General features: G+C 61.9%; 49 protein-coding genes, 4 tRNA genes and 3 pseudogenes (3 of these 56 only partly in view). 25 read left to right on the top strand and 31 right to left on the bottom strand.

Features of this window, described 5'->3' with window-relative positions; all coding sequences use genetic code 11:
- On the bottom strand, positions 1-70 hold the 5' portion of the coding sequence (locus tag ACRHIG_RS04120; protein WP_489629444.1) for a hypothetical protein. It extends 470 nt beyond the left edge of the window; the window shows 70 of its 540 coding nt (coding positions 1-70); it begins with the start codon at positions 68-70; the stop codon falls past the left edge of the window.
- Positions 1-635 carry the 5' portion of a hypothetical protein gene (locus tag ACRHIG_RS04125; RefSeq protein ID WP_489629445.1) on the bottom strand. Its footprint begins 4 nt before the window's first position, so the window shows 635 of its 639 coding nt (coding positions 1-635); its start codon is at positions 633-635; the stop codon falls past the left edge of the window. The genes ACRHIG_RS04120 and ACRHIG_RS04125 overlap by 74 nt, the downstream gene beginning before the upstream one ends.
- Before the next feature lie 99 nt (positions 636-734).
- Positions 735-811, bottom strand: a tRNA-Asp gene (locus ACRHIG_RS04130).
- Between the two features lie 57 nt (positions 812-868).
- Positions 869-944, bottom strand: a tRNA-Val gene (locus tag ACRHIG_RS04135).
- Between the two features lie 217 nt (positions 945-1161).
- Positions 1162-1238 (bottom strand) — tRNA-Asp (locus ACRHIG_RS04140).
- A gap of 54 nt (positions 1239-1292) precedes the next feature.
- Positions 1293-1368: transfer RNA gene (locus tag ACRHIG_RS04145), tRNA-Val, on the bottom strand.
- A gap of 98 nt (positions 1369-1466) precedes the next feature.
- Entirely contained in the window at positions 1467-3413 is a 1947-nt protein-coding gene (locus tag ACRHIG_RS04150) for a S9 family peptidase (protein WP_489629446.1), read from the bottom strand.
- Entirely contained in the window at positions 3410-3637 is a 228-nt protein-coding gene (locus ACRHIG_RS04155) for a hypothetical protein (protein ID WP_489629447.1), read from the bottom strand. Before ACRHIG_RS04155 ends, ACRHIG_RS04150 begins: the two co-directional genes overlap by 4 nt.
- A gap of 162 nt (positions 3638-3799) precedes the next feature.
- Between ACRHIG_RS04155 and dinB the strand changes: the two genes are divergently transcribed.
- Together dinB and ACRHIG_RS04165 are read left to right on the top strand one after the other, a co-directional pair.
- Positions 3800-4984: a DNA polymerase IV gene (dinB, locus tag ACRHIG_RS04160; protein WP_489629448.1), complete on the top strand. Its 1185-nt coding sequence runs from the start codon at positions 3800-3802 to the stop codon at positions 4982-4984.
- A 116-nt stretch (positions 4985-5100) separates the two neighbouring features.
- Positions 5101-5997, top strand: a complete 897-nt coding sequence (locus tag ACRHIG_RS04165; RefSeq protein ID WP_034754435.1) for a recombination-associated protein RdgC — start codon at positions 5101-5103, stop codon at positions 5995-5997.
- 133 nt (positions 5998-6130) lie between these two features.
- Here ACRHIG_RS04165 and ACRHIG_RS04170 read toward each other — a convergent pair whose 3' ends face one another.
- Positions 6131-8899, bottom strand: a complete 2769-nt coding sequence (locus tag ACRHIG_RS04170) for a TonB-dependent receptor (protein ID WP_489629449.1) — start codon at positions 8897-8899, stop codon at positions 6131-6133.
- Between the two features lie 519 nt (positions 8900-9418).
- Positions 9419-9904 (bottom strand): asparaginase domain-containing protein, encoded by a 486-nt coding sequence (locus tag ACRHIG_RS04175; protein WP_034781194.1) that lies wholly within the window; start codon positions 9902-9904, stop codon positions 9419-9421.
- Positions 9905-10055: 151 nt separating this feature from the next.
- On the opposite strand from ACRHIG_RS04175, the gene ACRHIG_RS04180 reads away from it, so the two are divergent.
- Complete coding sequence (locus ACRHIG_RS04180; protein ID WP_230542133.1) at positions 10056-10829, top strand: L-asparaginase; 774 nt, start codon at positions 10056-10058, stop codon at positions 10827-10829.
- On the opposite strand, the gene ACRHIG_RS04185 is transcribed toward ACRHIG_RS04180, so the two are convergent.
- Complete coding sequence (locus tag ACRHIG_RS04185; RefSeq protein WP_489629450.1) at positions 10817-11830, bottom strand: D-2-hydroxyacid dehydrogenase family protein; 1014 nt, start codon at positions 11828-11830, stop codon at positions 10817-10819. The genes ACRHIG_RS04180 and ACRHIG_RS04185 overlap by 13 nt on opposite strands.
- A gap of 328 nt (positions 11831-12158) precedes the next feature.
- On the opposite strand from ACRHIG_RS04185, the gene ACRHIG_RS04190 reads away from it, so the two are divergent.
- Positions 12159-14030: a phosphoenolpyruvate carboxykinase (GTP) gene (locus ACRHIG_RS04190; RefSeq protein ID WP_489629451.1), complete on the top strand. Its 1872-nt coding sequence runs from the start codon at positions 12159-12161 to the stop codon at positions 14028-14030.
- Between the two features lie 141 nt (positions 14031-14171).
- Here the strand turns inward: ACRHIG_RS04190 and uvrA are convergent.
- A pseudogene (gene uvrA, locus ACRHIG_RS04195) lies at positions 14172-17020 on the bottom strand (excinuclease ABC subunit UvrA).
- A gap of 381 nt (positions 17021-17401) precedes the next feature.
- Between uvrA and ssb the strand changes: the two are divergent.
- The 7 genes from ssb to ACRHIG_RS04230 all read left to right on the top strand — a co-directional run bounded on the left by ssb (position 17402) and on the right by ACRHIG_RS04230 (position 21199).
- Positions 17402-17911: a single-stranded DNA-binding protein gene (ssb, locus tag ACRHIG_RS04200; protein WP_034781209.1), complete on the top strand. Its 510-nt coding sequence runs from the start codon at positions 17402-17404 to the stop codon at positions 17909-17911.
- 239 nt (positions 17912-18150) lie between these two features.
- A complete protein-coding gene (locus ACRHIG_RS04205; protein WP_489629452.1) occupies positions 18151-18708 on the top strand; it encodes a haloacid dehalogenase-like hydrolase in 558 nt (185 codons plus the stop codon).
- An 8-nt stretch (positions 18709-18716) separates the two neighbouring features.
- Entirely contained in the window at positions 18717-19436 is a 720-nt protein-coding gene (locus tag ACRHIG_RS04210; protein WP_489629453.1) for a UbiA family prenyltransferase, read from the top strand.
- The gene (locus ACRHIG_RS04215; protein ID WP_489629454.1) at positions 19409-19597 is read left to right on the top strand and encodes a hypothetical protein; all 189 of its coding nucleotides are present in this window, start codon (positions 19409-19411) and stop codon (positions 19595-19597) included. Before ACRHIG_RS04210 ends, ACRHIG_RS04215 begins: the two co-directional genes overlap by 28 nt.
- Positions 19594-19959 carry a DMT family transporter gene (locus ACRHIG_RS04220; protein WP_475417706.1) on the top strand — a complete coding sequence of 122 codons (366 nt, stop codon included), beginning with the start codon at positions 19594-19596 and terminating at the stop codon, positions 19957-19959. The genes ACRHIG_RS04215 and ACRHIG_RS04220 overlap by 4 nt, the downstream gene beginning before the upstream one ends.
- A complete protein-coding gene (locus ACRHIG_RS04225; RefSeq protein ID WP_489629455.1) occupies positions 19959-20240 on the top strand; it encodes a hypothetical protein in 282 nt (93 codons plus the stop codon). The genes ACRHIG_RS04220 and ACRHIG_RS04225 overlap by 1 nt, the downstream gene beginning before the upstream one ends.
- A complete protein-coding gene (locus ACRHIG_RS04230; protein ID WP_489629456.1) occupies positions 20234-21199 on the top strand; it encodes a hypothetical protein in 966 nt (321 codons plus the stop codon). The genes ACRHIG_RS04225 and ACRHIG_RS04230 overlap by 7 nt, the downstream gene beginning before the upstream one ends.
- A 56-nt stretch (positions 21200-21255) precedes the next feature.
- On the opposite strand, the gene ACRHIG_RS04235 is transcribed toward ACRHIG_RS04230, so the two are convergent.
- Positions 21256-21672, bottom strand: coding sequence for a hypothetical protein (locus tag ACRHIG_RS04235; RefSeq protein WP_489629457.1), 417 nt, complete (start codon positions 21670-21672; stop codon positions 21256-21258).
- A 222-nt stretch (positions 21673-21894) separates the two neighbouring features.
- On the opposite strand from ACRHIG_RS04235, the gene ACRHIG_RS04240 reads away from it, so the two are divergent.
- A complete protein-coding gene (locus tag ACRHIG_RS04240) occupies positions 21895-22053 on the top strand; it encodes a hypothetical protein (RefSeq protein ID WP_489629458.1) in 159 nt (52 codons plus the stop codon).
- Between the two features lie 53 nt (positions 22054-22106).
- On the opposite strand, the gene ACRHIG_RS04245 is transcribed toward ACRHIG_RS04240, so the two are convergent.
- Both ACRHIG_RS04245 and ACRHIG_RS04250 read right to left on the bottom strand, forming a co-directional pair.
- Positions 22107-25688: an ABC transporter permease/M1 family aminopeptidase gene (locus tag ACRHIG_RS04245; RefSeq protein ID WP_489629459.1), complete on the bottom strand. Its 3582-nt coding sequence runs from the start codon at positions 25686-25688 to the stop codon at positions 22107-22109.
- 9 nt (positions 25689-25697) lie between these two features.
- Positions 25698-26584: pseudogene (locus tag ACRHIG_RS04250) on the bottom strand (ABC transporter ATP-binding protein).
- A gap of 255 nt (positions 26585-26839) precedes the next feature.
- Between ACRHIG_RS04250 and ACRHIG_RS04255 the strand changes: the two are divergent.
- Positions 26840-27352: a GNAT family N-acetyltransferase gene (locus ACRHIG_RS04255; RefSeq protein WP_475417700.1), complete on the top strand. Its 513-nt coding sequence runs from the start codon at positions 26840-26842 to the stop codon at positions 27350-27352.
- On the opposite strand, the gene ACRHIG_RS04260 is transcribed toward ACRHIG_RS04255, so the two are convergent.
- A complete protein-coding gene (locus ACRHIG_RS04260) occupies positions 27349-28197 on the bottom strand; it encodes a porin family protein (RefSeq protein ID WP_475417699.1) in 849 nt (282 codons plus the stop codon). The two genes, ACRHIG_RS04255 and ACRHIG_RS04260, sit on opposite strands and share 4 nt — an antisense overlap.
- A gap of 165 nt (positions 28198-28362) precedes the next feature.
- Here ACRHIG_RS04260 and ACRHIG_RS04265 point away from each other — a divergent pair, with 165 nt between their 5' ends.
- Both ACRHIG_RS04265 and ACRHIG_RS04270 read left to right on the top strand, forming a co-directional pair.
- Positions 28363-28929, top strand: coding sequence for a GNAT family N-acetyltransferase (locus ACRHIG_RS04265; protein ID WP_489629460.1), 567 nt, complete (start codon positions 28363-28365; stop codon positions 28927-28929).
- Positions 28926-29669: a metallophosphoesterase family protein gene (locus ACRHIG_RS04270; RefSeq protein WP_475417697.1), complete on the top strand. Its 744-nt coding sequence runs from the start codon at positions 28926-28928 to the stop codon at positions 29667-29669. The genes ACRHIG_RS04265 and ACRHIG_RS04270 overlap by 4 nt, the downstream gene beginning before the upstream one ends.
- 6 nt (positions 29670-29675) lie before the next feature.
- On the opposite strand, the gene ACRHIG_RS04275 is transcribed toward ACRHIG_RS04270, so the two are convergent.
- The 5 genes from ACRHIG_RS04275 to ACRHIG_RS04295 all read right to left on the bottom strand — a co-directional run bounded on the left by ACRHIG_RS04275 (position 29676) and on the right by ACRHIG_RS04295 (position 36170).
- On the bottom strand, positions 29676-30311 hold the full coding sequence (locus ACRHIG_RS04275; RefSeq protein ID WP_475417696.1) for a hypothetical protein: 636 nt from the start codon (positions 30309-30311) through the stop codon (positions 29676-29678).
- A gap of 89 nt (positions 30312-30400) precedes the next feature.
- Positions 30401-31744, bottom strand: coding sequence for a sigma-54-dependent transcriptional regulator (locus ACRHIG_RS04280; RefSeq protein ID WP_489629461.1), 1344 nt, complete (start codon positions 31742-31744; stop codon positions 30401-30403).
- Positions 31737-33647, bottom strand: coding sequence for a sensor histidine kinase (locus tag ACRHIG_RS04285; RefSeq protein ID WP_489629462.1), 1911 nt, complete (start codon positions 33645-33647; stop codon positions 31737-31739). The genes ACRHIG_RS04280 and ACRHIG_RS04285 overlap by 8 nt, the downstream gene beginning before the upstream one ends.
- A gap of 109 nt (positions 33648-33756) precedes the next feature.
- On the bottom strand, positions 33757-34695 hold the full coding sequence (locus ACRHIG_RS04290; protein WP_489629463.1) for a porin: 939 nt from the start codon (positions 34693-34695) through the stop codon (positions 33757-33759).
- Between the two features lie 161 nt (positions 34696-34856).
- Entirely contained in the window at positions 34857-36170 is a 1314-nt protein-coding gene (locus ACRHIG_RS04295) for a dicarboxylate/amino acid:cation symporter (protein ID WP_099375495.1), read from the bottom strand.
- A gap of 13 nt (positions 36171-36183) precedes the next feature.
- Here ACRHIG_RS04295 and ACRHIG_RS04300 point away from each other — a divergent pair, with 13 nt between their 5' ends.
- On the top strand, positions 36184-36315 hold the full coding sequence (locus ACRHIG_RS04300) for a hypothetical protein (RefSeq protein WP_489629464.1): 132 nt from the start codon (positions 36184-36186) through the stop codon (positions 36313-36315).
- A gap of 238 nt (positions 36316-36553) precedes the next feature.
- Here ACRHIG_RS04300 and ACRHIG_RS04305 read toward each other — a convergent pair whose 3' ends face one another.
- The gene (locus ACRHIG_RS04305) at positions 36554-38887 is read right to left on the bottom strand and encodes a catecholate siderophore receptor Fiu (RefSeq protein WP_489629465.1); all 2334 of its coding nucleotides are present in this window, start codon (positions 38885-38887) and stop codon (positions 36554-36556) included.
- A gap of 294 nt (positions 38888-39181) precedes the next feature.
- Here ACRHIG_RS04305 and nudC point away from each other — a divergent pair, with 294 nt between their 5' ends.
- Complete coding sequence (nudC, locus tag ACRHIG_RS04310) at positions 39182-40021, top strand: NAD(+) diphosphatase (RefSeq protein ID WP_489629466.1); 840 nt, start codon at positions 39182-39184, stop codon at positions 40019-40021.
- Between the two features lie 74 nt (positions 40022-40095).
- Positions 40096-40662 carry a GTP cyclohydrolase I FolE gene (gene folE / locus ACRHIG_RS04315; protein ID WP_034781250.1) on the top strand — a complete coding sequence of 189 codons (567 nt, stop codon included), beginning with the start codon at positions 40096-40098 and terminating at the stop codon, positions 40660-40662.
- 46 nt (positions 40663-40708) lie between these two features.
- Here folE and ACRHIG_RS04320 read toward each other — a convergent pair whose 3' ends face one another.
- Positions 40709-41245 (bottom strand): AraC family transcriptional regulator, encoded by a 537-nt coding sequence (locus ACRHIG_RS04320; protein ID WP_489630739.1) that lies wholly within the window; start codon positions 41243-41245, stop codon positions 40709-40711.
- Positions 41131-41550 (bottom strand): AraC family ligand binding domain-containing protein, encoded by a 420-nt coding sequence (locus ACRHIG_RS04325; protein WP_489629467.1) that lies wholly within the window; start codon positions 41548-41550, stop codon positions 41131-41133. The genes ACRHIG_RS04320 and ACRHIG_RS04325 overlap by 115 nt, the downstream gene beginning before the upstream one ends.
- 169 nt (positions 41551-41719) lie before the next feature.
- Between ACRHIG_RS04325 and ACRHIG_RS04330 the strand changes: the two genes are divergently transcribed.
- Positions 41720-42127 (top strand): hypothetical protein, encoded by a 408-nt coding sequence (locus tag ACRHIG_RS04330; RefSeq protein WP_475417691.1) that lies wholly within the window; start codon positions 41720-41722, stop codon positions 42125-42127.
- A gap of 131 nt (positions 42128-42258) precedes the next feature.
- Here ACRHIG_RS04330 and ACRHIG_RS04335 read toward each other — a convergent pair whose 3' ends face one another.
- Positions 42259-42624, bottom strand: coding sequence for a hypothetical protein (locus ACRHIG_RS04335; RefSeq protein ID WP_489629468.1), 366 nt, complete (start codon positions 42622-42624; stop codon positions 42259-42261).
- A 325-nt stretch (positions 42625-42949) separates the two neighbouring features.
- Between ACRHIG_RS04335 and ACRHIG_RS04340 the strand changes: the two genes are divergently transcribed.
- Complete coding sequence (locus ACRHIG_RS04340; protein ID WP_475417690.1) at positions 42950-44596, top strand: methyl-accepting chemotaxis protein; 1647 nt, start codon at positions 42950-42952, stop codon at positions 44594-44596.
- A gap of 4 nt (positions 44597-44600) precedes the next feature.
- On the opposite strand, the gene ACRHIG_RS04345 is transcribed toward ACRHIG_RS04340, so the two are convergent.
- Complete coding sequence (locus ACRHIG_RS04345; protein ID WP_475417689.1) at positions 44601-45026, bottom strand: hypothetical protein; 426 nt, start codon at positions 45024-45026, stop codon at positions 44601-44603.
- A 189-nt stretch (positions 45027-45215) separates the two neighbouring features.
- On the opposite strand from ACRHIG_RS04345, the pseudogene ACRHIG_RS04350 reads away from it, so the two are divergent.
- Positions 45216-45919: pseudogene (locus ACRHIG_RS04350) on the top strand (glutathione binding-like protein).
- Here ACRHIG_RS04350 and uraH read toward each other — a convergent pair.
- Together uraH and ACRHIG_RS04360 are read right to left on the bottom strand one after the other, a co-directional pair.
- Entirely contained in the window at positions 45916-46269 is a 354-nt protein-coding gene (gene uraH / locus ACRHIG_RS04355; protein ID WP_489629469.1) for a hydroxyisourate hydrolase, read from the bottom strand. The pseudogene ACRHIG_RS04350 and the gene uraH sit on opposite strands and share 4 nt — an antisense overlap.
- Positions 46270-46333: 64 nt before the next feature.
- Positions 46334-46828, bottom strand: a complete 495-nt coding sequence (locus ACRHIG_RS04360; RefSeq protein ID WP_489629470.1) for a GlcG/HbpS family heme-binding protein — start codon at positions 46826-46828, stop codon at positions 46334-46336.
- Positions 46829-46966: 138 nt separating this feature from the next.
- Here ACRHIG_RS04360 and ACRHIG_RS04365 point away from each other — a divergent pair, with 138 nt between their 5' ends.
- Both ACRHIG_RS04365 and ACRHIG_RS04370 read left to right on the top strand, forming a co-directional pair.
- Positions 46967-47677 carry a heavy metal response regulator transcription factor gene (locus tag ACRHIG_RS04365; RefSeq protein WP_475417686.1) on the top strand — a complete coding sequence of 237 codons (711 nt, stop codon included), beginning with the start codon at positions 46967-46969 and terminating at the stop codon, positions 47675-47677.
- The gene (locus tag ACRHIG_RS04370) at positions 47674-49092 is read left to right on the top strand and encodes a heavy metal sensor histidine kinase (RefSeq protein WP_489629471.1); all 1419 of its coding nucleotides are present in this window, start codon (positions 47674-47676) and stop codon (positions 49090-49092) included. The genes ACRHIG_RS04365 and ACRHIG_RS04370 overlap by 4 nt, the downstream gene beginning before the upstream one ends.
- Before the next feature lie 255 nt (positions 49093-49347).
- Here ACRHIG_RS04370 and ACRHIG_RS04375 read toward each other — a convergent pair whose 3' ends face one another.
- Entirely contained in the window at positions 49348-52572 is a 3225-nt protein-coding gene (locus ACRHIG_RS04375) for a DEAD/DEAH box helicase (protein ID WP_489629472.1), read from the bottom strand.
- Here ACRHIG_RS04375 and ACRHIG_RS04380 point away from each other — a divergent pair.
- Complete coding sequence (locus ACRHIG_RS04380) at positions 52540-52863, top strand: hypothetical protein (protein WP_489629473.1); 324 nt, start codon at positions 52540-52542, stop codon at positions 52861-52863. The genes ACRHIG_RS04375 and ACRHIG_RS04380 overlap by 33 nt on opposite strands.
- Here ACRHIG_RS04380 and ACRHIG_RS04385 read toward each other — a convergent pair.
- Both ACRHIG_RS04385 and ACRHIG_RS04390 read right to left on the bottom strand, forming a co-directional pair.
- Positions 52860-54566: a methyl-accepting chemotaxis protein gene (locus ACRHIG_RS04385; protein ID WP_489629474.1), complete on the bottom strand. Its 1707-nt coding sequence runs from the start codon at positions 54564-54566 to the stop codon at positions 52860-52862. The genes ACRHIG_RS04380 and ACRHIG_RS04385 overlap by 4 nt on opposite strands.
- A gap of 206 nt (positions 54567-54772) precedes the next feature.
- A complete protein-coding gene (locus ACRHIG_RS04390) occupies positions 54773-55663 on the bottom strand; it encodes a LysR family transcriptional regulator (RefSeq protein WP_489629475.1) in 891 nt (296 codons plus the stop codon).
- Between the two features lie 114 nt (positions 55664-55777).
- Between ACRHIG_RS04390 and ACRHIG_RS04395 the strand changes: the two genes are divergently transcribed.
- A protein-coding gene (locus ACRHIG_RS04395) for a serine hydrolase domain-containing protein (RefSeq protein WP_489629476.1) crosses the window boundary here: on the top strand, positions 55778-56741 show its 5' portion. It continues 239 nt past the right edge of the window; 964 of the gene's 1203 nt are visible here — the first part of the coding sequence; it begins with the start codon at positions 55778-55780; the stop codon falls past the right edge of the window.

The raw sequence follows: 56741 nt of genomic DNA on the forward strand, positions 1-56741 counted from the left end.
TGCGCCAGAACGGCAGCCAGAACAGCTGGCGCCACAGGAAGACGCTGCGCCAACGGGGGCTGCGGCACATAGGTGCTCATCGTGGGCGCCCGCGCCCTTTGGGCGGGGTGCGGCGCGCGCAGGCGCTGTGCCATGATGAGCGTCGTCAGCAGCCAGGCCAGCAGCCAGGCGGCGAGGGTGGCGGCTATGCCGGGCGCGACGACCGGGCGCAGCCAGGGCGGCGACTGCAGCAGCCAGATGCTGGCCGAGACGGCGTACGCGAGGCCCAGCGGCAGCATCAGCAGGCCGGCCACGGCCACATCGGCTTGCCAGCGCAGGCGCGGCGGCAAGGGCAGCTGGCGCAGCCAGGCGGCGGTATGCGCCGGCAGCAATCGCTTGCGCAGCAGCCAGGCGGGCAGGCAAGTGAGCAACGCCTGCGCACCCAGGATGGCCAGCGCCGTGGGCCAGGCGTGCGTCACGGCGAGAAAGCCGGGCAGGGCGATGACGCTGAGCAAGCCCAGCAGGACGGGACCGGCCAGGAACACGAGAATCTCCATGGAACTGGCCAGGCTGGCGGCAAATTGCAGCAAAGCATGATGGGCCAGGCGCAAGCGCAGGGCGAGGTAGGGGGAAAAGCTGCGGGGCAGGCGCATCAAGGCGTGGACTGAGTCAGGGTAGCGCTGATTCTAGTGCATTTGCTGTTCCAGAATGGGAAAAGCCCTTCGGTTCCAGGAACCAAAGGGCTTTTCTTTTATTGGCGGAGCGGACGGGACTCGAACCCGCGACCCCCGACGTGACAGGCCGGTATTCTAACCAACTGAACTACCACTCCAAGCTCGTATGATCTGTGTTGCTGATCCATGAAGCACTGGATAATTTTCTGTATTGGTGGTGGGTGCTGAGAGGCTCGAACTCCCGACCTACGCCTTGTAAGGGCGCCGCTCTACCAACTGAGCTAAGCACCCGCATACCCAGAAAACTATCCCGACGTTTGTCACCACGTCTGGAAGAGGCACTATTATAGGGGGCGCTTTCGTGCTTGTGCAACTATTCTTGAGGGGGAATGGCAGTTTTTTTGCTGAAAAGCGCAAAAATGTTCAAGGAAGGGAGTACTGGCGTGATTTCTGCTGCTGAAATGGGAAAAGCCCTTCGGTTCCAGGAACCAAAGGGCTTTTCTTTTATTGGCGGAGCGGACGGGACTCGAACCCGCGACCCCCGACGTGACAGGCCGGTATTCTAACCAACTGAACTACCACTCCAAGCTCGTATGATCTGTGTTGCTGATCCATGAAGCACTGGACAGTTTTCTGATTTGGTGGGTGCTGAGAGGCTCGAACTCCCGACCTACGCCTTGTAAGGGCGCCGCTCTACCAACTGAGCTAAGCACCCGTTGCTTGTCTCAGAAAACCATCCCGACGTTTGTCACCACGTCTGGAAGAGGCGCTATTATAGGATGGCTAAAATCCTTCTGCAAGCGCTTTTTCACATTATTCTGTGATATTCCACTGCGACAGCATCCACGCCATATTGAAGGCGTTTTCGGCAATGGCGTTATAGCGGCCCGACGCGCCGCCGTGGCCGGCGCCCATATTCGTTTTCAGCAGCAGGGGATTGCCGTCCGTTTTATAGGCGCGCAGCTTGGCCACATACTTGGCCGGTTCCCAGTACATGACCTGGCTGTCGTTCAGGCCCGTCGTCACCAGCATGGCCGGGTAATTCTTGCGGGCAATGTTGTCGTAGGGCGAGTAGCTGAGCATGTAGTCGTAGGCCGCCTTCTGGTTCGGGTCGCCCCATTCCAGGTACTCTCCCGTGGTCAGCGGCAGGCTGGCGTCCATCATGGTGTTCATCACGTCGACGAAGGGCACGGCCGCGTGCACGGCGTGGAACAGTTCGGGGCGCATGTTGACGACGGCGCCCATCAGCAAGCCGCCGGCGCTGCCGCCCTGGATGATCAGGTGGTTCGGGCTCGTCCATTTTTCGCGCACCAGGTAGTCGGCGCTGTCGATGAAGTCATGGAAGGTGTTTTTCTTCTTCATCAGCATGCCGTCTTCATGCCACGCTTCGCCCATGTCGGTGCCGCCGCGGATATGCGCTTGCGCATAGATGACGCCCCGCTCCAGCAGGCTGATGCGGCTGATGGAAAAAGTGGCTTCCGTCGAGATGCCATACGAACCGTACGAGTACAGCAGCAGCGGCGCGGAACCGTCGAGCTTGACGCCCTTCTTGTAGACGACCCACAGCGGCACTTGCACGCCATCGCGCGCTTTCACCCACAGGCGCTGCGTGGTGTAGCGGCTGCCGTCAAAGCCGCCGACGATTTCCTGCTGCTTCAGTACCGTGCGCTGGCCATCCTTCATGCTGACATCGATGATGGTGGGCGGCGTGACAGGCGACTGGTACGACATGCGAAATTGCGTGGCCGAAAACTCCGGCGTGCCGACGGCCGTGGCCAGGTAGACGGGGTCGTCGAACTGCACCGTCTTCCAGTTCTTTTGCGCAAAATCAAAGATGCGCGCGCGGTTCAAGGCACGCGCCTTTTCCATCACCACCAGATAGCCCTGGAAGACGTCGATGGACTGGATCACGGCATCCTTGTTGTGCGGCACGACGGGCTTCCAGTTCTTCGGCTGCGGCGCAGACAGGGGCGCGCTGACGACGCGGAAATTCTTCGCATCCTTGTTGGTGAGAATGTACAGCTGGCCGTCGCGGTGCTCGACGCCGTAGCGGTGGCCCTTCTCGCGTTTCAGCACGCTCTGGAAACTGCCTTGCGGCTTGCTCGTTGGCAGCAGCAGCACTTCGCTCGTATCCGTGCTGCCCGAAGTGAGCACGAAGAACTGCCTGTCGTGCGTGCGGTCCACATGGATGGCGAACTGTTCCACCGGCTCGTGGTAGACCTGTTGCGGCGCGCCGCCCAGGGCCAGGCGGAACACGCGGTCCGAGCGCTTGGTGGTGGCGTCTTCCTGCGCCAGCATCAGGGTGGCATTGTCCGCCGCCCAGGCCACGGACGTCACGCGCGGCATGCTGTCCGTGAGCAATTTGCCCGTCTTCAAATCCTTGACATGCAGCTCGTACTGGCGGAAACCCGTCGTGTCGGTGGTATAGGCCAGCAATTGTTCATTCGGGCTGATGGCAAACGCGCGCACGGCAAAGAATTTGTGGCCTTCGGCCAATTGATTCTGGTCCAGCAGGATTTCTTCAAACGCCTGCGCATCGTAGGCGCCGCCGGCGCCGACGGGGCGGCGGCAGTGAATCGGATATTGCTTGCCCGCTTCCACGCGCGTGTAATAGTAAAAGTTGCCCTGGCGCGCAGGCACGGACAGGTCCACTTCCTGCATGCGTCCCTTGACTTCGGCATACACCTTGTCAGCCAGCGGCTGGATCGGGGCCGTGACGGCGGCCGTATAGGCGTTTTCCGCATTCAGGTAGTCGATCACGGCAGGATCGGTCTTTTTTGCAGCCAGCGGTAGTCGTCCGTGACGACGGTGCCGTGGCGTGTTTCCTGCCAGGCCGTCTTGGCGGCGATGGGCGCGGACAGAGTGGCAGCGGTGGTGGTGGCGTCGGCGGCCAGCGCGGATGGCGCCAGCGTGGACAGCAGCAGGGCCGGCAGGATGGATGAGCAGGCGGCAATGCGGCGCAAGGCGTGATGTGCGGTGGACAAGGCAACTCCTTCGGTTCGTTGTTGTGCAGCAATTCTATTCTTGCTAAATAGAAAAGCCAATCATGATTTCAGTCAACACGGCGCGGCGCTTGCATCCACGGGCATTTCCAGCGATACTGTATATAACAACAGTATTTAACTGCATTCCGCCGCGAGGTGCCCTTGACCACATCTGCCTCCCCACTTCCCGAGCCGCCTGCCGCCCGCCGCTGGATAGCCCACCTGGACATGGACGCCTTCTTCGCGTCCGTGGAATTGCTGAAATATCCCGAATTGCGCGGCGAGCCGGTGGTGATCGGCGGCGGCCGGCTGCAGCAGCCCGTGCTGCAGGAAGACGGCACGCGGCAATTCGCGCGCATGCGCGACTATGTGGGGCGCGGCGTCGTCACCACCTCGACCTATGCGGCGCGCGCGTTCGGCGTGTTTTCCGCCATGGGCATCATGAAGGCGGCGAAACTGGCGCCCGACAGCATCCTGCTGCCCGCCGATTTCGAGGCTTACCGCGACTATTCGGCCCGCTTCAAACAAGCCGTGGCGCAGTTGTGTCCCATCATCCAGAACGTGGGCATCGATGAAATCTATGTCGACCTGACGGAACATGGCGAGCAGGCACCGGCCATGGCGGCGCGCCTGAAGGCGGCCGTGTTCGAGGCGACGGGCCTGTCGTGCTCGATCGGCCTGGCGCCGAACAAATTGCTGGCGAAAATCTGTTCCGACCTGGAAAAACCCGACGGTCTGACCATTTTGTCGCCCGAGGATATTGAAACGCGCGTGTGGCCCTTGCCGGCGAAAAAGATCAATGGCATCGGCCCGAAGGCGACGGCCAAGCTGGAAGCCTTGGGCATTGTCACCATCGGCGAGCTGGCGCGGGCCGACATGGCCATGCTGCGCACGCAGTTCGGCGACCTGTACACGGGCTGGCTGCGCCAGGCGGCGCTGGGCATCGACGAGCGGCCCGTGCAGACGAGCCGGGAAACCAAGTCCGTCAGCCGCGAAACGACGTTCGAGCGCGACTTGCAGGTGGTGCGCGACCGCGCCACCCTGTCGGAAAAGCTGGAAAGCCTGTGCACGCGCGTGGCGGGCGACCTCGACAAGCAGTCGCTGGCGGGGCGCACGGTGGGCATCAAGCTGCGCTTCGAGGATTTCAGCACGGTGACGCGCGACATCACCCTGCCCAGCGCCACGGCGGACGCCGCCGCCATCCTGCGCGCCAGCCGCGACTGTTTGCGGCGCGTGCCATTTGACAAGAAAATCCGCCTGCTGGGCGTGCGCATCTCGACCTTGTCCGATCCGGCCGTCGTGACGCGGCAGGCACCAGCCCAGGCGGAGCTGTTTCCCGCCCTGTAGCGGCGTTTCCTACAAGATACATACCGCGCCAGACGGCGCTTTTGACGGCATTTTCACGTCGAAAGTGTAGAATGGCGTTCCCCTGGCACTACTGAAACAAACGGAAGACAAAAACTATGTGGTTCAAGAATCTTCAGATTTACCGCCTGCCCGCACCGTGGGCTTACACGCCAGAACAACTGGAAGAGGCCTTGTCCTCGAACAAATTTACGCCGGCGACCAGCATGGATCTGATGCGCCAGGGCTGGGATACGCCGCGCCCGAACGGCGGCCTGGTCCACGTGGTCAACAAGCAAATGCTGATCCTGCTGGGCACGGAAAAGAAATTGCTGCCAGCGACCGTCATCAACCAGGTGGCCAAGGCCCGTGCCGCCGAGATGGAAGAAGCGCAAGGCTTTGCGCCTGGTAAAAAGGCCATGAAGGAATTGAAGGAACGCGTGGCCGACGAGCTGCTGCCGCGCGCCTTCAGCATCCGCAGCAACGTCTGGACGTGGATCGACCCCGTCAACGGCTGGCTGGTGGTCGATGCCGCCAGCCCGGCGAAGGCCGATGAAGTCATCAAGCTGCTGCTGAAAGCCGTCGATAAACTGCCGCTGGAAAGCCTGCGCGTGCAGCGCTCACCCGTAGCGGTGATGACGGAATGGCTGCAGGCCGACGACGCGCCGGCCGGCTTCACGGTCGACATGGACACGGAATTGCGCGCCACGGGCGAGAGCAAGGCCACCGTGCGCTATGTGCGCCACACGCTGGAAGCGGACGACGTGCGCCGCCACATCGCGGCCGGCAAGCAGTGCACGCGCCTGGCCATGACGTGGAACGACAAGATCTCGTTCGTGCTGACGGAGTCGCTGGCGATCAAGAGCGTCAAGCCGCTGGACGTGATCAAGGAAACGGAATCGAGCACGAAGAACGACGAAGAGCGTTTCGACGGCGACGTGATGCTGATGACGGGCGAGCTCTCCAAGCTGATGGCCGACGTGGTCGAAGCGCTGGGCGGCGAAGCGACTGCATAAAAGCAGTTATATCGGTATGGAAAAGGAGCTTCGGCTCCTTTTTTCGTCTGTGCAATATGCGGGCGCATAAAAAAAGCGCCTTGCACGGTGAAGTGCAAGGCGCTTTCCAGACAAGCTAATTCACAACGTCAAATTAGAACTTGTAGTTGCCGGTGATGTAGAACGAACGCATCATTGGATCGGCGTAGCGTGGGTCGAAGCCGACCTGGTGGCCCGACGACGCGCGCAGCGACAGCGGCGGTGCACGGTCGAACAGGTTTTTGATACCTGCGCGTATCGTGGTTTGCTTGTCAAAGGCGAAACGTGCTTGCCAGTCGAACGTGGTGTACGACGGTACTTGCAGGCGGAAGTTTTTCTCTTCTTTCTGAGTAGCGAGGTTGTACACGGTAGCGGCTGCGTCGGTGTAGCCGTTACGGTAGTTGACCGTGACCGTGTTGCTCAGGCGGCCCGTATCCAGGGTCGTCGTCAGCTTCATCAGGTTGCGGAACGTGACTTCGTTGGTGTCGCCGAAGAAGTTCATGTTGCTGGTGAACACGTTATCGCTGCCTGCCTTGGTGTAGTTGGCGTGCAACATGTGCGTGCCGCTCAGTTGGGCGGTCAGCTTGCCGAAGTCAAACTTGTGGTTGGCCGACAGATCCCAGTCGATACCACGGTATTCCTTCTTGCCGACGTTGACCGACAGTTTCTTGAACGCGTAGTAGGTATCGCCGGTCGATGGCTCCTGGTAGGTCGTGAAGCTTGTTGCATACTTGACCGGATCGGCAAATGCCTGCTCTTCGGTGATTTCCGATACGGCATTGCGCAGTTTCACATCCCACAGGTCGGCGCCGAACGAGAAGGCCGAGCTAGGCTCGACACGGAAGCCCAGGGTGAACTGCTTCGATTTTTCCGATTGCAGATCTGGATTGCCTTGCGATACGGCGTTGTATTGCGTGGCTTCCGCGCGGCACAGTGCGTTACCTGGGTATGGGCAGTCAAATTTCTTGGCGGTAAAGCTGGCGTTGACCAGTGGCTGAGCGATCTCCAGCATGCTTGGCGCCTTGAAGCCCGTACCGTAGGAACCGCGGATCAGTACGGTCTGTACCGGCTGCCAGCGTGCCGATACCTTGTAGGTATTGGCGCTGTCTTTTTTGCCGATGGTTTTGTTCGACAGCTTGTCATCGATTGCCTTGACGGTATCGTGACGGCCGCCGACGGTCATTTCGAACGACTTGGTCAGCGGTGCCAGCAACTCGACGAACGCGCCGTAGGTGTCGCGGCTCATGTCGTAGGCGGCCTTGGTGTTGAAACTGTAGATGTCATCGCCGGTGGCGCCTGGCGATTGCTCATAGATATAGGTGCGATAGTCGCCGCCGATACCCAGGCTGGCTTTGCCGCCTGGCAGGCTGAACAATTCACGCGAGCCGTGCGTATCGATGCCGCGCATCGTGGTCGATGCGGTACGCACGGAGCCGACGAACTGCGCGCCAGCGACCTGTGCTTGCACGGATGGCTTTTGCGTCGTTGCGAACGGATTGAAGTCCGGATTGGCCAGGATGTCCTTGAATGCCTGGTTTTTCTGGTAGCCGCCTGTGTAGCGCTCATCGATCGAGTTTTGCGACCAGGTCAGGCCGCTTTCGAAGTTCCACGCACCCAGTTCGCCTTCCACACCGATGACCATGTGTTTGGTCTCGGTGATGGTGTTGCTGGCGCGCAGGCCGAAGTCGGTGCTGCGGTAGTTGGCCGTGATCGATTTGATGTCTGCCTGTTGCGCTGGCGACAGGTAGGGCTGTACGTAGTTAGCGTAGGCAGATGGATTGCTGAACACCAGCTTTTCAACGCCTGTGACAGGATCTTTCACCGTTTGCGCGATGGAGATGGGGATCGGATTGGCGGCGATACGCGCCGTCAGGTCATAGCGCGAGTAGGCCAGTTCGGCGAACGCGTTCAGGTTGTCGTTCAGCTTGTACGTTGCTTTGGAGAACAGGCTGTCGCGTTTCGATTGCGGCACGACTTCCACAGTGGAACCCGTGTCGAAGCCGCAAGCGCGCGTATTGCTGGTCGTCTTGTAGGAGTCTTCAGGGCACTTGCCGTTCATCGCCAGGTAAGGCGTGAAGGCGGTCGATTTAGCACCGCTATTGTATGCAACAGTGGCGCCTGCTGGCGAGGCCGAGGTGCTGGTGCGGTCCCAGACATAGTTGTTGCCGTTGCGGCTGAATGGCACATACGAGGTAGCGGCGAACTTGCGGTCGGTGGCGCGCAGTTTCGACTGCTCGTCGTGGCGGTACGACAGCAGCACGTTGAAGCGGTCTTCGTCCAGGTCGCCGAAACCGTAGGTGACGCTGGTGTTCCAGGCGTTGCCGCCCTTGTCTTCCGGACCGCCATAGGTGGCTTCCAGGGTGGCGCCTTGCTGGTTTTTCTTCAGGATGAAGTTCAGTACGCCGGCGATGGCGTCCGAACCGTACAGGGCCGAAGCGCCGTCGGTCAGGATTTCGACGCGCTCAACGGCGCTCATTGGGATGGCATTCAGGTTGACCGTGGTGCCGGAGCCTTGTGGCGCGATGCGGCGGCCGTTCAACAGCACCAGGGTATAGGACTCGCCGATACCGTGCAGCGATGCACTGGTATTGCCGCCCGAATCGGAACCGGCAGCGACTGCGCCGATGGTGAAGCCTTGCATGGCTGGCAGGGCCTGGATCAGGTCGGCTACCGAAGTGGCGCCCGATTTGGCGATCGCTTCTTGCGACAGGCGCTGCACAGGCAGGGCGCCTTCGACAGCGATACGCTTGATGCTCGAACCGGTAATTTCCACTTTTTGAATTGCTTCGTCCGCCATGGATTGGCCGGAGAACAAGACGCTACCTGCCAGTACGGTCAGGGCCAGGCGTACGCTGCGTACGCCGATTTTTTCTTTAAATGCCATTGTAACAATTACTCCGTAGTAGTTTTAATAACGACAAGCAGTACACGAGCACCGCTCAGGCCATCGGATAGAGGGCCAGCGGAGGCGTGTACGGTAGGCGGAACCACGTCGGGGGAGGTGGAAGACTACTTAGTGCAATATTGTTATAAATGCACTTTTGACTTGTCGAGGCAAACATTATGTCTTCTCAGCAAGGAAAAATGCATGTCAACCGTGTCCGATTTGGCAATAAATTGTAGATACTGAAGAATGTTTGATTTATTTGTTAAATTACAGTTTTATATTTCAATATATCGATGTTTTAAAAAATGATGAATGGCGTTTTTTTACAACATAAAATTATTGTATTGGCAATTCGATGTTTTGCCTACAATAATTCGAGGAAAAGTGTTGCTATGCAGAATTTCTGAAAGGTTAAAAAACGTAAAAAAAGCCCGCTGAAAGCGGGCGGGTCGAATTGTGACAGAGTGTCGGTCAGGCCGTTGCCGGCCGGTTTGTGCCCCTGTGCTTTGTCATCGTTTACAAGGGCTGGAACACGCCGGCGGCGCGGTTCTTTTGCACATTGTCCCAAGCGAAGATCTGGCCGTTCATGGCCACGTACACGCCGGCCGGCAAGGTTTGCGCCACGCCGCAGGCAAAGCCCAGGTTGAACAGGGCATCGGAATTGTCGATTTCGTAGGGAATCATGGCGCCCGTGAGAATCACCGTTTGCTGCAGGTTCGCCGCGCCCAGCACTTGCGCCGTTTCGCGCATGGTGTCGGTGCCGTGGATGATGACGATGGCTTTTTCCTGCGCCGCGCGGCACGAGGCCAGCACGCGCTGGCGGTCCGCATCCTGCATGTCGAGCGAGTCGAGCAGTGGCAGTTGCTCCAGCGCCACGGGTGCCGTCATGCGCGCACGGGCAATCGCTGCCGGCAAATGACTGTCGGAAAAGCCCAGGGTACCGTTCAATTCGTTGTAGTGTTTGTCGAAAGTGCCGCCGGTGGCGAGTATGCGCAAAGTCATGATGTGGTCACGATGTCAGTGGAGAATGACGCGCATGATAGCGTGGATTGTGTCCCTTGCGTGAATGGCGGGCCGGTGCGCATCGCACCTGGAAAATTCAGCCATCTGTGAGTACACTGGTTTCTTTGTTTGCCTGCCACCCCGACTCCGTATGAAAGCGCTCGCTCCCGGTACCGTTATTTTTCACCGCCACCGCGGCTACGGGGTGATCACGTCCGTCAATCTGCTGACGGGCTGGATCGCCGCCCGTTTCGGCAGCGAAGCGCGGACCCTGGACCTGAACCTGTCGACGGACGACGTGCAGTTCGCCGATGGCGAAGCGATCCTGTTTCGCCGCGCGCCGCCGGACCGCATGCCGCACGCGCGCCTGATGGCCATGGTGCGCGAGCTGCACCAGGCCGGTTATCAGAAACTGTATCTGTATTCCTGGCCCAAGCCGTCCGGCCTGCACTGGCGCTGGCATCTGTTCACGGGGCCGCGCGACTGGATGCAGCGGCCGTGGCGCGAAGGCTGGTATGGCTCGGGCGCCGATTACAACGTCAACCCCGTGATGGGCTGGGGCGATACGCCCGGCGCCACCACTGGCGAGCTGATCGATGCCCTGGCCCGTTTCGATCCGCAAGGCCTGGCGCAGGCGCTGGGGCGCGACGACGACCACACCGACTGGTTTGGCCGCGTTTGCGACGCCTTGTTGCCCAATTACATGTACAGCCTGGACATGCCGCGCACCCCGGGCGAGCCCTTGCCCGACATGCCGCCCGTGCCGGTCGTGGCCGTGCGCGCCGGCGTGGCGCCGTATGCCGGCCAGGACATCGCCTGGCCGCCCGGCTGGGCCGGCCTGTGGCGCGGCCGGCACGTGCTGCCCGCGCCCGCCATCCGCCTCACGGGCGAGCCCGACCTGATCAAGGGCTTTCAGCGCTCCTGAGGGGCTTGGCGCGCGTGCGCCAGTACTTCCGGATTGAGCAGGCGCGTGCATTGACCCTGCATGAAATCGACAATGTTTTGCAAGGCGTAGCGGAAATACAGTTCATAGCTGTCCCGCTCGACGTAGCCCAGGTGTGGCGTGGCCAGCACGTTCGGCAGCAGCAGCAATGGCGAGCCGGGCGGCAAGGGTTCATCCGTAAACACGTCCAGCGCGGCGGCGCCCGGACGTCCCATCTGAAGCGCCGCTTCCAGCGCGCCTTCCATCACCAGTTCGGCGCGGCTGGTGTTGACGAAAAGCGAGTTTGGTTTCATGCGCGCCAGGTCCTCGGCTGTGACCAGGCCGCGTGTCTTGTCGGACAGGCGCAGGTGCAGGCTCAGCACGTCGGCCTGTTCAAAGAAGGCCTCGCGCGATGGTGCTGCCGTGTCGCCGGCCGCCACGGCCGCCGTGCGGCTCGCTTCGCTGCCCCACACGAGGATGGTCATGCCGAAGGCGCGGCCATAGCCGGCGATCAATTGCCCGATCTTGCCGTAGCCCCAGATCGCCAGGGTGCGCCCTTTCAATACCGTACCGAGCGTGTTGCGCGCCGGCTCGATTGACGACGTTTGCCACAGCCCTTCCTGTAAATGTTGCGCGTACGGCACGATCTTGCGTTGCGCCGCCATGATCAGCGCCCACGTCAGTTCGGCCGGCGCCGTGGGCGAGCCGATGCCTTCCGCGATGGCGATGCCCAGTTCCGTGGCGGCCGCCACGTCGATGTGTCCGCTGACCTTGCCCGTTTGCGATATCAGTTTCAGGTTCGGCAGTTTCGACAGCAAGGCCCGGTTGAAACTGCTGCGTTCGCGTATCAGCACCAGCGCGTCGAACGGCGCCAGGCGGATGGCCAACTGGCCCAGGCCCCGCGCCGTATTGCTGAACACTTTGACCTCGTGGCCATCGAGCAATTGGAAACAATCGAGGCCGCGCACGGCATCCTGGTAGTCATCGAGTATGGCAATTTTCATGGTGGATGGCCGATTTTAGTGAAGATTTGGTAGGGAAATAACAGGATACGGGAAATGCTGAATAGCCTACTACATTAGTCAAGCTATTCTCCTACATTTTTGCGAGAATAGCCGTTACGCGGGTGTACAATCGCCGGCACTTTTAAAGCTTCCTGATTATAGTTATAGCGCAAACTGTTCCTGCAGCCTGGGTGCATGATCCAGGTAAACGACTCCAGAGCCCTGCCCGCGTGAGCACCCCGCCCGCAGTGAGCCGCAGCCAACTCTCAACGATGCTGCCTGTCTTGCCGGAATGACCAGAATTTCTTTTATTGGTATTGGAGGTAATATGAATCAGCCCGTCATGGGTGGCGTCGCCGCACTCAACGTCCCAGCTTATATTAAACAACAGAAACTGATCAACTGGGTGGCCGACATTGCCGCGCTGACCAAGCCGGACCGCATCTACTGGTGCGATGGCTCGCAGGAAGAGTACGAGCGCCTGTGCGCCGAGATGGTTGCCAGCGGCACCATGAAAAAACTGAATGCCGACAAGCGCCCGAATTCCTACCTGGCCTGCTCCGACCCGAGCGACGTGGCGCGCGTCGAAGACCGCACGTATATCTGCTCGGCAACGAAAGAAGCGGCCGGCCCGACGAACAACTGGACCGATCCGGGCGAGATGCGCCACACCCTGAACGGCCTGTTCGACGGCTGCATGCGCGGCCGTACCATGTACGTGGTGCCCTTCTCGATGGGGCCGCTCGGCTCGCCGATCGCCCACATCGGCGTGGAACTGTCCGATTCGCCGTATGTCGCCGTCAACATGAAGATCATGACCCGCATGGGCCGTGCCGTGTACGACGTGCTGGGCACCGATGGCGAATTCGTGCCGTGCGTGCACAGCGTGGGCGCGCCGCTGGCCGCCGGCCAGCAAGACGTGAAATGGCCGTGCAACAGCACCAAGTACATCGTGCATTTCCCGGAAACGCGCGAAATCTGGTCCTTCGGTTCCGGCTACGGCGGCAACGCCTTGCTGGGCAAGAAATGCTTCGCCCTGCGCATCGCCTCGAACATGGGCTACCAGGAAGCGCAAGCGTCCGACAACAACCCGGGCTGGCTGGCCGAACACATGCTGATCCTCGGCGTGGAATCGCCGGAAGGCAAGAAGCATTACGTCGCGGCAGCGTTCCCGTCCGCTTGCGGCAAGACCAACTTCGCCATGCTGATCCCGCCGGCAAGTTTTAACGGTTGGAAAGTAACTACCATCGGCGACGATATCGCCTGGATCAAGCCGGGCGCCGATGGCCGTTTGTACGCCATCAACCCGGAAGCGGGCTATTTTGGCGTGGCACCGGGCACTAACGAAAAAACCAATTACAACTGCATGGCGTCCATGCGCGACAACACGATTTTCACCAACGTGGCGCTGACGGACGACGGCGACGTCTGGTGGGAAGGCTTGACCAAGGAAGCGCCAAGCCACCTGATCGACTGGCAGGGCAAGGACTGGACGCCGGCGTCCGGCACCAAGGCGGCGCATCCGAATGCGCGCTTCACTGTTGCTGCAACACAAAACCCCGTCATCGATGCGGCCTGGGACGATCCGGCCGGCGTGCCGATCTCGGCCTTCATCTTCGGCGGCCGCCGCTCGACCACCGTGCCGCTCGTCACCGAAGCGCGCAACTGGGTCGAAGGCGTGTACATGGCCGCCACCATGGGCTCGGAAACGACGGCTGCCGCCGTGGGCCAGATGGGCGTCGTGCGCCGCGATCCATTTGCCATGTTGCCGTTTATCGGCTATAACATGAGCGATTACTTCCAGCACTGGCTGGACATGGGCGTCAAGGTGGGCAAGGTCAACCCGGCTGCCCTGCCGAAGATCTACTGCGTCAACTGGTTCCGCACGGACGAGGCTGGCAAGTTCGTCTGGCCTGGCTTTGGCGACAACATGCGCGTGCTGAAATGGATGCTGGAGCGCATCGAGGGCAAGGCGGGCGGCGTGGAAAACCTGTTCGGCACGACGCCGCAGTATGGCGACCTGAACTGGGATGGCCTGCCATTCACGCAGGAGCAGTTCGACACCATCACCTCGATCGACAAGGCCGCGTGGGTGGAAGAATTGAAATTGCATACGCAGTTGTTTGAAAAACTCGCGTATCATCTCCCGCAAGAATTGGCAGATCACAAGGCTGCGCTGGAAAAGCGTTTGGCTGAGTAAGCGTTTAGTAGTGGGGGAGAAACACGCCGGCAAAGACTGGCGTGCGATAAACGACACGCCGGCAATGACTGGGGTGCTAGCAAAAGAAAAACGGCGCGGATTGCATGAGCAATCCGCGCCGTTTTTTATTGGGCTGCCATCTTACTGCTTGAGCAGCGGCCCCAGGTACTTGCCCGTCACGCTGGCCGGGTTCAATGCCACGTCTTCCGGCGTGCCCGTGGCGATGATCTGGCCGCCGCCGGCGCCCCTTCGGGGCCCAGGTCGACGATCCAGTCGGCCGTCTTGATGACGTCCAGGTTGTGCTCGATGATGACGAGGGTGTTGCCCTGGTCGCGCAGGCGGTGGATGACTTTCAGCAGCAAGTCGATGTCGTGGAAATGCAAGCCCGTCGTCGGTTCATCGAGGATGTACAGGGTGCGGCCCGTGTCGCGCTTGGACAGTTCCAGCGACAGTTTCACGCGCTGCGCCTCGCCGCCGGACAGGGTGGTGGCGCTCTGGCCCAGCTTGATGTAGCCGAGGCCCACATCGAGCAGGGTTTGCAGCTTGCGCGCGATCAAGGGTACCGGTTTGAAGAATTCATGCGCCTCTTCCACCGTCATGCCCAGCACTTCCGTGATGTTCTTGCCCTTGTATTGCACTTCCAGCGTTTCGCGGTTGTAGCGCTTGCCATGGCACACGTCGCACGGCACGTAGACGTCGGGCAGGAAGTGCATCTCGACCTTGATCACGCCATCGCCCTGGCACGCCTCGCAGCGTCCGCCCTTCACGTTGAACGAGAAGCGGCCCGCGCTGTAGCCCCGTTCCTTGGCCGTCGGCACGGTGGAGAACAAATCGCGGATCGGCGTAAACAAACCTGTATATGTGGCGGGATTCGAGCGCGGAGTGCGGCCGATCGGCGCCTGGTCGACGGAAATGACCTTGTCGAAGTGCTCCAGGCCGCTGATCGACTCGTGCGGCGCCGGCTCCGTCTGTGAACCGTACAGATGGCGCGACAGGGCCGGATACAAGGTATCGTTGACCAGCGAGGACTTGCCCGAGCCGGACACGCCCGTCACGCACGTCATCAGGCCCACCGGCAAGCTCAGCGAGACTTTCTTCAGATTGTTGCCCGTCGCGCCAGTAATGACCAGCTGCTTTTCCGGATTGCTGGCGTGGCGCTTGGCCGGTACGGCGATCTTCAGCTTGCCGTTCAGGTACTGCGCCGTCAGCGACTTCTTGTTCTTGAGAATGTCGGACAAGGTACCTTCGGCGATGATCTCGCCGCCGTGCACGCCCGCGCCGATGCCCATGTCGACGATGTAGTCGGCCGTGCGTATCGCGTCTTCGTCATGCTCGACCACCAGCACGCTGTTGCCGATGTCGCGCAAGTGTTTCAAGGTTTCGATCAGGCGGTCATTATCGCGCTGGTGCAAGCCGATCGACGGCTCATCGAGCACATACATGACACCTGTCAAACCGGAGCCGATCTGCGATGCCAAACGGATGCGCTGTGCTTCGCCGCCGGAGAGCGTGTCGGCGCTGCGGTCCAGCGACAGGTAATCGAGGCCCACATTATTGAGGAATTTCAGGCGCGAAATAATTTCCTTGACCACGCGGTCGGCGATCTCTTTCTTGGCACCCGTCAACTTCAGCTTTTCAAAGAATTCCAGCGTCTCGCGCAGCGGTTTGCCCGCCACTTCATAGATGGCGCGCTGCTGCTTGCCGGTGCCGACCTTGACGAAGCGCGCTTCCACGCGCAGGCGCGCGCCATCGCATGAGGGACAGCATTTCTCATTGATGAACTTGGCCAGTTCTTCCTTGACGGCCATCGAATCCGTTTCGCGGTAGCGGCGCTGCAGATTGTTGACCACGCCTTCAAACGTGTGTTCCTTGATGACGGTGCGGCCCCGTTCGTTGACATAGCTGAACGGGATCACTTGCTTGCCGGAACCGTACAGCACAGCTTGCTGTGAATTCAGGTCCAGCTGCTCGAACGGCATGTCGAGGTCGAATTCGTAAAAGGCGGCCAGGTTCGACAGCATCTGGAAGTAAAACTGGTTGCGGCGGTCCCAGCCCTTGACGGCGCCCGACGCCAGCGACAGATTGGGGAACGCGACGATGCGTTTCGGGTCAAAGAATTCAATGTGTCCCAGGCCGTCGCATTCGGGGCAGGCGCCCATCGGGTTGTTGAACGAGAACAGACGCGGTTCCAGTTCCTGCAGGGAGTAGCCACACACATTGCAGGCGAACTTGTTCGAGTACACGTGTTCCTGGGCGGTATCCATTTCGTAGGCAATGGCGCGGCCGTCGGCCAGGCGCAGGGCCGTTTCGAAACTTTCCGCCAGGCGCTGCTTGATGTCCTGGTTCACCTTGACGCGGTCGATGACGACGTCGATCGTGTGTTTTTCCGTTTTCTTTAGTTTCGGGAGGTCATCGACTTCATAGATCTTGGCCGCATGCGTGCCGCTCTGCACGCGGAAGCGCACGAAGCCCTGTGCCTGCATCTGCTCGAACAGATCCACGTGTTCGCCCTTGCGGTTGGCGACGACGGGCGCCAGTATCATCAGCTTGGTGTCTTCCGGCATGGCCAGCACGGCGTCGACCATTTGCGACACGGATTGGGCGGCCAGCGCGTTTTCCGGGTGGTCGGGGCAGTAGGGCGTGCCTACGCGCGCATACAGCAGGCGCAGATAATCGTGGATTTCCGTCACGGTGCCCACCGTCGAGCGCGGGTTGTGCGACGTTGCCTTCTGTTCGATGGAGATGGCGGGTGATAGGCCCTCGATCAGGTCGACGTCCGGTTTTTCCATCAATTGCAGGAACTGGCGCGCATAGGCCGACAGCGACTCGACGTAGCGGCGCTGGCCTTCCGCGTACAGGGTGTCGAAGGCCAGCGACGACTTGCCGGAGCCGGACAAGCCGGTAATCACGATCAGCTTATTGCGCGGCAAATCGAGATTGATATTCTTGAGGTTATGCGTGCGAGCGCCGCGAATGCGGATCTGTTCCATGTGATTGCCTTGCTTTCAGTGAGTGGTGCGGCCGGCGCATTGCGGGAACTGCCAGATGAGGCAGCCACAACGGGTCAACCTGTTACTATAGCCGGGTTTTGCTCTGCATGCCTGAGGCAGCCACGGGCGGATTGCGCCACCCCGAGAACGTGCCCCGGCAAAGTTTGATACAGATGCGTGCAGACGATTAAACACTGTATATAATACCAGTATTCAAGTTTCTTGTTTTCACCTGCCGTGAAAAAAACGTGTTGCCGCGCGGTAGCTGGCGTCCGTTAGAAAGCGGATGCTTTGCGCCGCGTGGTCGCTTATAATCGTCGTTTGGTAAAAAATCTCACGCGCGGGACTCCGGCTCCCGCTGCGGTTCATCAGGAGTTATTCATGGCATCAGTCAACAAAGTCATCATCGTCGGCAATCTGGGCCGTGACCCGGAAATCCGCTACATGCCTAGCGGCGACGCGATCGCCAACATCGCCGTGGCCACTTCGTACAAATCGAAGGACCGCAACACGGGCGAACAAAAAGAATTGACAGAGTGGCACCGTATCTCGTTCTTCGGCCGCCTGGCGGAAATCGTCGGCCAATACCTGAAAAAAGGTTCGTCCGTTTACGTCGAAGGCCGTCTGCAAACCCGTAAATACACGGACAAGGACGGCGTCGAGAAGTACGCAACCGACATCATTGCGGAACAGATGCAAATGCTGGGCGGCCGTTCCGGCATGGGCGGCGACGCCGGCGGTGGCGATGACAGCTACGGTGGTGGCGGCGGCTACGAAGCCCCGGCCCCGCGCCAGGCGCCAGCCCCGCGTCCGGCACCAGCCCCGGCACCACGCCCGGCACCGAAGCCGGCGCCGAACTTCTCGGACATGGATGACGATATTCCATTCTAAGACGCACTACGGCTCATTGCTGCATAACGCCTCGCAAATCCTTGATTTGCGAGGCGTTTTTATTTGTTGTTGCGGGTCTTTTTTCGGGTCACTTTTAGGTGCTACGGGCGTTCAGCTCAAGCAGATAACCGCTCCCTTCCTTGATCTATGTTGGTTATCGCCATCATGACTCCCCCTATAATTTAATCACTGCCCTCAGCATCCCGTCCGCAATGCCACACCAGAACAGGGAGAAAATGGTGGCTATTTCGACCGAAGCGCCCCTGGTTGTCGATCTTGACGGCACGCTGACGCCAACCGATACCCTGGTTGAAGCCGTCATTAAGGTGGTGAAGCAATCCCCGCTCAATTTGCTCCGCTTGCCGTTCTGGCTCATGAGAGGGCGGGCAGGCTTCAAGGAAGCCATTTCGGCGCATGCCAGCATCTCGGGCGAACACCTCCCTTACCGTGCGTCCCTGCTGGATTACCTGCGCGAGGAAAAGCAGAAGGGCCGCATGATTGTCCTGGCGACGGCGGCTCACCATTCTATTGCCAGCGACGTGGCCAGGCATCTGGGTCTGTTCGACAAGGTGCTGGCGACGCAAGCCGGTCACAATCTCAAGGGCAGGGCCAAGCTGCAAGCCATCCAGGAGCAGGTAGGGCCATGCTTTGTCTATGCTGGCGACAGCAAGGCGGATGTCCCCATCTGGCAGGCCGCCAAGGCGGCGGTGCTGGTGGATGTTGCCTGGCGTACGGTCCAAACCGTCCGACGGCATGTACCGATCGAACGCGAGTTTCCGGGGAGAGCTGCGGGCTAGGTGTGTGGATGAAAGCCCTGCGTGTCCACCAGTGGCTAAAGAATCTGTTGCTGTTCGTACCCCTGCTGACGGCATTCTCCTTCCTCGACCTGGGCAAGTTGATCACCATGGCCGTGGCCTTCCTGGCTTTCTCCTTGGCCGCCTCCGCCACCTACATGGTCAACGACCTGTGGGACCTGGAAAGCGACAGAGCACACCCCCGCAAGCGGCTTCGCCCTTTTGCCAGTGCCCGCCTGCCGATTCTGAAGGGCCTGGTCGTGGCAGCGGCGGCGTTGCTCCTGGCCCTCGTTCTGGCCTGGTTCGTGTCGAATGCCTTCCTTCTGATGCTCCTGCTTTACCTCGTGCTGACCAGCGCGTATAGCTGGGTGCTCAAGGAATACGTGCTGATTGACGTGCTCATGCTATCCCTGCTGTATACCTTGCGCATCCTGGCAGGTTCGGTTGCCATTGGTACCGCCGCCAGTTCCTGGCTGTTGGCTTTCTCGGTCTTCATGTTCCTCAGCCTCGCCCTGGTGAAGCGCTGTGCGGAGCTGGTCACCCTGGAAGAGAATGGCAAGGCAGCCACGCGTGGACGGGATTACCGGGTGACCGACCTGGCGGTGTTGTGGCCCCTGGGGGCGGGGCGGCCCTCTCTGCCGTGGTGGTGTTCGGGCTGTTCATCAGTGCGCCGGAAACGCAGCGGCGCTATGGCACCCCGCAGATGCTGTGGCTGGTTGCCCTCGGATTGATTTACTGGCTTGCGCGCCTGTGGGTGAAAACCTCCCGCGGTGAAATGCACGATGATCCGGTGATTTACGCCCTCAAGGACCACGGCAGCCGCATGACCGTATGCGCCATGGTGGCCATCATGCTTGGGGCGCATTTCCTCGTACTGGGTACCTACCCATGAAAACGCTCTGCATTGCCATCCTGAGCATCGCGCTATCCGTCATGGCGCAGTTCTCATTGAAGAGCGGCGTGTCCGGCGCCGGGGTGAAGGCGATGATGGCTGAGCCCAAGTCCTTCATGACCCTCATCAATATCCTCACGGACAAATATGTCCTGGGAGGCTTTCTCCTCTATGGCCTGGGAGCGCTGGCCTGGCTGGGCGTGCTGTCGCAATGGGAGGTGAGCAAGGCCTACCCTCTGGCAGGCCTGGGATTCGTGCTCACCCTGCCAATCGCTTACCTGCTCGGGGAGCAGATAAGCATGCCCCGTGTGATTGGCGTGGCGCTGATTTGTGCGGGGGTGTTTTTGGTGGGGAGGAGTTGATGAATGACAAGCATGATGCCCAGCAACAGCGAGATTGGCTGTGGCTGGCAATCGTCGCAGGCATCGGCCTCGCCCTGAGGGCGGCGGTGATTGCGGGCTACCAGCATGTGCCGGAAGGCGATGAACTTGCCTACAGGAGCATGGCGCTCAACTTGCTTGGCGGGAATGGCATCGTCGACAGCATGGGCAACCGCGCGATGTACAACGTGGGCTATCCCCTGTTAATACTCGCGCCTGTCTTTTTCTTTTTGGCGACGACCTCCTGGCGGTTCGCGTGGTGAACATGTGCCTGGGAGGCGCGGCAATCGTGCTGTGCTATCTGGTGGCCAAGGAAGCCGGCGCAGGCAGGTTGGGGCGTCTCATCGCCGCACTCGCCTGGGCGCTATACCTTCCGAACGGCATCTATGGGATGTATCTGGCCAAGGAAAACCTGATGATTCCCCTGATGCTGGGGGTCATGTGGTGTGCCCTGAGACTGACACGTCAGCCCTCGAATACAGTGGCAATCGGCTGCGGGGCACTCTGTGCCCTGTTGGCGTTGACTGGCAATGCAGCCTTGTCACTGCTGGCGGTCCTTGCATGGGCATTGCTGCTGTCTCCCGCATCGATGGCTCAGCGGGCAAGCATGGCCATGCTCGCGCTGTCAGTTGCGTTGCTGATATCTGGCCCATGGCTGCTCAGGAACATGCAAGTGATTGGCGCCCCTGTCTTGAACACCAATGGCGGCTTCAATCTCTATTTGGGGAACAACCCGGCTGCGACAGGCATGTTTGTTTCCATCTCGGAGACACCACGTGGCCCTACCTGGGATGCTCTTCGGAAAACGGGGGAAGTGCAGGCCTCCGAGACCTTGAAACAGGAAGCTATTTCTTGGGTGAAGGCCCATCCGGCGGCGTTCCTGACGTTGGCAGTGAAGAAAGCGGCTTACTTCTGGACGCCACCCTTCCATGAGGGCAAAGGAGATCAGTCGTCGGCGGAAAAGCTAGTTCGTCTCTTGTGGGCGATACAGTTCTTGCTCCTGATTGCCGGTGCGATTGGAACGGTGCTGATTCCAAGGCTAAGAAATCGGCAGGTCGCCCTGCTCTGGCTGGCGCTTGTGTGCTACACCGGCGTTCACATGTTGTTCTACGTGATATTCCGATACCGTGAACCCATCATGCCGATCCTGGCAGTGATGGCGGGCTTGGTGCTTGAATCACTTGTGGCCGCCCGCTACCCGGCAGCGAATCGGGCCAGATAAGATCGGGGCAGTGCTCTCGACTCTTTTGCGCCCCTTGCTGTCATGCTGCCGGAAACTCAATCGCGCAGCCGCATCTCCAGGCTGTAATTCGCCACCGCATTCCTGCGCGCCGCGTTGCGCATCAAATACACCTGCACCGTGTACTCGCCATCGGCCGGCAGTTTCGCCTGGTAACTGTTGCCGCTGGTCGAGCCGATGAACAGGGCTTCCTCCTGGCCGGCCTGGCGGATATTGAAGTAATTCGATGGCTGATTGGTTTTCAGCTTGACGCTGAGGGTCTGGCCGGCCTTGCCAGTGACCGTGTATTCGGCCGTGGCGTAGCCCTTGATCTTGCCTTTCACGCTGTGCGCGTTCTTGCCTGCCGTCAATTCGACGTTTTCCTTGTGGACAGGATCGGCGCTCCAGGCGGGCGTGGTAAAAACGAGGGCCGCCAGCAGCAGGCTGGCGCGGAGGGACAGTGGACGACGCGGCATATGGCATTTCCTTTCAAACTGGATGAAGAAGCAGGCGATGGTGATGCCGCCCATCTTACGCCAGCGCTTGCCAAGCGCCTGTACGGCAGCGCGAGCATGGCCAGTTCGCGGATGGTTTCCCCCGCTTTCTTGACCTGGGTACTTTTTTAGCTGCGCACGTTTCAAGATGCGGCCGACGGCATTACCGTCAACGCGTATTGCCCCGGCGTTGTCGGCACCGACATGTGGCTCGACATCGACAAGCGCATGGCCGAACTGACCGGCGCCGAGCTGGACGCAACGTACAAGAAATACGTGGACGGCATCGCGCTGGGACGTGCCGAGATGCCGGAAGACATGGCGGGGCTGGTCTCGTGTACCGTTAAAACACTGACGGCATAAAAAACAGGCCGCGCTATCGGTGACAGCGCGGCCTGTTTGCGTTGCATCAAGGATTACTTGATGCTCACTTCCTTGCGGTTATCGCGCGGGACCCGGTCGATCATCTTGTTGTAGGGATCGACGCCCACTTCGAACGGCTTGTCCTTCACCGTGATGGTGAGCACAGGCTCGCTGCCCGACAGCATGCGCTTGGCGGTGTACAGGACTTGTTCATCCTTTTCCTTGGCGCCGGGGGCGCGCGCGAAGATGGCGATCTCCACCGGTTCGTCGTAGATGCGCGGGCTTTCCTTGCCCTTGCCGTCGGACTCGAGCTTGGCCAGGTGCAGCTGCAGGGTGACGTCCCACTGACCGTCCTTGCGCTGCACGGCCGTCGCTTGCGTGACGCGGTTGTCGTAGAAGACGATTTTCTCGAACAGGTCCGTGATCAGCGCCTGCTTGTCCTGCGGCGCCTCGGCGCGGATGTACGCCAGCAGTTCGCGCGAGGTGGTGAACGGCGCCTGCTGGTAGCCCTTGTCCTGCAGATAGCGCTTCAGGGCACGGTTCAGGGCTTCTTCGCCAATCTCGTCGCGCAGGCGGTAGAACACGAGGCTGCCCTTGTTGTAGTGGATGTATTGCTGTCCCTCCACGCGCGCCAGCGGCAGCTCCTCGATGGCTTCGCCGCCGCGTCCACTCAGGTAGCGGTCCAGTTCATAGCGCAGGAAGCGGCGCATCTTGTCGCGGCCGTATTCCTTTTCCATCACCATCAGGGCCGAATACTGCGCCAAGGACTCCATCAGCATGGTGGCGCCCTGCACGTTGGCGCCGATCACCTGGTGGCCCCACCACTGGTGCGCCATTTCATGCGCCGTGACGTAGAACACGTAGTCGATGTCATCCTGGTCACGCAGGTCGGCGATGAATCCGATGCCTTCCGAATACGGAATCGTATTGGCAAACGACTGCGCGAAGCTCTGGTAGCCGGGAAATTCCAGGATGCGCACCTGCTTGTGCTGGTAGGGCGTGAACTGGGTGGTGTAATAGTCGAGCGACTTTTGTACGGAGGTCACCATGCGCTGCGTGTTGTAGCCATGCTTTTTATCGAAATATATTTCGATCGGCAAGCCGCGCCACGCGTCTTTCTTGACTTCCCAGCGCGCCGACAGGTAGGCGAAGAAGGGCAGCATCGGCTGGTCCATCTTGTAGCGGTAATAGCGGCGGCCATCCTTTTCCCAGCTGTCTTGCAGATAGCCGGGCGCCAGGGCGATCTGCTCGCCGCTGGTGGACACCGTCGTGTCGAAATGGACCCAGTCGGCATCGCCGCCCAGCACCGCATTGCCATACGCCGCAGTGTCTTCCAGCTTGGCCATGCGCTGCGGTTCGCCCAGGCCCCGCTTGCGGCGCTCATTGCGGTCCGTCAACTCCATTTCCTTGGCATAGCCGAAGTGGGGGAAGAAGGCCTGGTTGTTGAAGAAGCTGCCGTTCAGGTTGACCTGGTCCGGCGCGCCGCTGTTGGTAAAGCCCTGATGCGTGACGGCCACCGTGAAGTCCAGCGGCAGGGTGGCGCCCGGCGCCAGGGGCTGGGCCAGCTTGAGGATGCTGAAGCCGAGTTCCTTGTCATCGAGCACGATCTTGTGCGCCGGCAAGTTCAACCACCGTGTTTCCAGGTCCGGGTTAAGCTGGATGCGCAGGGTATCGAGCGGCTGCTGCGTCTTGTTTTGCAGCACGTAGTGGCCCTTGATCAAGACTTTACGTTGTTCAGGGTAGATATCCACGTCGGCCTGGATATCCGTGATCTTCAGCTGCGGCAAGTCCTTGTATTGCTTGTACAATTTCTCGTAGCGGGCCTGCTTGTCCATGCCGATGTTGGCTGTTTCATACTGGTTCAGCACATTCGTGTTGTAGAAGATCCAGCCGCCCGTGCCTGCCCAGCACAGCAGGACCACGGCCAGCGCAATACCTGCACCACCCTGCAGGCGCTGGCGGGCCAGGCGCAGGCGCGCGCGCCAGCCGGCTGCCAGGCCGCGCACCCAGAATGCCTGCGCCAGCATGACGAGGGCCACGGTAAACAGGCTCCAGTACAGCGCAAACCAGGCCCAGCCAGTCAGGAAGTGGCCATAGCCGTTCATGTCCGAATACTTGATGGCCGGCGTGCCGCCGAAGGCGTACAGATTGTGTTCGAAGTGCAGCATGCCCAGCACCATTTGCGCCACCATCAGCAGGATCACCAGCAGGTAGCCGATGAACTTGTTGTTGGACAACACTTGCAGGGTGAGGGCGCACAAGGCCATCAGCACGAAGAAGAGGGAACCGAGCAAGCTGCCTTTCAGGTACAAGCCCAGTTCCACGGGCGCGCCGCCCTTGTAGAGCTGAAAACCGATGGCCGCGATGACGCCCACCAGCAGGTAGCCGGCGATGACGCCGACCAGGGCCGTGCACTTGGCCAGCAGCGGTACCCAGCCGGGCACGGGCATGGCGTCGCTGACGTCGGCGATCCGCGCTTGCCGCTCCTTGAAGATCAGTTCACCTGCGTAAAAGGTGACGATGATGATCAGCATGAAGCTGAAGCTGTTGTTGATCTGCTGCAACAGCAAATGCGTCATCGGATACACGGCCGTGCCATACATGTTCTTGGCGACATTGGCGCCGGTGATCAGGTTGATCACGGCGAACAGCAGCATGACGAGGAAGGGCACGCTCTTGAACACGCCGACGGCGTCGAAGCGCAGGATTTGCCACCACTGGCGCCAGGCTGTCGCGGCCGTAAAGGTGGGGACGCTGCGCGGCAGGTGCAGCGGCGCCGCCACGGCCGGCCCGGCGGCCTCGGCCTTGTGCTTGCCGAACAGGCGCTTGCCCGTGCCCGTGCGCTGCGGCTTGAACAGGAGCACGGTGGCGGCGAACAGCACCACCGTGATACCCAGCCACAGCAGGCGGTTGGCCAGCAGGAAGCCGGAGAACGGCGGCAGGCCCGCGTTCGCTTCGGCGGACGTGAAGTAGCGCGTCATGCGGCCCAGGGCGCGCATGCCGAAGGGGTCGAGCAGGACGGCGATCCATTCGTTGTTGATGTCGCGCGTAAAGGCGCCGGCCATGCCCCACAGCACGAAAAAGCCCAGCACGCCCACGTAGACGAGCAGCATCGAGCGCGTGGTGGCCGCCAGCAGCATCAGCAGGGCGCCGATGAAGAGCAGGTTCGGGATCACCATCACGGCGAAGCTCCACGCATACGCATGCGGCGAGAACGCGCCCACGCGCTGCGGGTCGACCCAGGGCATGAGGGGGCCGAGCATGATGGCGACGGCAATGGCGGCAAAGATCACCAGGCAGGCGACGAAGCCGGCGGCGAAGCGGCCGAACAGGTAGTCCCATTTGCGCATGGGCGTGGCGAACAGCATGTCGGCCATGCCCACTTCGCTGTCGCGCAGCACGGCACCGGCGATAAAAATGGTGATGAGCAACATCGACAGCAGGCTGAACATCGTCAGCAGCTGCGCCACCACGGTGGGCGCATTGCGGTTGATGTTGCCGATGGCGCCGCCCACCTGGATCGAATCGCTGCTGCTGGCGCCAAAGGCCAGCAAGGCCAGGATGACGGTAAATATCCACAGCAGCGGCTGTTTCAGCTGGTAGCCGAGGTCAAACTTGAAAAATTCCTTCCACATGGCGGCCCCTTACGCGGCGGCGCCGCTGCGGGCGGCGTTGCGCACGTGCAGGAAGTACACGTCTTCCAGGTCCGCGGCGATCTGCGCGAAGCCGCTGTCGGGCTGGCTGTCGGCAAACACATTGATCTGCGGCTTGCCGCCCACCAGGCGCGTCGACAGCACATTGTGCGACTGCTGGTACTGCGCCAGCTCGTCCATGCTGACGCTGCGGCGCCAGACCTTGCCGTGCAGGGTGTCGATGGCCGCCTGCGGTTCCCCTGCACCAGCACCTGGCCCTTGACGATCATCGCCATGCGCGGGCACAGGTCCGTCACGTCGTCGACGATGTGGGTCGACAGGATCACCACCACCTGCTCGCCGATCTTCGCCAGCAGGTTCAGGAAGCGGTTGCGCTCGTCCGGGTCCAGGCCGGCCGTCGGCTCGTCGACGATCACCAGGCGCGGCGCGCCCAGCAGCGCCTGGGCGATGCCGAAGCGCTGGCGCATGCCGCCCGAATACGTGCCCAGGTTGCGTTTGCGCGCTTCCCACAGATTGGTTTGCTGCAACAAGGCTTCCACGGCTTCCTTGCGCGGTCCCTTTTCCGTCAAGCCTTTGAGCACGGCAAAGTGGTTGAGCAGGGTTTCCGCGCTGACCTTCGGATACACGCCGAAATCCTGCGGCAAATAGCCGAGCTGGCGGCGCAAGCCGGCCTTGTCCTTGAGCACATCGGCGCCATCGAAGTGGATGCTGCCGCTATCGGGATCCTGCAAGGTGGCGATGGTGCGCATCAGCGAGGACTTGCCCGCGCCATTCGGTCCCAGCAAGCCGAACATCCCGTTGGGAATGTCCAGGCTGACATTGTTGATGGCCTTGACGCCATTGGCATACGTTTTGTTCAGCTGTTTGATCGATAGCATGTGCAGCACTCTCCAGAGCTTGGGTATGAAAGCCGGCAGATACATGTCTGCCGGTCTGTGGAAGGGGATCCCCCTTGTTTTTCAGCCGCGGTGGCGGATGTTACTCAAAAACAATAATATATAGCCAACTGGAAGAAAATTAATGTTTTTGCGACCAGGGGGGAAATGCGGGGCTGGAATGCGGGAGAGAGGGATGAATGACGTGGTGGTACACTCGCCATTTTCAGCGACGCCGGGCGTCGGAAAGAGGGGACCATGCCAGTCGCACAGAACATGACATTGCGCGCCGTTGCGCCGGACGAAGTAGGGGCGCTGGCGCGGCTGTTCCAGCTGTACTGCTACGAGAATACCGCCTGGAGCGGCGAAGACGTGCTGGCCGACGGCCGCTACGATGTGTGCGATGCGGGGCTGGCCGAGTACGTACATGCACCCGGACATACGGCCGTCTGGATCGAGGTCGATGGCGCGCTGGCGGGCTTCTTCGTCACGGAACCCGGCATGGCGGGCGCGCTGCCGGTGCGGGAGTTCAGCGACTTGTTCATCTTGCAGAAATACCGGCGCCGGGGGCTGGCGCTGGAAGTGGTGCGGCGCGTGCTGCTCGATGGCGAGCAGACGTGGCTGGTGGCGATGTTCCGCGCCGATGCGCATGCGAATGCGTTCTGGCGGCAGGCGTTTGCGCGCCTGCCGTTTGCCAGGGTCGAGGCGTACGACGATCCGGACTTGCCGCAGTTTCAGCTGACTTTGCTGAAACCGGCGGCGGTCACTTAAAAGCGCACTTTGACATATGCCGACGGTCCCGTCAGGCGGATGTTCAGGTCGGCATCGCGTTCGCTGTCGCGGTGCAGCTTGATTTTCGAGATGCCGTAATCGGCCACGAAACCGATATTCTTGAACGGAAACCATTCCACGCCGACATTGCCGCCGTAGATGTGGCCGTTGATGCGCCCGCCATTTTTCTTGATGCCCGACGCTTCCGCATACATGCGCAAGTCCGGCGTGAAGGCGTGGCGCCAGCCCACTTCCAGCAGCGGCGCAAACGCGTGCTCGCCGATGGAATCGCGCGCCGTGGCCGTTTCGCCATTGACGACGCCGGTGGCCGTGCCGTTCAGGTTGGCGTGGTAGTAGGCGGCGCCCAGGCCGATGCCGAAGGTGTCGTTGCCGCTGCCCAGCCACCATTTATAGGCCAGCTTGGCCAGGTCCAGCTTTAAATCGGCATTCGCCGTCGCCGTGCCCGTGACGGGCTGGCCATTGATGATGGTTTCGCCCGTCAAGCTTGGCGTGTAGGATTTGTCGTAGCGGTAGTAGTCGAATGCCAGGCCGTGGCGGTCGCCGATCAGCAAGTCCGCCTTGATGCGCGGGATGGTGGTGTGGCTTTGCTTCGACTCGGGGGCGTCGATGCGGCCAAACTGGGTGTCGGCGCCGATATTGATGCGCGGATCGGCGGAAAATGCCCCCACCGAAATGCTGACACGGTCCAGGGCGGGCGACGGCTCGGCCCGCGCCGTGGCGGCCGCCGTGGCCATGCCCAGCACGCCCAGCATCATGGTCCCGCGCAAGGCGAGATGCTGGAAACGGAGTGGGGACAGGCGGGCGGGGACGGACGTAACAACCATGGGACAACTCCTCAAGATAAAGTGAAAACTGGCGCGATGTGTTGGGCAACAGTGCAATGAGGAAATGGTAGCAATTGTTACTTTTGGATTACGTAGCCGCACGGCGCAAATTACCGTCGGATTTGTCCTACCGTATGTAAGTCCTGGTTAGAGGAGAAGAAAACGATGCAAGTAATCATCGAGCTGGCGACACCGCGTCTGCTGCTGCGCCAATGGCGCGACAGCGACTTGCCGCCGTTCGCGGCGCTGAATGCCGATCCCCGCGTGATGGCATTTTTCCCATCCACCCTGTCGCGCGAAGCCAGCGACGCCATGGCGCGGCGCTGCAGCGGACTGATCGCCGGGCGGGGCTGGGGTTTGTGGGCGGTAACCTTGCGTGAAAACAATGCCTTCATCGGCATGACGGGGCTGCATAGTCCCGACGCGCAATTGCCGTGTTCGCCATGCGTGGAAATCGGCTGGCGCCTGGCGTTCGATTACTGGGGACAAGGTTACGCGCAGGAAGCGGCGCACGCCGTCCTGCAGGCCGGTTTCGGGCGTTTGCAACTGCCGGAGATCGTCTCGTTCACGGCCTTGCCCAACGTGCGCTCGAGCGCCCTGATGGCGCGCCTGGGCATGCGCCGCGATGCTGCCACCTTCGAGCATCCGGCCCTGCTGCCAGGACACGCATTGCGTACGCATTGCCTGTATCGTCTGACGCGCGCAGAATGGTGCGCACAGGAGGGAACATGAGAATCGCCGCCATTTCCGATATCCACGGCAACCTCGATGCGCTGGAGGCCGTGCTGGCCGACATCGCCCGGCGTGACGTGGACGTGACCGTCAATCTGGGCGATATCGTCTCGGGCCATCTGCAGCCGCGCGCCACGGCGGCGCGCCTGATGGGCCTCGGCTTGCCCACCATCCGCGGCAACCACGAGCGTCAATTGTTCGGCGATCCGGCGCGCATGGGCGTGTCCGACGCTTTTGCGCGCGCGCAACTGTTACCCGAGCAACTGGACTGGATCGCGGCGCTGCCCGCTACTTTGCGCTTGCGCAAGGACGTGCTGCTCGTGCATGGCACACCGGCAAGCGACCTCGTGTATTTTCTCGACAGCGTCACGCCGCAAGGCAGCCGCGCCGCCACGCCGCAGGAGGTGGCCGAACGGGCCGGTGAGGCCGACGCGGCCCTGATCCTGTGCGGCCACACGCACATGCCGCGCCAGATGCGCCTGGCCGATGGGCGGCTGATCGTCAATCCGGGCAGCGTGGGCTTGCAAGCCTACGACGACGACCACGGCTATCCGCACCTGATGGAAAACGGCACGCCGCACGCGCGCTATGCCATCGCCGAACAGGGCGCGGACGGCGCCTGGACGGCGCAGTTGCACGCCGTGGAATATGACTGGGACAAGGCGGCCCGGCTGGCGCTGGCCAACGGCCGGCCCGACTGGGTCACGCCCTTGCGCACGGGCTACGTCGGCGCCGCCTGAGGTGTATCAGCAGCTCGGCGCGCGGGTGACGGGCACGGGCACCAGTGCCGTCTTGCCTTCCCTGGCGATCACCTGGTTGATGCTGATGCTGCAGCGCTTGCCTTCCCACGAGAAAGCCGCTTCATAATCCTCGCCGGCGCGCGGTGTGAAGGTGATGTCGCCATGGCAGCTGGGCGACACGCTGTCAAAACGCACGCCGTTGGCCACGTAGAACGGCGAGACATCCTGGAAGCCCAGGCGCAGGCTGCTGGGCTTGCCCGCAGGAATCTCATATTCGCGGAAATAGGCCTTCGAGAAAAAACCGTCCTTGCGCGCCAGGTTTTGCGACGTTTCCGTTTCCGGAATGCCCAGGCTGGTATTGCTGACCGTGCCGATCAGGGAGCCGAAGGCGGAGCTCATGCCGCCGCTGGCCTTTTCCACGCCATCGCTGAACATGCCGCGGATGCAGCTGCTGTCGCGGTACAGGAAGGCGGTGGCGCCATTCTGGCCGAACAGGCGCAGACGGCTGACGGTGGATGTTGCCGGCGCCGCCGGCGCGCTGGCCGCCTCGGCGGCGGCAGCGGGTACTTCGGTGGTGGCGATATCCTGGGCAAAGCTGGTGGCGCTGAGCAAGAGGGAAAAGAGGAAAGCAGGTTTTTTCATTGGCTTAAAAAATTATCAAAAAGAAACAACATATACCATAAGGCAAGACATTGCTGCTCTTTTTGACAAGCCTGTCGCCGTGCCGTTCCCTAGCGGAACTCTTCCGCCACCAGGTTGTACTTCTGCATCTTGTGATACAGGGTCTGTTTCGGTAGGCCCAGCACGGCGCTTACCTCGCTGACGTTGCCCGAATATGCGCGCAGTTCCTGCTCGATCAGAGCGCGTTCGAAGCCGTTCACTTGCTCCGCCAGCGACAGCGGGCTGGCCTGGCCGCTCGCCAGCAGGCTCGAGGCGCCGCCGGCGATACCGAGCACGAAGCGGTCGGCGATATTGCGCAGCTCGCGTACGTTGCCGGGCCAGGAATGGGCCATCAGGTTGCGCATCTGTGCGCTGGAGACCACGGGTGCGGTGCGGTTGTAGCGGGCGGCGGCGGCCAGCACGAAGTGTTCGAACAGGATGGGAATGTCTTCGCGCCGTTCGCGCAGCGGCGGCAGATGCAGCACGATCAAATTCAAACGGTAGTACAGGTCGCTACGGAATTTCTGTTGCTGCGACAAGTCTTCCAGGTCCAGCTTGGCCGCCGCGATGACGCGCACGTCGACGGGCGTGGGCACGTTCGATCCCAGGCGCTCGATATAGCGTTCCTGCAGCACGCGCAGCAATTTCACTTGCAGGGACAGGGGCAGGCTTTCGATTTCGTCGAGGAAGAACGTGCCCTGGTCCGCATGCTCGATCTTGCCGACCTGCCGCTTGGCCGCACCCGTGAACGCGCCCGGTTCGTGGCCGAAGACTTCGCTTTCGAAGATGCTCTCGGGAATCGCGCCACAGTTGACGGCGACAAAGTTGTGCTTGCGGCGGTGGCTGAAGTCATGCAGGCAGCGGGCCACCATTTCCTTGCCCGTGCCCGTGTCTCCATAGATCAGCACGTCTGCCGGTTCGTTGGCAACGTCGAGAATCAAGCGCCGTATGTCGCGCATCGCCACGGAATTGCCCAATAGACGCGCTTCGATGCCGCCGCCGTCCTCGAGCTGGCGGCGCAGGCTGTGCACTTCCAGGGTCAGGCGCCGGGTTTCCAGCGCGCGCAGGATGACGTCAACCAGCTGGTCGGACGAATACGGTTTTTCGATGAAATCGTAGGCGCCCGTGCGCATGGCGTGCACGGCCATGGTGATGTCGCCGTGGCCCGTGACGAGGATCACGGGCAGGTTGGCGTCGAGCGTCTTGACCGCTTGCAGCAATTCCAGGCCGCTCATGCCGGGCAGGCGCACGTCGCTCACGACGATGCCGGGGAAATCCGGCGTCAGCAGTTTATAGGCCAGTTCGGCCGAGTGGAAGGCCAGCACGTCCAGGCCGGCCAGCTGCAATGCCTGCTCGCTGCCTTCGCGTACGGTGGGGTCGTCCTCGACCAGCAAGACCTTCAAGCCGTCAAACATGTTTTTCCTCCTGCGTTGCAATCTGTAGTTCGATGGTGAAGATGGCGCCGCCGCCGGGGGCGTTCTCGGCGCGCAGCACGCCGCCGAACTGGCGCGTGATCTGTTCGGAAATGGCCAGGCCCAGGCCCAGGCCCAGGCCTTGGGGTTTGGTGGTGAAGAACGGTTCGAACAGGTGTTCATACACTTCCGTCGACAGGCCCGGCCCCGTGTCGGCCACGTGGATCAGCACGTGCTCGGGCGTGCATTCGACGGCCACGCGCAGGCTGCGCACCTCGCTGCCATTCATGGCGTCGAGCGCATTCGCGTACAGGTTGACCAGCACCTGCTCCAGGCGGTTGCTTTCGCACATGGCGAAGATGTCGTCGGGCGGCAGTTGCAAAGTAAAACGCACATTTTCCACCTGCAGCCGGCGTTCGACCAGGAACAGGGCGTTGCTGATCGCCGTGGGTATCGAGACGGAGGTCAGGCTGGTCGTCGACTTGCGCGCAAAAATCTTCAATTGCCCCGTAATGGTCCCCATCCTGGCCGCAATTTGCGAGATCTTCGCCAGGTTGCGCCGCGCATCGTCGAGCCGGCCCCGTTCGAGCAGGATGACGGCATTGTCGGACATGGTGCGCAGCGCCGTCAGCGGCTGGTTGAGTTCATGCGTGATGCTGGCCGACATCTGTCCCAGCACGGCCATCTTGCCAGCTTGAAACAGTTCATTCTGCGTGATGTGCAGCTTTTGCTCGGCCTTGCTGCGCACCTCGATTTCCTGGCTCAGGCTTTGCGTCATGGCATTGAGTTCCGAGGTGCGTTCTTCGACCATGGCTTCCAGGTTGTCGTAGGCATGCTGCAAGTCTTCGCGGGCGCGCAGTTTTTGCGCCACGGCCGCGCGGCGCTGGCGCAGGTAAAAGAACAGCAGCATGAAAAAGCCCAGCAGCACGCAAGAAAAGGCGGCCGCCGCGCGGGCGCTGGCCTTGGCCTGCGCCAGGTCGGACAGGTAGATGAAGGTCCAGCCTTGCGGCGACTTGAGCTTGATCTGCGTCATGACGCTCGAGCTGGTCTTCGGCGGCGTGTCGGCGTGTTCCTGCTCGCGCACGCTGATCACGCGCGCGCCATTGCCCAGTTGGCGGTCGGAAACGAAGGGAATGGCTTCCAGCTGCTTCGAGTAATACTGGCGCGTGCGGTTGAGTTCTTCGACGATGGCGGGCGACAGGGGCGCCAGGGTCTTGTATTTCCAGTCCGCCATGGAACTGAGGAAGATCACGCCGTGCTCATCGGCCAGCATGACCTTGTCGGCGCCCTGCACCCAGCGTTTTTCCAGGTTTTCCAGGTTCACCTTCACCGTTGCCAGGCCCAGCATGTGGCCATTCTGGTAGATGCCGTGGGCAAAGAAGTAACCGGGCTCCAGCCGCGTCGTGCCCACGCCGTAGAAGCGGCCCGGTGTGCCGCGCAGCGCATCCTGGGCGTAGGGGCGGAAGGAGATATTGTCGCCAATAAAGCTGTCGGGCTGCTGCCAGTTGCTGGCTGCCCGCGTGTTGCCGTCGAGGTTGCTGATGAAAATGGTCGACGATTTCGCCTGGGCATTCATCTGCTCGAGGTAATGGTTGACCGTGTCGACCAGCACCGGGTCCTCCGGGTGCTGCAGCAGGCGGATGACGTCGCGGTTCAGCTCCAGGGTCTTGGGCAGGAAGTCGTATTTCTCCAGTGCATTTTCCAGGCTGCTCACATACACCTCGAGGCGCTGCGCGCCGCTCGCCTGCAGCTTGCCGATGGCGATGCGTTCGGTCCAGAAATACACGAGCCAGACGGTGGCCAGGCAGGCGGCCAGCACCACGCCCCAGGCCAGCGTTTCGCGGCCCGACCGTTGCGACAGGCGCTGGCGCCAGGAAAGGGAGGATTTGGTAGTACTGCTATTCATAAAATCAGCTGCCAACTTGCAAGAACCCACAGTATCGCATTTAAGTAATCGCGGAAATAAAAAAGCCGCCGGATGTGCATCCGGCGGCCTGCGCTAGCGTAAGCCGCGATTAGAACGTGTGACGCATACCGAGGTTGAAACCGCTGTTGCCGGTGCCATTGTCGGTGGCGTTGCCGACGACGAAGGTGGCGCCGTTCTTGTTGCTGATGTGGCCATAGCCGGTGTACAGGTCGCTGCGCTTGGACAGGGCGTAGAACGCGCCGATGGCCCATTGCTGGGCGTCACGGTTCAGGTTGCTCTTGTCGTTGTGGCGGATGTACGAAGCGACCAGCTTGGTGGCGCCGAACGGGGCGCTGAAGCCGACGAGGATGTCGTTGCTCTTGCTGTTGTCGAGGGCGCGGTTGTCGGCGTAGCCGAAGTTGCCTTGCACGACGCCAAAGTCGTAGCGCGTGGCCAGCAGCGTGTTGCGCGTTTGCTGGGTCGCCAGCGCATTTTCCTTGCGGTGGTGCGTCAGGGTCACGTTCAGCGGACCATCGATGTAGTGCACGGCGCCGCCCATGCTGCGGTTTTTCGCATTGTCGCCGGCCACTTCGCCGAAGCCGTACGCCAGGTCGGCCGACAGCTTGCTCCAGGTCGGCGTGCTGTATTGCACCATGTTGTCGACGCGGATATTCGTCACCATCAGGTTCGATGCCGTGCCGGCCAGACCGATGACGAACGGATCGGCCACGTCGCGCAGGGCCAGGTAGTACGGAGAATATTGGCGGCCCAGGGTGACGGCGCCGGCGCTGCCGGTCAGGCCGACATACGCCTGACGGCCGAACAGCAAGCCGCCCTGGCCCGAGGTGCCGGTGTCGATATTGAAGCCGCTTTCCAGCACGAAGGTGGCGGCCAGGCCGCCGCCCAGGTCTTCCTTGCCTTTGAAGCCGATGCGCGAGCCCGAGGCGACGCCGGAAGCGACGCGGTTCAGGCGGTCTCCGGCCGCATCCTTGTCGAACACCAGGCCGGCGTCAGCCACGCCGTAGACGGTCACGCTCGATTGGGCCATGGCGCCGGTGGAGGCTGCGCCGAGGGTCAGCAGGGTAAACAGGACTTTTTCATGAAAATCTCTCTAATAGGTTGGAATGACTACTGATCGCACTACCTGACTGCTTGTTACTCAACATGGACAACAAATAAATGGCCCGCTTGTGGCGGGCCATGGCGCTATCAGGCTTTGCTAGCGTGATCCGCTTCGCCCCAATGGCTTTCCGTGTTCTGGTTGGCCGCGTTGGCCGCGGCTGCTTCTTCCTCGGTGGCCAGGCCGCCTTCCCACTTGGCGACGACGGCCGTAGCGACGGCATTGCCGACCGCGTTGGTGGCCGAACGGCCCATGTCGAGGAATTGGTCGACGCCCATCAGCAGCAGCAGGCCCGCTTCCGGAATATTGAACTGGTTCAGGGTCGCGGCAATCACCACCAGCGAGGCGCGCGGCACGCCGGCCATGCCTTTCGAGGTCAGCATCAGCAGCAGCAGCATGGTGATCTGCGTGCCGATCGACAGGTCGATACCATAGGCTTGCGCGATGAACAGCACGGCGAAGGTGCAGTACATCATCGAGCCGTCCAGATTGAACGAGTAGCCCATCGGCAACACGAAGCTGGAAATCTTGCGGTCCACGCCGAACTGGTCGAGCGCCGTCAGCAGTTTCGGATACGCCGCTTCCGAGCTGGCCGTCGAGAATGCCAGCAGGAATGGTTCGCGGATCAGGCCGACCAGTTTGAAGACGCGCGGGCCGATGACGACGAAGCCGGCGCCGATCAGCAGTGCCCACAGACACATCAGGCCCAGGTAGAAGCCGCCCATGAACTTGGCAAACGTGACCAGCACGCCCAGGCCATGCGTGGTGATGACGGAAGCCATCGCGGCGAACACGGCCAGCGGGGCCAGATTCATGATGGTGCCGGTGATGCGCAGCATGACTTGTGCCAGCTGGTCGACGACGGCCGTCAGGGTCTTGCCCGATTCGCCCAGGCCGGCCAGTGCGCCGCCGAAGAAGATCGAGAACACCAGCACTTGCAGGATTTCATTGTTGGCCATGGCCTCGATCGGCGACTTCGGCACCAGGTGCGTGAAGAAATCTTTCAAGGTGAAGGCGGCCGTTTTCAGATTCGTAGAAGCGTGTACGTCCGGCAATGGCAAGCCCAGGTTGGTTCCCAGCTGCATCAGGTTCGACAGCACCATGCCCAGCGCCAGCGAGACCAGCGAGGCGACGACGAACCAGCACATGGCTTTCAGGCCGATGCGGCCCGCCGTCTTGCCGTCGCCCATGTGGGCGATGCCGACCGTCAGGGTGGAAAACACCAGCAGCGCAATGATCATCTTGATCAGGCGCAGGAAGACGTCGGTGACGATGGAAATATTGCCAGCGATTTGAGCGCTGAGCTTGGCATCAGGGAAGGCAGTGTTGCATCCATAACCGACGGCAATGCCGAGGATCATGGCAATCAGGATGTACAGGGTTAATGGCCGTTTCTTTTTCATTTTGACTCCTCCGGTGAAACGCCGCTATGAGCGGATTATTGATAGCGAGCAACTCAAGCTTGGAGTCAGTATTTCTCAAAAACAAGCCCTTGCGTGCCAGCGATTATTTGCAGCAAAACCTGTACATAGCAAAGGATATGCCTGAAATGGAAATTTGGGACCTAACTTCTTAAGTTGTTGATTTGAGGCGGCTTTTTTGTTGCTTAGATGTTGCAACTTTGCACGCTTGCGCGAAATATTGGACGCGGCAGGCCATCGCTGTATGACTTTTCATACGCTAGTTACGGCAGGGGGCGCTGCGACAAAAAGATAAGATTGTCAGGACAATAAAAAAGCCCCTCCGAAGAGGGGCTTGATGTGGCGCAATGTGTGTTCTCTTGACGTTAGAACTTGATATTCGCCGTCAGGCTGAACGAACGGGGCTGGCCTGGCGTGTAGCGGAAGCCGGACTTGTTGATGGCTGCCACATAGGTCTTGTCGGCCAGGTTGTAGGCATTCAGCTGCAAGTCGAGGTTCTTGTTGACGGTATAGGTTGCCATGGCGTCGAAGACCCAGTAGGCATCCACGCGGGCCGGCGTGCCGACGGCGCCATCGGTGCCGCGCAGCATTTCACCCACGTAACGCGCGCCGCCGCCGATCTTCAGGCCGAACGGCAGGGTGTAGGAAGTCCAGCTGGTGAACGCCTGTTTTGGCGTGTAGGTGAGGCTCTTCTCGCCGCTGGCCGTGAAGACCTTGTTCGACTCGACCTTGGTATTCATGCGCGTATAGCCGGCGCTGACCAGCCAGTTCGGCATGATCTCGCCCACCACGCCCAGTTCCAGGCCTTGCACGCGCTTCTTGCCGGTCTGGTAATAAATGGTCGAGATGACAGGATCTTGCTCCACTTCATTCTTGACGGTGGTCTGGTAGACGGCGGCCGACAGCGACAGTTTTTGCTTCAGGAAATCCCACTTGGTGCCGATTTCCTTGGTGATGGTTTCCTGCGGGTCATAGTTCAGGTTTTGCGCGCTGTTGGCGGCCGTGCTCAGGGCGAAATTGACGCCCGGCGGCGCTTTCGAGGTGGCCAGCAAGGCATACACGCTGCTGTCCGGCGTCGGCTTGTACATGGCCGAGATCTTGCCGTTGGCCAAGGTGTCGCTCAGGGTCAGATGGGTCGGAATCGGCGTTCCCACTGGCAATGGCTGTACCGCGGGCGCAGTGACGGCCGTTTGCAGGGTGACGGCGTCATACGTGGTGTTGAAGTGGTCGAAACGCACGCCGCCGTTGAACAGCCACTTGTCGCCGAACTTGACGGTGTCGAACACATACAGGCTTTGCGTGTTGACTTCGCCTTCCGTGAAGGCGCCGCTGCGCACGGGCTTATGGCCGGTGACGGGATCGCGCGGGTTCGGGTGGTACAGATTGGCGTCCGGCAAGGTGCCCAGGCTGGCGGGCACATAGCTGTAGTTGGTCTGTTTTTCGCTGGTGAATTCGGCGCCGGCCACCACGGAGTGCTTCAGCACGCCCGTGTCGAATTGGGCGCTGACGACGGTCTGGTTGGTCAGGATCGTGTTTTCCTGGTCCTTGACGGTGCGCAGCGAGCGCGCCAGGGTCCAGGTCGATGGATCGGCGGCGACCGGCGTCTTCAGGTTGGCCATGCTGCCCATGAAGGCCGTCAGCAGGTAATCCTGCTTGGTCTTGCCGTAGCGCGTGGTGTTCTGGATCTGCACGTTGGGCGAGAAATCATGGTCGATGCGCAAGGTGCCCATGTCGGCCTTGATCTTGTCGTAATCCGAGGTGGAACCGTAGAAATTCTTCGGATCGACCTTGGCGGCGCTGTTCAGGAAGGTGCGGATGACCTTGTTCGTGTTGGTGATGGTGTCCGGCGTCGAGTAGCCAGGCAAGCCGATGGTCGGCACGCCGCCATCGGGCACATTGTCCTGGTCCACGTGCAGGTAGCTGGCCGTGATGCGCGTCGGTTTGCCGATGCCGAAGGTGACGGTGGGCGCGAAGGCCCAGCGCTTGTTCTTGACTTCGTCGCGCGCCGGGTTGCCGCTGTCCTGCGTCATCAGGTTCAGGCGCATTGCCGTGCCGGTATCGCTGTCGAGGATGCGGTTCCAGTCGGCCGTGGCGCGCTTCTGCTTGCCGCTGCCGGCCGTCAGCAGCGAGTTGAATTTGTTTTCCATGCTGGCCGTCTTGCTGACCAGGTTGATCGAGCCGGTGGGCGAACCGCGGCCGCTGTCCGTGCCCGCCGGGCCCTTCAATACGTCGATCTGTTCGATGTTGAAGACGTCGCGCGCGATGGAACCCACGTCGCGCACGCCGTCGACATAGATGCTGCCCGACGAATCGAAACCGCGCATGTAGACGGCGTCGCCCGTGTTCGTGTTGCCGTTTTCGCCGAGGAAGAAGGTACCGACGCCCGGCGTGTTGCGCAGCGCGTCCGTCAGGGTCAGCGCGCCTTGCTGTTCGATCAATTCCTTCTTGATCACGACGATGGTTTGCGGCGTATTGACCAGCTCTTCCGTGTATTTCGGCGACGAGGCTTTTTCGGCCTTGAAATCATTTTCCTTGGAACCAATGACCTTGACTTCGTTCAGGGTTTGCTGCGATGCCGGGGCGCTTTGGCCGGCCGGGTCGGCCGCCTGGGCGGCGACGGGCAGCAGCATCACGGCCAGGGCGGCGCCGATGTGCTGGTTGAAACGGGTTGGGGCGTGTTTGCGGCTCTTGATTGCCATCTTGCTCTCTCGATAAGGTCAGGGTAGTGGTTCCTGGCTGGCTCTGCGCCGCAGTGCTTGGGCACGCGGGCAAGTGGCTGGCGGTGGAGACGGAATAGGCCGTATTGTAATAACTGGGCGCTATTTCGTAAATGAGAATCGTTATCAGTATCATTTGCGCAACGGATTGGGTGTGCCACAAAAAAAACACTGTAATGCCGCATACCTGCTTGCTTTGCGGCCGAGCTGCTGCTATGCGCGCAGGCGTCCGGCAGCGGGAGTATGATGAGCAACCTTTACAAATTTCTTCCCAGCATGTTGCACACTCCCGTTGCCTTCGTTCCCCTGATCGACGCGCCCGAACCGGCCCCGGCCGCCGCCGAGACGCTCACATTCGTCTTTCACCGCGGGCGCCTGCTGTTGCGTACGCCCGGGCTGACCCTGCCCACTGCCGCCGAGGCGGCCGCGCTCGATATCGACCTGAGCCGCGCCCAGCCCGTAGGCTGGTGGCAGGGCCGCTATTGCCAGACGGTCTGGACGGATTCCGAGCTGTTGCCCGCCGATAGCGCCCTGGCGTATCACGGCATGCGCTCGCTGTTCAACGCCGTCGACGATGGCTTCCTGGGCCTGGCCAGCCGCGCCGTGCAGCTGGCCGAATGGGCGCGCACGCACCGCCATTGCGGCGTGTGCGCCACGCCCATGCAGCGCACGCGCGGCGAACGCTGTTTTACGTGCGCCGCCTGCGGCATGCTCGCGTATCCGCGCATTTCGCCCGCCATGATGGTGCTCATCCGCAAGGGCGAGCAGGTGCTGCTGGCCATGCACAAGCATTCGCCATCACAGCGCTTCAGTCCGCTGGCCGGTTTCCTCGAAGCGGGCGAATCGATCGAGGAAGCCGTGCACCGCGAAGTGATGGAAGAGGTGGGCTTGCGCGTGCACAACTTGCAGTACTTCATGAGCCAGTCCTGGCCGTTTCCCCATTCGCTGATGATCGCGTTTACGGCCGACTACCTGGATGGCGAGATTCGCCTGGACGAGAACGAGATCGCCGAGGCGCGCTGGTTCGGCCCCGGCGATGCGTGGCCGGAAGCGAGTTCGAGCGTGTCGATCTCCGCGCTGCTGGTGGGCGCGCACCGGCCGCCGGCGCAGTCGTAAAGCAGGGGCTGCTCAGGCAGCCTGCCGCATTTTCTATATACTGGCGGCAATTGCAAATTTTAGGGTGGTTTAGCATGTCTCAAGAAGAATTCTCCGAAAACGACTGGCGCCGGCTGATCAGCAGCCTTGGCGAAGATCCGCAGCGTCCTGGCTTGCTGGAAACGCCGGCGCGCGTGGCCAAGGCGTGGAAGCACTGGACGTCCGGCTATGGTCAGGACCCGGTGGACTTGCTGAAAGCCTTTGAAGATGGCGCGGAACAGTACAACGAGCTGATCGTCGTGCGCGGCATCCCCGTCTACAGCCATTGCGAACACCACCTGGCGCCGTTCTTCGGCAAGGCCACCATCGGTTACGTGCCCAACGGCAAGATCGTCGGCCTGTCGAAACTGACGCGCCTCGTCGATTGCTTCTCCAAGCGCCTGCAAGTGCAGGAACGCATGACGATGCAGATCGCCAACGCCTTGATGGAAGTGCTGGAACCGAAATCGGTGGGCGTAGTCGTGCGCTGCCGCCACCTGTGCATGGAAAGCCGCGGCATCCGTACGCCGGGCGAAGAAACCATCACCTCGGCCATGCTGGGCGAGATGCAGCCGAACCTGGCGCTGCGCACGGAATTCCTGGCCCTGGCGCGCGAAGTCTGATTTTTAGGCGATGATGCGTGACGAAGGCGGCATATACCGCATTTTTTCATGCGCGTCCGGATTCCCGTTCCGTCAGGTAGCGCGCCGGCGGCTTGCCCACCGCCTTGCGGAACATGGTGACAAAACCGCTGGTGTTTTCATAACCGAGTTCCAGCGCCACCGCTTTCACGCTGTGTCCTTGCGCCAGCCGCTGCAAGGCCAGGATAACGTGCAATTGCCGGCGCCAGCGGCCCACGCTCATGCCCATTTCCTCCAGTGATAGCCGGGTCATGCTGCGCTCGCTCATGCCGATGCGGCTGGCCCAGTCGGCCAGAGTGCTTTTATCGGCGGGCCGCGCCAGCAGCAGGGCGGCCAGGCGGCGCAGACGCGCATCGCGCGGCATCGGCAGATGCCAGTCTTCCACGGGCGCGACCGCCAATTCATCGAGCAGGGTGGCTACCAGGCGTTCCTGCGCGCCCTGCAGCGCGATCAGGGTGGGAAAACCGGCCGCCTTGGTGATGAGTTCGCGCAGCAGGGCGAGACGGCCACGGTGCAGCAGACGGCCGGCAAGGCCGGCGCCATGGCCGGTTCGACAAACAGGCAATAGCACTCGGCCTCGCCCGCGCCCTGCGCCGAATGCATCAGGCCGCCCGGTATCCACACGGCGCACTGGGGCGGCACGATCCACACCCCACTTTCTACTTCGCAATGGATCACGCCCCGCGTGGCGTACAGCAGTTGCCCCTTGCGGTGCTGGTGCGGCGCCTGTTCCGCATCCTCGGGCACGCTGGCCAGGCCCACGGCCAGCAAGGGACGCAGCACGCCGTCGACGTCGAAATCGAGGATGGAGGCATCGTCGTCCAGACCCAGGCGGGCCGTCAGCATGCTGGGCAAGAGGGGATGGGGCATGGGACGACTTTGGCTGGATTGAATAATATTGTGGCTATTGTATGCAATGACGTCGGGTGCCGTCATCGGTATCGTATGGCTATCCGCAGCCCCGCTTCAACGGCAACCGCCGCCGCCAGAGTTCTGATGAAGGCCAGGAGGAACGGCAACCCCCTTGAAGGAGTCTCCCATGCAACTCGATATCACCGATTTCCCCCTCGTCTGGATGCGCCGCGACAACGCCGCCAGCGGCCCCGACGATGCCCTGTTCAGCCAGTTCGAGGACTTGCTGGCGCGCCAGCAGGCGTTTGTCATTCTCAGCGAAGAAGGCCTGGACGAAGATGGGCATGACCATCCGCAGGAAGCGCGCAAGCGCGCCGTGCTGTGGATGAAGCGGCACAAGGCTGCCCTGCGCGCGTACATCCAGGGCATGGTACTGGTCGAACCGAGCGCCGCCAAGCGCCTGGCCGGCAAGGCCTTCGCCGTCATGTTCGGCCAGTTCTGGGGCTATCCCCTGCATTTCGGCACCAGCCGCGACGACGCGCTCGACATCGCCCAGCATTTGCTCAAGGCGTGGCTGCCGCCAAGGGAAAACTAACAACGCCAAGAGCACCTGACAAAACCGTAGCGAGCGGCAGTGATTTGTGGCCAAGAAGCGCAACCGTACTTCTAGTACGGTGAGCATCGCAGGCCGCAAAGCGCGCCGCGCAGTAGGTTTGGTCAGGTGTTTTAGTAGCGGTAGTCGTTGACGAAGTGTTTTGTGAAGTTGTACTTGCTGCCGCCGTCGAGCAAGTCGACCAGGCGTTTCGGCGCCGAGGCCGACATGAAGGCGTCGGCCGCGCCGCCCGTGCTGCGGAACTTCATGCCCGGACTGAGGATCTGGTTGGCGCCGATTTTCAGGTGCTGGAAGCTTTTCGTTTTTTCATTGTTGAGAATGAAGTGCAATTCCTGCTTGAACGTCAGGAAGGGGATCTTCAGCCACCAGCCTTCGTCCGTGCCATAGCTGGCGACGCTGGCAAAATGCGTGTTCTTGTCCGTCAGGGTGGGTTTGCCCAGGCGGTCGTTGATGCGGTTCATGGCTTCATTCTTGGTCATGCTGTGCTTTCGTGATTCAATCGATCTGGCGTGCATTTTGACACACGCCCGCCACCTCCGCCTGCCTTGACGCTGCCTATCCGCATCCTTTTTTACTGCAATGCAACATCGCAATGCAACATCAATTCTCATCAATTGTCGCAACGCATTAACAACACCGGGCAAAATTCATTGCTTACCGGCATTGTAAATATCGGTCGTTCGAGCGTATGCTGGAGCAGTCTGAACGTTGCCGCCAGAGCACCGTCGCCGCCGCATTCCCGGCTTGCCGAGCCGGAAGCGGACCACGCCCCATCGCCGCACAATAGAGAGTTGGAGACACAGCATGAAGAAATTGACGTTCCAGCAGAAGTTATGGATTCCCCTGATTTGCAGCCTGTTGTGCATCACCGTTATTTTTGTCTATAACGCCCTGGAAATCCGCAAGATCCGCATCGAAGAGCGCAGCGCCGATCTGAGCAATGCCGCCGACCTGGGCCTGGGCGCCGTCAAGATGTTCGGCGATCTGGCCGCCAGCGGCGCCTTGACGAAGGAAGAAGCGCAAAAGCAGGCCACGGCCGTCATCAAGAGCATGCGTTTCGGCGAGACCGGTTATTTGTCCATTATCAACCTTGACGCCGTCGTCGTGATGAATCCCGCCGCGCCGCAAACCGATGGCAAGAACATGTCGGATTTTAAGGATGCCAACGGCACCTATCTGTACCGCGACATCGTTGCCGTCGGCAAGACCGATGCGGGCAAGGGCTTCGTCCATTATTACTTTCCCCGTCCCGGCCAGAAGACGCCCGAACCGAAGATGAGCCGCGTGGTGGCCTACAAGCCATGGAGCTGGACCATCGTGACGGGCGTGTACATGGATGATATCGATGCGGCCTTCCGCCAGTCGCTGCTGACCTCGCTGGGCGTACTGGTGCTGGTGTGCGCGCTGCTGGCTGCCGTCGTCGTCGTGATCAACCGCAGCCTGCGCCATGCGCTGGGCGGCGACCCCGAATATGCGGCCGACGTGGCCGAAAAGATCGCGAATAACGACTTGAGCGGCATCGTGCGCACGCATGCCAGCGACCGCCACAGCGTGCTGTACGCGATGAAAACCATGCAAACCAACCTGGTCGACGCGATCAGCGAAATCCGCCACAGCGCCGAGACGATCGCCACGGCATCGAGCGAAATTGCCAGCGGCAATATGGACTTGTCGGCGCGCACGGAAATGCAAGCCAGTTCGCTGGAGGAAACGGCGGCATCGATGGAGGAACTGACCTCGACCGTGACGCAAAACGCGGGCAATGCCGTGCAGGCGAATGAACTGGCGCAGTCCGCTTCCGCCGTGGCGCGCCAGGGCGGTGCCGTGGTGGCGCAAGTGATCGGCACCATGGACACGATCAACGCCTCGTCGCGCAAGATCGTCGACATCATCGGCGTCATCGACGGCATCGCCTTCCAGACGAATATCCTGGCCTTGAACGCGGCCGTGGAAGCGGCGCGCGCGGGCGAGCAGGGCCGCGGCTTTGCCGTCGTGGCGTCGGAAGTGCGCAACCTGGCGCAGCGTTCGGCGGGCGCGGCGAAGGAAATCAAGGAACTGATCGGCGCCTCCGTCGACAGCATCGCGGCCGGCAGCACCCTCGTCGCACAGGCGGGCACGACAATGGATCAGGTGGTCGCTTCCGTCTCGCGCGTGACCGACATCATGGCCGACATCACGGCCGCCTCGCACGAGCAAAGCACGGGCATCGGCCACGTCAACCAGGCGATCACGGAAATGGATAGCGTGACGCAGCAAAATGCGGCACTGGTGGAAGAGGCGGCGGCAGCGGCGTCGAGCATGCAGGATCAGGCGGCCGTGTTGGCGCAACTGGTGGCGCGCTTCAAACTGTCGGCGCAGGAGCCGGGAACGGCGCCGCGCCTGGCGGCAAGCTCGGCTGGCGCGCCACGCGCCGTGGCGAAAAAACCGCTGCGCAGCCTGGCGGCGCGCTAAGTTCCTATTGGGCCGGTGCCGCCGCTGGCGGCGCCGGTTCGAATTCCAGCTTGTCATCGACGACCACGAATTGCCCGACCGGCTGGCCCAGGTCGGCTTTCGGGTCGTTTTCCATTTCCGTCAGCGCATTGCAGGTATTCGTTTCCGCCTGCCACAACTGCTTGCCCATGCGGATATTCCACACGCCATCGCCGGCCGCGAACAGCTCGACGGTGATGTCGGCCGGCGCATCCGTCGACAGGGTATGCAGGCGCTGGCATTGCGGCAGATTGGTCGCCATCAGCTGCACTTCCACGGTATCTTGCCAAAAATAACGTTGCTGGCGGCGCACGGTCAGGGAATGGTCTTGCCCATCGAACATGTAGATGGCGAAGTCCTGGACACAGCCTGACAGCAGGACGGACAGCGTGACGATCAGGAGTTTGCGCATGGTCGGCTTTCTTTGTTTGTGCTCTGGAATGTCGGGATGCCTGCGTGACGGCGCTAGTGAATGCTTGCGCTGCTGGGGCGCCGTCTTGTTTTCCGCTTACGTGGCATTATATCCATGCATATCAGTTGCGGCGCGACAATAGTTCTGCCAAGTGCGCCTGCCCCTACTCATCTACCTGGAAAGACCACGATGATCGACCTGTATTACTGGACCACGCCCAACGGGCACAAGGTGACGATGTTCCTGGAAGAAGCGGGCATCCCCTACAACATCATTCCCGTACATATCGGCAAGGGCGAGCAGTTCAAGCCCGAGTTTCTCGCCATCGCACCGAACAACCGCATCCCCGCCATCGTCGACCAGGCGCCGGCAGATGGCGGCGCGCCCTGTCCCTGTTCGAATCGGGAGCGATTCTGCAATACCTGGCCGAGAAAAGCGGGCAATTCCTGCCGGCCGACGTGCGCGGACGCGCCGAAGTCATGCAGTGGCTGTTCTGGCAAATGGGCGGCCTTGGCCCCATGGCCGGGCAAAACCACCATTTCGTGCAATACGCGCCCGAACCCATCGATTACGCCATCACGCGCTACGTCAACGAAACGAACCGGCTATATGGCGTGCTGAACAAGCGCCTGGCGGACCGCGCATTCGTGGCCGGCGACACGTATTCCATCGCCGACATGGCGATCTACCCGTGGATCGTGCCGCACGCACGCCAGCGCCAGAAGCTGGAAGATTTCCCGCACCTGGCGCGCTGGTTCGCGGCCATCGCCGCCCGTCCCGCCACCGTGCGCGCCTACGCGCGCGCGGCCGAGATCAATGTGCAGCCCACCGTCAGCGGCGACGCGAAAGGCGTGCTGTTCGGGCAGACGGCGAAGACTATCGGCCAGGTTTAATTTCCGCGGTAGGTGGAAAAGCCGAAAGGGCTGAGCAGCAAGGGAATGTGATAGTGCTGCTCGGTCTTTTCCACGTGGAATTGCACGGGGATTTCCGGGAAGAATGTTTCCTGTTTCAGCCGCGCATAGTGTTCGCCAGTTTTAAACACGATGCGGTAGTCGCCCGCCTGCATGGGCGTATCGGCCGGATACATGGCCGCGATGCGCCCCTGCGCATTCGTCACGGCGCTGCCCAGCTGTTGCCAAGCATCCCCTTTCTTTTGCTCCAGCGTGACCGTCACGCCGGCCGTCGGCTGGCCGCTTTGCAAGTCGAGGATGTGCACGCTCAAGGGATTGGCGGCCAGGGCCATGCCGGACAGGCTGGCGAAGGCCAGGGCGGCAGCGGTTTTTTCAGATAGATCATCGTTGTTGCTTTCATAAGGTGGGGGAATCGAGTTCAGGGACGGCGGCCATGGCGGCCTGGGCGCAGGACCGGTCTGGCAGGGCGCCACCGCCACCGGCCACGCCGATGGCGCCGACGACTTCGCCCTTGGCGCGCAAGGGCAGGCCGCCGCCCAGCAGCAACAGTTCCGGCAGGGTCGTCAAATTGGCCATGTCGGGATTGCCGCGCGCGGCCACCGCCAGCGCCTGGGTATCGTTGTTCGTCGACAGGGCCGTATATGCCTTGCGCCGGCTGGCGTCCGTGTTGTGCGGCCCGACGCCATCGGCGCGCTGCACGGTCACGAGATTACCGCCACGGTCGAGTACGCTGACGACAATATGCCGGCCTTGCGCCTGGCACGCGGCGATGGCCGCATTCGCCAGCTTGTTGGCCATTGCCAGAGAAAGATCATTGACCTGGCGCAGCTGGGCGCGCGCTGGGCTGGCCAGCAGGCACAGCAGGGTACTGCCGAGTAACAGGGTTTTCATGTGGCTGTCCGTTGATAAGGTGGCGCCAGTATGGCCAGGCGTGCCCTACGAGAAGATGATCGCCGCATGACATTTTTATCATCCGCGGCGCCCGGCGCGCGGCGTAGAATGGTTTTATATTCTCCTTAGAAAGCTGCCATGCGTATCCTGGTCATCGAAGACGAACCGAAGACGGGCGACTATCTGCTGCGCGGCCTTGCTGAGTCCGGCTTCACGGTGAGCCTGGCGCGCAATGGCCGCGACGGCTTGCACATGGCAAGTACGGAGTCACCCGATCTCATCGTGCTCGACGTCATGCTGCCCATCATGGACGGCTGGCAAGTCTTGCGCGCGCTGCGCCTGCAAGAGGGTGGCGCCGACGTGCCTGTGATTTTCCTCACGGCGCGCGACGAGGTGCAGGACCGCGTGAAAGGGCTGGAACTGGGCGCCGACGATTACCTGGTGAAACCGTTCGCGTTTGCCGAGCTGGTGGCGCGCATCCGCACCCTGCTGCGGCGCGGGCCGCCCCGTGAAGACGACGTCATCCGCATCGGCGACATGGAAATCGACGTGATGAAACGCAAGGTCAGCCGGCAAGGCCAGCGCATCACCCTGACGGCCAAGGAATTCGGTTTGCTGCATTTATTGGCGCGGCGCCAGGGCGAGGTCTTGTCGCGCTCCATCATCGCTTCGCAAGTGTGGGACATCAATTTCGAGAGCGATACCAACGTCATCGACGCCGCCATCCGCCGCCTGCGCAGCAAGCTCGACGACCCGTTCGAACCCAAGCTGATCCACACCTTGCGGGGCATGGGCTATGTCTGCGAATTGCGCGCGCCCAGCGCTCCCGACAGCGGTGTGGCCGCATGAAGCTGGCAGAACTGCGGCGCTCGCTGACCCTGCGCGTCACGCTCGTGTTCGTGCTGATCGTGGCCCTCGTGTCGGCCGGGCTGGGCATGCATCTGTACCGTTCATTTGTGGCGGAAATCGAGCGCCGCGACGATATTTTATTGCTGGGAAAATTGCGGCAGATCCAGCAACTGCTGGGCAATGCGGGCACCCTGGACATCATCCGCGAGCGGCCCCAGTATTTTCGCGACACCATGAGCGGGCAAGAGAATTCCCTGGTGCGCATCGTGCGCGCCGATGGCACGCGGTTGATCGATGTCAATCCGAACGGCGAGATGGTGGCGCATGCTGTTCCCGTGGCCGTCGATGCGCCTGTGACGGCCAGCGACATCGTCAGCTGGACCAGCCGCGACGGTTATCCGGCCCGGGTCGTGGCGGCCAGCGCGCGCATCGGCGATCCGGCGCAGATGGCCGATATTGTCGTTGCCCGGGTCTATGGCGACCGCACGGCCATGTTTGCCGCCTACCGCTGGCAGATCGTCGTCTCTGTCGCCATCAGCGCGCTGGTGGCGGCGATTCTGGCCAGCGTGATGCTGCTGCGGGGCTTGCGGCCGCTGCGCAATATCGCCGCCCATGCGGCTTTAGTGCGGCCGGGCAAGCTGGAGCAACAGCTGGAGGCGCGCGGCGCGCCGACGGAATTGCTGCCCCTGATCCAGGCCTTGAACGCCATGCTGGCGCGCCTGCAGGAAGGGTACGCGCGGCTGTCGCAGTTTTCCGCCGACCTCGCGCATGAATTCCGTACGCCCGTCACCAATCTGCTGGGGCAAAGCCAGGTCATGCTGGCCCGCCCCCGCAGCGCGCACGAGTATGAACAGCTGGTGTCGTCGAACGTGGAAGAGCTGGAACGGCTGTCGCGCATGATCGACAGCATGCTGTTTCTGGCGCGGGCGCAGCAGGACGAGATGATCCTGATCAAGCAAGCATTGCCCGTGCAGGACGAGTTCTTGCGCCTGGCCGATTTCTTTGAAGGCCTGGCCGAAGAACGCGAGCTGGCGCTGGCTTGCCACGGCAGCGGCACGGTGACGGCCGAGCCGCAATTGCTGCGTCGCGCACTGGGCAATTTGCTGTCGAACGCCATCCGCCATGCGGCGCCGGGCAGCACGGTTCTGTTGCGTTCGCACGCGACGAACGAGGGCGTGGAATTGAGCGTAAGCAACCTCGGCCCCGCCATCCCCGCGCGCCATTTGCCCCACCTGTTCGAGCGTTTCTACCGCGCCGACCCCGCCCGCAGCGACTCGGCCGCCTCCACGGGATTAGGGCTGGCCATCGTCACGGCCATCATGCAATTACATGGCGGCAACGCGAGCGTGGCCTCGGACGCGGCCGCCACGACGTTTACCTTGGTTTTCCCGGCGCAGCAACGTAGGTCGGATTAGCGGGGCGTAGCCACGCGTAATCCGACAATATTGTTGGCGCTGCGATGATGTCGGATTACGCGCTCAAGCGCTAATCCGACCTACGCGACCTACACAAATGGCATTATGCAGAGCCACGACGTTTCCCCTCACCTTCCCGCTCCAGCAGCGTAGGTCGGATTAGGCCAGGGGCCGTAATCCGACGTAGTGTTGGCGGCAGCGCAGATGTCGGATTACGCGCGGCGTTGCCGCGCTAATCCGACCTACGCCTGCCAATCAGCCCATCTCCACCAAAAACTCATGCATGCCCGTATGCGGCAATTGCGCGCACGCCGCCGCAAAGTGCGGCAACTGTCCCCACAGCAAGGGGTTGCCGACGATGTACACGTAATGTTGTGCACGCGTCAGGGCCACGTTGAGCAGGTTCGGCGTGGCCGCCGCCCATTGCGCGGCGCCGGCCGTGCTGTCGTCGGCGCCGAGCACCAGCATCACCACGCTTTGTTCCTTGCCCTGGAAGGTGTGCACGGTGCCCACCATCTGGCTGCTCCACTGGCGCAGTTCGCGCGCCGTGGGCGCCTTGCCGTAGCCGAGGCGGCGGTCCCAGTCCATGTCGACGATGCGCGAGCGCAATTCGTTGCGCACGGCCTTGAACGGCGTGATCACATACATGTCCGGCAGCTTGCCGTCGCGGCGGTATAGTTTTAATAATACTTCCAGCACGAAATCGAGCTGCACGGGCACCACCTGCTTGTAGCTGACGGGACCAAGAGCGTCGATCCAGCGGCTCGGTCCCCGCGTCAGACCGCGCGCGCCTGCCGGCGGCGTGCGGTCAGTTAGCCCATAGACCATCTTGTCTTCGTAGGCGATGCTGTTGGCCAGCGAAAACATCGGTTCCACGCAGCGGCGGTGCACGCGCAGGGGGCTGCCGATCCACAGGGGCTGGGCGCTGCCGGCGCCGACCGTCGCGCCATAGCGGTTGGCTTTGTCGGCCAGCGTCTGCACGGAAACGGAAGTCGGCGCGTAGCTGCCATCCTGCGTATGCGGCGACAGGGCGGACAGGGTTTGCACCAGGCGGCCCGGGACCGTGAACACGGGTTCGATCTGCAGCGGGTCGCCCACGACGACGGCCCGTTTGGCGCGCCACAGGCTGCCCAGCGCCGCTTGCGGCACGGCCTGGCCCGCTTCATCGATGAACAGCCAGCCCAGCGATTCGGGGCCCATGCCCTGGAACTGGCGCGCGAACGAGGCGAACGTGGTCGACACGACGGGCACCACCATGAACAGGCTGTGCCAGACCATGGCGACGTGCGACTGGTCGTAGGCACGCTTGTTTTTCAGCAATTTCGACACGGCCAGCAAGTTGCCGCCAAAGCCGGGTCCGCCCTTTTTCGCCACTTCGGCCAGCCACGCTTCATGCAGGGCCAGGGCCTTGGCGAACAGGCGCGAGCGCAGGCGCGCCAGCGCCGGTTCATGCCACAGGCCGCCAATTTGCAGCGCGTCGCCGTCCAGCTCGTCCAGGGTGGCCGGCGCGATGATGGTGGGAAAGCGCAGGCGCGCGCGGCGCAGCAGCTCCGTGCTGTCATCCCATTCGCGCTGGCGCGATTGCGCCGTGCGCAGCGCGATGTGCAGGCCATGGCGTGCCCGTTCGCAGCGCGGCTCCAGTTCGCCCTTCAAGAGCAGCTTGATGGCGGAGACGTCGCGCGCGGCCTGGCGCTGCGCCTCGGCATTGGCGATGACGGCGTCCTTGTAGGCGCGCGCCGGAGCCGTGCGGAATAGCCGGGCAAAGAAGCCGGGCTGCGTCAGCGCCACCAGGCGTTCCTCTTCCAGCAATTCCTTCTTGCTGGCGAGCAAGGTGTCCTGCTGCGCCAGCGCGCCGGACAGGGCGGCATTCGCCGCATCCATCTCTTGCTCGGCTGCAATCAACGCTTGCTGGCTGGCCTGGATAAAATCGGCTTCCGTACAGGTGCCCACGGCTTGCCACAGGGTCGCGTATTGGGCGTGCTCGGCCAGGGCCTTTTCCACCACGTGTTCCGTCTCGCGGAACTCGCGCGCCGCCTGGGCGAAGCTGACGCCCTGGTAGCTGGCCAGCCACTGGCGGATATTCTGCGCGTTCGGCGTCTTGCGCGCCGTGGTTTTATCCCAGTCGTCGTCATAAAAATTGCTGACGAAGCGGCGGCGGTTGGCGCTATTGCCCAGCGCGCAGGACATCAAGCCCCATGGCGCTTCCGTGTCGCCCAAGGCACGGTTGGCGCCATTGCCATCGGCCACCACGCGGCGCGCCACGCTTTCGAAATAACGCGTGCGCGCCCATTCCTTGCCCAGCTGTTTCGGTTTTGGCAGGTCGCCGGAAATGTTTTCCACTGCCGCATTGTTCGACGAGGCGACGACCATTTCAAAGCCCGTCAGTTCCGGGCGCAAGCGGGCGATGGTGATCGGGTCGCGCACGCCTTCGAAGGCCACGGCCACCTTGCCGATGAAGGCGTCGCCGGCGCGGTCCAGGCAGGACAGCACGCTGGCGCGGCGCACGATGTTGTCGGCGAACAATTCGCGCAGCAAGGTCGTCTTGCCCGTGCCGGGCGGACCGTTGACGGAAAAGATGCCGCGCTCATGCAAACTGGTGCGTGCGCCGTGGATGGCGAACTGCTGCATCAGGCTCATGGCGTAGCTGGCGTCTTCCAGCCAGTGGCCCCGGTTCATATTGGACGGATTGAGCATGGCGGCCAGCGCCTGGCGTCCGGCCGGGCTGTACAGGTCGATGCGCTCGTCCTGCGCCAGCGGCGTCAGATAGGCGGCGACCGTCGCGGGCAACTTGCCTCCACGCAAGGCGCGGATGATCTGCTCCAGGTCATCGAGGTAAAAGCTGTTGAGGATATCGATGCTGGGTTCCACCGCGTCGCCGAAGTCCAGGCTGCGGTTCTGGCTGGCCTCAGCCAGGTCGTTTTCCGCCACGGCCGCGCGTTTCTTGCGCGTGCGCAATTCCAGCACGGCCAGCGGCTGGCCGGCGGACGGGTGGAAACCGGCCCAGTCGCGCAGCAGGTCGGCCAGGGCCGCGATTTCCACGCCGGACAGGGGCGACGAGACATTGCCGGCCTCGTCCGCTACTTGCTGCGATACGCGGCTTGCCGCGAAGTTGCGCAAGCTGTCCTGCAGCGCCAGCTGGCTGTCGCTGAAGGCGTCCAGGCTCAGACCGGACCAGTCCGGCGTGCGGGCGCGGCCCAGTGCCCACGGCAAGGTCGACACGGAGACGGGATCGAACTGCGGCTCGCCCAGCGCATTGAGGTTCAGGCGGGCAAAGCACGAGCGTCCCAGCAGCTCTGTTTTTTCTGATTCGGCCATGTTTTCCGGGCCGTTGGCCGGTGGGCAAGCCTTGTTGATTTCGGCCTTGTCGAACACGCCGAGGAAGAGCGAAAAGCCGTCGATCTCGCGGTCGGAAGGCACTGGCCATTGCGTGGCGAACTGCGGCGGCAATTGCGCCAGCTGTTCGCGGTGGAGGAGACGCACGGTGGACTGGTCTTCAACGTCCGTGATTTGATTCAGGTCAAACGGGATAAAGAATTCGATCTTGTGCCAATACTCCAGGATAGCCAGGAGGCGCTGCTGTTCTGCCTGATTCATGATGACCAATATTTTGTAAAGCGAGCGAGGATTGTAAAGCGTATGCGTGCTGCACGTTTTGCACTTTTGTCTATTGCGCGGGCTTTGCCGCAAAAAAAGTGGTATTGGCGGACGAAAAAAGCCAGGCAGCAACTTCCTGCCTGGCTTTCGTGTGGGGAGGACGTTGCTAATCGTTAAAACTCTTCCCATTCGCTCTCGGCGGCGGCGTTGCTGCGGCGTGCCGGCGCGGCCGCGACGGCCTTGCGCACGAATACGGGCTTGGCCGCGGGGCGCGCGATGGCAGGCGCTGCCGGTGCTGCGCGCACAGGAGTCAGCTTGCTTACGCTGGCGACATGGTTGCCGGTCTTGAAGAAGCCCACCACGTGCGCCAGTTCGCCCGCCTGCTCCTGCATGCTTTGCGAGGCGGCGGCCGCTTCTTCCACCAGGGCCGCGTTTTGCTGCGTCACTTCATCCATCTGGGCGATGGCCATGTTGATCTGCTCGATGCCGATGGTCTGCTCGTGCGTGGCGGAGGTGATTTCGCCCATGATGTCGGTCACGCGCACGATGCTGTCGACGATGTCGCCCATGGTCTGGCCCGCTTCATTGACCAGGCGCGACCCCGTGTCCACATTGGCGACGGAGGCGGCGATCAATTCCTTGATTTCTTTCGCTGCGCCAGCCGATCGTTGGGCAAGATTGCGCACTTCCGTCGCCACCACGGCGAAGCCACGGCCCTGTTCGCCCGCGCGCGCCGCTTCCACGGCCGCGTTCAAGGCCAGGATGTTGGTCTGGAAGGCGATGCCGTCGATGACGCCGATGATGTCGACGATCTTCTTCGACGAGTCATTGATCGTGCCCATGGTGTCGACCACTTGCGAGACGATGCTGCCGCCGCGCACGGCCACCTCGGACGCGCTTTTCGCCAGCTGGTTGGCCTGGCGCGCATTGTCCGCATTCTGCTTCACGGTCGAGGTCAATTCTTCCATCGACGAGGCCGTCTCTTCCAGCGAACTGGCTTGCTCTTCCGTGCGGGAAGACAGGTCGAGGTTGCCGGCGGCAATTTCGCTCGATGCCGTGGCGATGGCATCCGTGCCATGGCGCACTTGCGCCACCACGCCCAATAAACTGTCGTTCATGGCCTTCAGGGCGCCCAGCAGGCGGCCCGTTTCATCGCTGGAATTGACGACGATGTGCGACGACAAGTCGCCCGAGGCCACGGTTTCCGCCACGGCCACGGCTGCATTGATGGGGCGGGTGATCGAGCGCGTGATGATCCAGGCAACAAAAGCACCCAGCAGCACTGCCACGCTGCCGAGGACGATCATGAAGGCGCGCGCGCTGGCGCTCAGCGTTTCGGCGTCCGTCGCCGCCTGCGCCGCCTGCTCGGCTTCATACGCGACCAGGCTGTCGAGCGCGCCCAGCACGATCTTCAGGCTCGGCGCCGCTTGCTGGGTCAAAAAGGCGATCGCCTCTTCCGTCTGGCCCGCGTTGCGCAGCTCGATGACCTTGTTGTTCAGCGGCGCGCCCGATTTCAGGGCCGCGTCCAGCTCGGCCATCAGCGCCGTTTCCTTGTCCGTCGAGATTTTCTTTTGCAAGGTTTCCTTGGCGGCGCCGTATTTCTTGCGCGCTTCGCCAATCTTTGCCAGTTCCGCCTGCACCAGCGCTTCCGTCGGCGCCACCACAATGCTGGTGATCGCCAGGGTAATGTTGCGCACGTTGTCGCTCATGGTATTGGCCGCCGCCATCTTGACGTTCTTGTCGGCCACGATATCGTGGGTGCGGGCGCTCAGTTGCCCCATCGAGTACAGGCCGACGAGCAAGACGGCCACCAGCAGGCCGAGGACGACAGCAAACCCGATCCCGAGCCGGGTGCCGATTTTGAATTGTGTGAGTGACATGATTGCTTTCGTGTTGCGGTATGGTGAGGAAACGTCGGACGGACCGGGGCTACGGGTTTGTACGTATGGGCGGCCAGCCTGTAATTGTTCCTCAAAATTCCGCACTGCAATACAAATAATTGTATCAAGTCCGTGAAAAGTTCAAGAACTGGCGGCAAATGAAATAAGTTGTCGCATGGAAACAACGAGCGCTACCGCAGGAAACATCAGCGCTGGGGAAACACGTGGGCAGTGAGGAAGTCGATGAAGGCGCGCAGTTTCGGCGTCAGGTGGCGGCTGCTGGGCCACAGGATGCGAAAGGCGCCGTCGTGCCGGCGGTGCGCGTCCAGCACCGGCCGCAGGCGGTCCGCCGCCAGTGCCGCCCGCACGGCGAAGTCGGGCAGGGCGGCGATGCCCAGGCCGCTTTCGACAAAGTGCAGCAGGGTGTCGACGTTGTTACAGTTGAGCACAGTCGGCAAGCCGGCCGCGTGCAGGGCATTCCACTCGGGCAAGGGCCACGCCTCGACCTTGCCGCTGCTGGGAAATTTGTACAGCAGACAGGTGTGCTGGACCAGCTCGGCTGGCAGCAGCGGCGTGCCATGCTGTGCCAGGTAGGCGGGCGCGGCCACCAGTTGCAGCTGGAACTGCCCCAGTTGGCGGCTCATCAAACGGCTGTCGGCGCTTTCGCCCGCGCGCACGACGGCGTCATATCCCTCCTCGATGACGTCGACCCGGCGGTCGCTGAAATCGAGGTCGAGTTCCACCTGCGGATAGGCGCGCGCGAACGCGGCCAGCACGGGATTGAGCAGGCTGCCCACCAGCGGCAGGCTGACGCGCAGGCGGCCTTGCGGCGCGCTCTTGCTGTTGGATAATTCCTGCTCGGCCGCTTCGATCTCGCCCAGGATGCGCCGGCAGCGTTCGAGAAACACGGTGCCTTCGCTGGTGAGCGCGATGCTGCGCGTGCTGCGGTGAAACAGACGCACGCCGAGCCGCTCTTCCAGCCGCGCGATGCTCTTGCCCACGGCCGAGGCGGAAATCCCCAGCACCCGGCCCGCCGCCACGAAACTGCGCATTTCCGCCGCCTGTACGAAGGCCGTGAATCCCGCCAGATTATCCATGGTTTCCCTTTTTGATTGCGGATGTCAACGTCCGCACAGACTGAAACTATAGCCTGTTTTTCTTTGATCGCGTCTGGCTTACCTTGGCAGCCTGATCATTTGAAAGGCTACGCCATGATGTACAACTTCTCTCCCGCGGCCTTGTCCGCCCGCATCGATCCCTTGCTCGATGCCGTGCTGCAGCAGCAGCGCCTGGTGGGCGCCGTGGTGCTGGTGCGCCAGCGCGGCCAGGACGTGTACCGCCGCGCCGCCGGGCACCTGGACCGCGAGGTGGGCACGCCCATGGTGGAAGACGCCGTCTTCCGCCTGGCGTCCGTCAGCAAACCCATCGTCTCGACGGCCGCGCTGGCGCTGGTGGGACAGGACCGTCTGGGGCTGGACGACCCGGTGGCGGATTGGTTGCCGTATTTCGCGCCGCGCCAGCCGGACGGTACGGTGGCGGCGATGACCGTGCGCCACCTGCTCACGCATACGGCTGGCCTCGACTACGGCTTTTTCCAGCCGCCGGGCGGCGCGTATGCGCGGGCGGGGGTGTCGGACGGCATGGATGCGTCCCGCATTACCCTGGCAGACAATCTGCGCCGCTTGGCCACCGTGCCGCTCGCGTTTGCACCGGGTGAGCGCTGGGCGTATTCGATCGCCACCGACGTGCTGGGCGCCGTGATCGAAGCGGTGACGGGTTTGCCGCTGGCGCAGGCCGTGGCACAGCTGGTGACGGGGCCGCTGGCCATGCGCGACACGGGTTTTATCAGCACGGACGCGGCGCGCCTTGCCGTCGCGTATGCGGATCCGGACCGCGCGGCAGGCGAGGCCCGGCCGCGCCGTTTGCGCGATGCGGGGGAAGACCATCTGCCGTTTCTCGTCGGCATGGCCGGCTTTACCTTGTCGCCGGCAAGGGCGCTCGACGCGCACGCGTATCCGTCCGGCGGCGCCGGCATGGTGGGTTCCGCCCCCGACTTCATGCGCCTGCTGGAAACCTTGCGCCAGGGCGGCGCGCCGCTGCTGCCGCCGGCGCTGGCGCGGCAGATGGGAGCAAACCAGACGGGCGGTTTTGATTTGCCGTTCTGGCCGGGACGGG

This window comes from Janthinobacterium sp. C22, from assembly GCF_057919405.1.

Coding starts and splice junctions, on each gene's coding strand:
- ACRHIG_RS04165 (WP_034754435.1), top strand. CDS start 5,101: ATGTGGTTCAAGAATCTTCAGATTTACCGCCTGCCCGCACCGTGGGCT.
- ACRHIG_RS04170 (WP_489629449.1), bottom strand. CDS start 8,899: ATGGCATTTAAAGAAAAAATCGGCGTACGCAGCGTACGCCTGGCCCTG.
- ACRHIG_RS04175 (WP_034781194.1), bottom strand. CDS start 9,904: ATGACTTTGCGCATACTCGCCACCGGCGGCACTTTCGACAAACACTAC.
- ACRHIG_RS04180 (WP_230542133.1), top strand. CDS start 10,056: ATGAAAGCGCTCGCTCCCGGTACCGTTATTTTTCACCGCCACCGCGGC.
- ACRHIG_RS04185 (WP_489629450.1), bottom strand. CDS start 11,830: ATGAAAATTGCCATACTCGATGACTACCAGGATGCCGTGCGCGGCCTC.
- ACRHIG_RS04190 (WP_489629451.1), top strand. CDS start 12,159: ATGAATCAGCCCGTCATGGGTGGCGTCGCCGCACTCAACGTCCCAGCT.
- ssb (WP_034781209.1), top strand. CDS start 17,402: ATGGCATCAGTCAACAAAGTCATCATCGTCGGCAATCTGGGCCGTGAC.
- ACRHIG_RS04210 (WP_489629453.1), top strand. CDS start 18,717: ATGAAAGCCCTGCGTGTCCACCAGTGGCTAAAGAATCTGTTGCTGTTC.
- ACRHIG_RS04215 (WP_489629454.1), top strand. CDS start 19,409: ATGCTGTGGCTGGTTGCCCTCGGATTGATTTACTGGCTTGCGCGCCTG.
- ACRHIG_RS04220 (WP_475417706.1), top strand. CDS start 19,594: ATGAAAACGCTCTGCATTGCCATCCTGAGCATCGCGCTATCCGTCATG.
- ACRHIG_RS04225 (WP_489629455.1), top strand. CDS start 19,959: ATGAATGACAAGCATGATGCCCAGCAACAGCGAGATTGGCTGTGGCTG.
- ACRHIG_RS04235 (WP_489629457.1), bottom strand. CDS start 21,672: ATGCCGCGTCGTCCACTGTCCCTCCGCGCCAGCCTGCTGCTGGCGGCC.
- ACRHIG_RS04240 (WP_489629458.1), top strand. CDS start 21,895: ATGTGGCTCGACATCGACAAGCGCATGGCCGAACTGACCGGCGCCGAG.
- ACRHIG_RS04245 (WP_489629459.1), bottom strand. CDS start 25,688: ATGTGGAAGGAATTTTTCAAGTTTGACCTCGGCTACCAGCTGAAACAG.
- ACRHIG_RS04255 (WP_475417700.1), top strand. CDS start 26,840: ATGCCAGTCGCACAGAACATGACATTGCGCGCCGTTGCGCCGGACGAA.
- ACRHIG_RS04260 (WP_475417699.1), bottom strand. CDS start 28,197: ATGGTTGTTACGTCCGTCCCCGCCCGCCTGTCCCCACTCCGTTTCCAG.
- ACRHIG_RS04265 (WP_489629460.1), top strand. CDS start 28,363: ATGCAAGTAATCATCGAGCTGGCGACACCGCGTCTGCTGCTGCGCCAA.
- ACRHIG_RS04270 (WP_475417697.1), top strand. CDS start 28,926: ATGAGAATCGCCGCCATTTCCGATATCCACGGCAACCTCGATGCGCTG.
- ACRHIG_RS04275 (WP_475417696.1), bottom strand. CDS start 30,311: ATGAAAAAACCTGCTTTCCTCTTTTCCCTCTTGCTCAGCGCCACCAGC.
- ACRHIG_RS04280 (WP_489629461.1), bottom strand. CDS start 31,744: ATGTTTGACGGCTTGAAGGTCTTGCTGGTCGAGGACGACCCCACCGTA.
- ACRHIG_RS04285 (WP_489629462.1), bottom strand. CDS start 33,647: ATGAATAGCAGTACTACCAAATCCTCCCTTTCCTGGCGCCAGCGCCTG.
- ACRHIG_RS04290 (WP_489629463.1), bottom strand. CDS start 34,695: ATGGCCCAATCGAGCGTGACCGTCTACGGCGTGGCTGACGCCGGCCTG.
- ACRHIG_RS04295 (WP_099375495.1), bottom strand. CDS start 36,170: ATGAAAAAGAAACGGCCATTAACCCTGTACATCCTGATTGCCATGATC.
- ACRHIG_RS04305 (WP_489629465.1), bottom strand. CDS start 38,887: ATGGCAATCAAGAGCCGCAAACACGCCCCAACCCGTTTCAACCAGCAC.
- nudC (WP_489629466.1), top strand. CDS start 39,182: ATGTTGCACACTCCCGTTGCCTTCGTTCCCCTGATCGACGCGCCCGAA.
- folE (WP_034781250.1), top strand. CDS start 40,096: ATGTCTCAAGAAGAATTCTCCGAAAACGACTGGCGCCGGCTGATCAGC.
- ACRHIG_RS04325 (WP_489629467.1), bottom strand. CDS start 41,550: ATGCCCCATCCCCTCTTGCCCAGCATGCTGACGGCCCGCCTGGGTCTG.
- ACRHIG_RS04330 (WP_475417691.1), top strand. CDS start 41,720: ATGCAACTCGATATCACCGATTTCCCCCTCGTCTGGATGCGCCGCGAC.
- ACRHIG_RS04335 (WP_489629468.1), bottom strand. CDS start 42,624: ATGACCAAGAATGAAGCCATGAACCGCATCAACGACCGCCTGGGCAAA.
- ACRHIG_RS04340 (WP_475417690.1), top strand. CDS start 42,950: ATGAAGAAATTGACGTTCCAGCAGAAGTTATGGATTCCCCTGATTTGC.
- ACRHIG_RS04345 (WP_475417689.1), bottom strand. CDS start 45,026: ATGCGCAAACTCCTGATCGTCACGCTGTCCGTCCTGCTGTCAGGCTGT.
- uraH (WP_489629469.1), bottom strand. CDS start 46,269: ATGGCCCTGGCCGCCAATCCCTTGAGCGTGCACATCCTCGACTTGCAA.
- ACRHIG_RS04360 (WP_489629470.1), bottom strand. CDS start 46,828: ATGAAAACCCTGTTACTCGGCAGTACCCTGCTGTGCCTGCTGGCCAGC.
- ACRHIG_RS04365 (WP_475417686.1), top strand. CDS start 46,967: ATGCGTATCCTGGTCATCGAAGACGAACCGAAGACGGGCGACTATCTG.
- ACRHIG_RS04370 (WP_489629471.1), top strand. CDS start 47,674: ATGAAGCTGGCAGAACTGCGGCGCTCGCTGACCCTGCGCGTCACGCTC.
- ACRHIG_RS04385 (WP_489629474.1), bottom strand. CDS start 54,566: ATGTCACTCACACAATTCAAAATCGGCACCCGGCTCGGGATCGGGTTT.
- ACRHIG_RS04390 (WP_489629475.1), bottom strand. CDS start 55,663: ATGGATAATCTGGCGGGATTCACGGCCTTCGTACAGGCGGCGGAAATG.